The organism is Vibrio sp. Y29_XK_CS5 (assembly GCF_024181835.1).
GTDB classification, from domain to species: domain Bacteria; phylum Pseudomonadota; class Gammaproteobacteria; order Enterobacterales; family Vibrionaceae; genus Vibrio; species Vibrio harveyi.
In genome coordinates this window covers 173,015-230,685 of the sequence record NZ_JAMZAM010000007.1, presented here as the reverse complement: position 1 = coordinate 230,685, position 57,671 = coordinate 173,015, and the positions used below count along the sequence as shown (strand labels likewise).

Sequence of the window (57,671 nt, the reverse complement as noted above, 5' to 3'; positions counted from 1 at the left end):
ATTTCTTCCGGCTCGGTTTCTTCTTGCAGCTCTAACAAGTTAATTGCAATAGTCACAAAGTCTGTATCAGTGATGATGCCGACCAAGTGACCTTTATTGACCACTGGCAAACAGCCGACTTTATGCTTTTGCATATAGATTGCGCTTTCTTTTAAACCTGCCCTTGGTTCGGCAGTCATGATGTTGGTGTGCATCATTTGGTAAAGCGGAGTATCGAGGGTAAAAGATTGTTCTGCCTCATCTGGGTGCAAGCAGGATTCTTGTGCGGCAAGAATATCGCGTTGAGTCACCAAGCCTTTTAAGTGTTTATTGGCATCAACAACCGGAATATGTCGAATATCAAGCGCGTCCATCATACTTTTTGCGTCACGTAATGTGTGCTCACGCAGCAAGGTATGAGGGTTGCGAGTCATCATGTCTTCAACCTTGATCATAGAGACCTCCAGCGGCATTGTCCTTCTCTTAAATATAGAGAATATTTTGCTGTATATCTGGGAGCTAACTCGTTTTTCACTAATAAAATAATACGATTAGATGGAGATCAATCAGAGGTGAAAATGGACTGGTGTTTTCCATAAATCCAGCTACTCATTTAGGGCGATGTTAGGATGTAAGCGCTATCATAAATAACCAAAGCTAAGGCGTTGAAACCTTAGCTTTGGTTACTCTTAACGTTGCTTGAAATGCACACAGATAAGACCATACGCTTTCGCATCGACACAGCGACCAATGTAGTGTTTACCAGGTACGTTCACAGCGCAGTGGCGAGGGACTTGTTTTAAGGCACAAGCTTGTTGCTGAGCTCGAAACAAATCTGTTCTCTCATCGCCAAAACTGCTGACAGAAAACAACAATATTGAAGCACTTAAAGTGGCTAGAAAGATCTTCATACTTACCTCAATTTATCATCAAAGAGCGTATCGCTCACTCTCAATATAGTCGCCCTTATCTCTATTGATAAGTTTGTTTTTAATTGGTAATTGCAGGGTGGAAACTCAATGCGAGTCAGTTTGCACTTTTGACTGATAAGGTGTGTAGACCGCAGTTAATCCAATGAATTGAATCGCACATTTTTACTTGCTTGATTTTCCAAGATAAGCCTGTGGAAGAAGATACGCTCAGGCTTACCAGATTGAAGATAACAACCTAAATGAAACGAACAACGTGTAACAAACTCATTGCGCTGACAGTAGCGGCATTCAGCATGCAATCTGCTCAGGCAATTGTGCTAGGAGATGAGCAAACCGACCCGGTAGATCGCGTGACTTTACGAGCAAGTAACATGGCAGAGTTCCCGTTGTGTGGCGGCACTATGTTGACTGAACGATGGGTGTTGACTGCGGCACACTGTGTGGTGATGGGGCAGGGAACCAACGAAGCGAGCTACTATGTGACTCCGCCGGGAGAACTGTCGGTGAATGCCAACGTTTATGAACTTAACTCTGCTGGGCTGGATAACTTCTATCCTGTGTCTCACGTTGTGGTTCACCCCGACTACACGCGGATTTCAAAGGCTGAGATTGACAGCAATGGCAATGTGAAACCTATCCAAACGGGTTTAGATTCAGACATCGCGTTATTGTATCTCACACGCCCAGTAGCAAATGCACGCTTTGCTGACTTAGCGAATAAAACTGATATGGAGAATATCGAAGCGCGTCTGGCAGCGGATTGGAACGATAACGACCTGACCAATCAACGTGTCGAAAACGTGCAAGTATTTGGGTGGGGAACCACTCAGCCGGATGCATCTGAACCTTCCAATACGCTCAAAACTACCATCAGTACATTTTTACCTATCGATAAATGTTATGAGCGTTTAGAAATTGGCAGCAGTTTTCCGGGGATCATTGATTCCAGAGAGAACCAAACCAAAATCTGTACACTACCAACGAAAAACCGAGTGTTAGAACCGGATAGCCACACTCAGTATGGCAACTCCGCGTGTAAAGGTGATAGTGGTGGTCCGCTGGTGGATGTGGCGACGGGCAAACAGATTGGAATTGTTAGTGGTGCGCCTCTTATTCTGCCTACGTGTGGCTCTTTGACGATCCCAAGCTTCTACACCAAAGTGAGCCAATATTACGATTGGGTGCAGTCTTACATCACCGCCGGTGGTCCACCGAGCAGTTACATCATTGAGCCGAATTTCATCAAAGAAGCGAATAGTGGAAGTGGTGGTGGGGAAGAGGAGTGCCACGATGGCATTGCGACCAACAATTGTGATTTCAGAGGTTCTGAGGACGACGGTGGTAGCCTAGGCGCTTGGCTATTCGGCTTATTGGTTCCACTGGTGTGGGCGCGCCGACGCAAAAGTTAAACGATCAACGACTGATAAACATTTTAAAAAGCAGCGAACTTCGCTGCTTTTTTTATGCGCGTCTGTTTTGCGTCTTTCACGTTTTATTACACTCTTGGTGAAAGCTTTTACAGTCAATCTAGGGGGATTTGCTTGCTATTGCAGCATGTAAACATATACTAGTCTGCTGCGAAAAACTCGTCGCAATTTTATCGTCGTCTTTGACGTGATTTGACCAATAGATAAGACAAGTAACATGCAAGTATCAGATTTCCATTTCGACCTTCCAGATGAACTCATCGCTCGCTACCCTCAACCAGAGCGTACCGCTAGCCGACTGCTGCAAATGGACGGCAATACTGGTGAACTTATTGATGGCACGTTTACCGATGTGCTGGAGCAGGTTCAAGCCGGTGACCTAGTGGTTTTCAACAATACTCGCGTTATTCCTGCGCGTTTGTTTGGTCGTAAAGAATCAGGCGGTAAGCTAGAAGTGTTAGTGGAGCGCATGCTCGACGAGAAAAGCATTCTGGCGCACGTTCGTTGTTCGAAATCGCCAAAACCAGGTACAACGATCTTTGTTGGTGAAAACGATGAATACTCAGCACAAATGGTCGCTCGTCATGATGCACTGTTTGAACTGAAATTTAATTCTGATAACACGGTACTAGAGATTCTGGAAGAAATTGGTCACATGCCACTTCCTCCATACATCGACCGTCCAGATGAAGACGCGGATAAAGAGCGTTACCAAACGGTTTACAACCAAAAGCCTGGTGCGGTTGCTGCGCCAACGGCGGGTCTTCATTTTGATGATGTTCTGCTTGAAAAAATCAAAGCGAAAGGCGCTGAGTTTGCATACGTTACTTTGCATGTGGGAGCGGGTACGTTCCAGCCAGTAAAAGTGGATGACATTAATGATCACCACATGCACGCAGAATACGTTGAAGTACCACAAGACGTAGTGGATGCGATTAACGCAACTAAGGCGCGCGGTGGTCGCATCATCGCTGTAGGTACAACGTCTGTTCGCTCACTAGAAAGTGCAGCGCAAGACGCGCTCAAGAAAGGCACAGAACTGGTTCCATTCTTTGGCGATACTGAAATCTTTATCTACCCTGGTTACGAGTACCAGTTGGTGGATTGCTTGATCACCAATTTCCACCTACCTGAATCAACCCTGATCATGTTGGTAAGTGCGTTTGCAGGTTACGAGAACACCATGAATGCTTACAAGCACGCGGTGGAAAACAAATACCGTTTCTTCTCGTACGGTGATTCAATGTTTATTAAAAAGAAGACCGCATAATGTTTTGACCCTTTTCTAGCCCTCCTCTCAAAAAAGGGGGAGGCTAGGAGGGGGAGAAAGTTAACGATTTACGAGTGCTAGCAGTAAGCTAGGAAATAAAGTGGAATCTCTGCTTTGTCTCTCGCACGGAAAAGCGACCGCTCCTTAAAATAGGGTTTACCACCCTGGATACATAGTCAGACTGTTTCTCTGACACCCGGAGGCATCGTGAAATTAAAATTCGATCTTAAGAAGAAAAACGGCAATGCACGTCGTGGTCAATTGACCTTCGAACGTGGCACTGTTCAAACTCCTGCGTTCATGCCAGTAGGTACTTACGGTACCGTTAAAGGCATGACACCAGAAGAAGTGAAAGGTACTGGTGCAGAAATCCTGCTAGGTAACACTTTCCACCTATGGCTACGTCCTGGTCAAGAAGTGATGAAAATGCACGGTGACCTGCACGATTTCATGAACTGGCACGGTCCTATTCTTACCGATTCAGGCGGTTTCCAAGTATTCAGTCTAGGAAAAATGCGTAAGATCACTGAGAAAGGTGTTCACTTCCGTAGCCCTGTAAACGGTGACAAGATTTTCATGGACGCGGAAAAGTCGATGGAAATCCAAAAAGACCTAGGTTCTGACATTGTAATGATCTTCGACGAGTGTACGCCATACCCGGCGACACACAACGAAGCGAAAAAATCGATGGAAATGTCACTACGCTGGGCACAGCGCTCACGTGATCACTTCAACAAACTAGAAAACCCGAACAACCTATTTGGTATCGTTCAAGGTGGTGTCTACGAAGATCTACGTGATGTGTCTATCAAAGGTCTGACAGAAATCGGCTTTGATGGTTACGCAGTTGGTGGTCTTGCAGTAGGCGAACCGAAAGAAGACATGCACCGTATTCTTGAGCACACATGTCCACAACTTCCAGAAGATAAGCCTCGTTACCTAATGGGTGTAGGTAAACCGGAAGATTTGGTTGAAGGTGTTCGTCGTGGTATCGACATGTTTGACTGTGTAATGCCAACGCGTAACGCGCGTAATGGTCACCTATTTGTGACTGGTGGTGTGATCAAGATCCGTAATGCGAAACATAAAACGGATACAACTCCGCTAGATCCGCATTGTGACTGTTACACTTGTCAGCACTACAGCAAATCGTACCTTCACCACCTAGAGCGTTGTAACGAAATCCTAGGTGCTCGCCTGAACACTATCCACAACCTACGCTACTACCAGCGTCTGATGGAAAGCATTCGTAAGGCGATTGATGAAGATCGTTTCGATGAGTTTGTTACTGAGTTCTATGAGCGTCGTGGTCGTGAAGTGCCACCGCTTGCAAAAGAGCAGTAATTGACAGATTAAAAGAATTAAAGCCTTTGGCATGTTGCCAGAGGCTTTTGCTAATAAAGTAGGCTAACGTACGTTATTTTTGAGAAGGTGATCTCTATTACTTAATCTCAAACTTGAATCTAAATTACGAAAGCCCAACTTGTTGGATTATCAATAAAATATAATGAGGATGTTTTAATGTTTATTTCTCAAGCTCACGCAGCAGCAGAAGGCGCACCAGCAGGCGGCGGTTTTGAAATGCTAATCATGCTAGGCATGTTCGCGGTGATCTTCTACTTCATGATCTACCGTCCGCAATCTAAGCGTGTTAAAGAACACAAGAACCTAATGTCTTCTATGGGCAAAGGTGATGAAGTTCTAACAAGCGGCGGTCTAGTGGGTAAAATCACTAAGATTGCTGAAGACAACGATTTCATTTCAATTGAGCTAAACGCAAACAATGAAGTTGTAATCAAGAAAGACTTCGTAACTGCAGTGCTACCAAAAGGTACGCTGAAGTCTCTATAAAACAGCTAAAGGATCCTCGCTGTGCTAAACCGTTATCCATTATGGAAGTACTTGATGGTATTTTTTGCCATCATCACCGCTGCGTTGTACGCACTTCCAAATATCTACGGTGAAGATCCGGCTATTCAAGTTACAGGGGCGCGTGGCGCCTCTGTAGATATGTCAACGCTGGATGCTGTCACCAAAGCTCTTGATAAAGAGCATCTCTCTCATAAATCCATTGCTCTCGAGAATGGATCAATCCTTGTTCGTTTCAATGACACTGACACTCAAATCAGTGCCCGCGATATCATCAGCGAAGCGCTTGGCAAAGATAAAATTGTTGCACTAAACCTTGCTCCATCTACGCCAGATTGGCTAGAAGCAATCGGTGCGTCGCCACTTAAGCTAGGTCTTGACCTTCGCGGTGGTGTTCACTTCCTAATGGAAGTTGACATGGACGCGGCGATGGAGAAGTTGGTTGGTCAACAAGAAGAAGCTTTCCGTAGCGAACTTCGTGAAGCTAAGATCCGTTACCGTGCAATCCGTCCTTCTGGTACAGAAGGTGTGGAAGTACTGCTACGTAATGAGGAGCAGCTAGCGGAAGCGAAAGCAACGCTAGAAAAGAATCACCCAGACATGAACTTTGTCGACTCTGATTCTAATGGTCGTTACGCGTTGATTGCCACCTTTACCGAGCAACGTTTACAAGAGATACGTAACTACGCAGTTGAACAAAACATCACGATTCTTCGTAACCGTGTTAACGAACTGGGTGTTGCTGAACCATTGGTTCAACGTCAAGGTGCTAGCCGCATCGTAGTTGAGCTACCAGGTGTTCAAGACACAGCTCGTGCGAAGGAAATTCTAGGTGCTACAGCAACACTAGAGTTCCGCGAAGTTGACGATAAAGCTGACCTATCAGCGGCGGCAAATGGTCGCGCGCCAGCAGGTAGCGAAATCAAGATGGACCGTGATGGTCGCCCAGTTGTGCTTAAGAAGCGCGTTATTCTTGGTGGTCAAAGCATCACGGATGCAAGTTCAAGTGTTGATGAATACGGTCGCCCACAAGTTAACATCTCGCTAGACAGCGAAGGTGGCAACAAAATGTCCGCGTTCTCTAAGAAGAACATCGGTAAGCTAATGGCTACCGTGTTTGCAGAATACAAAGACAGTGGTCGTCGTACGCCTGAAGGCAAAGTTATCCTTGATAAGCATGAAGAAGTTATCAACCAAGCAACGATTCAATCGGCTCTTGGTCGTAACTTCCGTATCACGGGTATCGACTCTGCAGCAGAAGCGCACAACCTAGCACTTCTACTTCGTGCTGGTGCACTAATCGCACCGATCTCTATCGTTGAAGAACGTACCATTGGTCCATCAATGGGTCAGCAAAACATCGATATGGGTATCCAAGCATGTATCTGGGGTATGGTTGCGGTAATGCTGTTTACGCTGCTTTACTACCGTGGTTTTGGTCTGATTGCTAACATTGCGTTGATGGCAAACTTGGTTCTTATCATTGGTGTAATGTCGATGATTCCAGGCGCTACCATGACGTTGCCAGGTATTGCCGGTATCGTATTAACCGTCGGTATGGCGGTCGATGCGAACGTGCTGATATTCGAGCGTATCCGTGAAGAGCTTCGAGATGGACGCAGTCCTCAGCAAGCGATTCACCAAGGTTACGCAAACGCATTCAGTACCATTGCCGATGCGAACATCACAACGCTTATCACTGCAATCATTCTATTTGCAGTGGGTACAGGCGCAGTGAAGGGCTTCGCGGTAACACTATCTATCGGTATCTTAACTTCAATGTTCACCGCTATTGTGGGTACACGTTGTATCGTGAACCTGATTTACGGTGGCAAACGCGTTGATAAATTGTCGATCTAAGGCTGGGAATTAATATGTTTCAAATTCTAAAAGCAGAAAACACGATCGGCTTTATGCGTTGGTCGAAAGTCGCGTTCGTATTCTCCATCTTTATGATCGCTGCTTCTATCTTCACGCTATCAACCAAATGGTTGAACTGGGGTCTAGACTTTACTGGTGGTACGCTAATCGAGGTAGGTTTTGAACAACCTGCAAACCTTGAAGAAATTCGTGCAGCACTAGATTCAAAAGGCTTCGGCGATGCGACAGTTCAAAACTTCGGTAGTGCTCGTGAAGTGATGGTTCGTCTTCGTCCACGTGACGACGTTTCAGGTGAAACGCTAGGCAACCAAATCATTGGTGCGATCAAAGAAGGTACTGGCGAAAGCGTAGAAATGCGTCGTATTGAATTCGTAGGTCCAAATGTTGGTGATGAGCTAACAGAAGCGGGCGGTCTGGCGATCCTTGTATCGCTAATCTGTATCCTGATCTACGTATCGATGCGATTTGAATGGCGTCTAGCGGCTGGTGCGGTAATGGCACTGGCACACGATATCATCATCACGCTGGGTGTATTCTCATTCCTACAAATCGAAGTTGACCTTACCATCGTAGCGGCGCTACTAACGGTAGTCGGTTACTCGCTCAATGATACCATTGTTGTATTCGACCGGATTCGTGAAAACTTCCGTAAGATGCGTAAGGGTGAACCTTCGGACATCATGGACGCTTCAATTACTCAAACATTGAGCCGTACTTTGATTACGTCTGGTACGACGTTGTTCGTGGTAATTGCACTGTTTATGCAAGGTGGTGCGATGATTCACGGCTTTGCAACAGCGCTATTACTAGGTATCACTGTTGGTACTTACTCTTCTATCTACGTAGCATCAGCGCTAGCGCTAAAACTGGGCATTCAGAAAGAGCACTTGATGCCACCTCAAGTAGAAAAAGAAGGTGCAGAGTTCGACGAGATGCCATAAGGCAGATTGAGAACCGAAAACAAAAACCGCTGAGCAGTCAGCGGTTTTTTTATGCTTGATAGATTTGATTGTTTCACTTTTCTTTGAAGTATTTCCAGCTTGAATTGTAGTTTTTTGATTGAGTTGAATATCGGAAGTATGTTCAACAATTTCGGGGGGAAATAATGTCAAGGCAAGCTGAAATAAAAGTACAGTTACTGAAGTTTGTAGAGATTTCTTACAAACACTATAAAGGCGTTACCACCAAGCTAGTTACTGGGCAGGTAAATGTCCGAGAGCTTTTAGAGCAGTGCGAGTGGGGGCTTTGTAAGTACAGATTTAAGCCGAGTAAAATTGATCAAGCGCTCCGTGAAGCTTGGGTTTAGTTGATTATGCTAAATAGAATTCTACCTATTCCGGTTTTACTCAGTGTTTCAGGGCCCTGCATAGCAAGCCCACTCCACGATACTTACCTTGATATACGCAATAATTTATACAAGATGCAGTATATCGAGGTGGTAGAAGCTATGGCGGGACCAAACCTATCGATTGAAGAGCTAAATAGTATTAAATCTCACCCAATAAAATTTGGTCATCAATTTCCATTTTTATCATCCATCCCATCAAGTTTGGTTACGGAGCTGTCTTACTTTGAAGCATACAGTGAGGATGGAGGCGTTGGGTGTCTTTCCGTAAACGGATTTGGAGATGTATACCAGCCAGTCACGGTTTCGTTGCAGTTTCTAATGAAGGAACAAGTATGGAAGGTTAAGCACGTAAAAATAGACCACTTACCTGACTACGACCGTTTCTATAAACAGGCAGATTGTTCGATATAAAAAAGCCCCGCTCAATGAGCGGGGCTATTCAAAAGTCATCAGCGTGACGGGCTTAGTATGACTTCAGAATCTTACTTAAGGATCGCGCTGTTGCCGTTTTCGCGAACGTGTTTAAGGATAGATTTCACGCCACGAGCACTAGAAGCAACAATGTTACCAGACTTCATGTAGTCAGTACCGCCAGCGAAGTCAGTTAGGATTGCGCCAGCTTCACGAGCGATAAGCTCACCTGCAGCCATCTGCCAAGGTTTTAGACCTAGCTCAAAGTAACCATCTACACGACCAGCTGCCACATAACATAGGTCAAGAGCAGAACAACCGCTACGACGGAAGTCTGCACACTCAGTGAATAGAGAGCCTACGATCTTGATGTAAGACTCAGAGTGTTGCTTCTGTTTGAATGGGAAACCAGTCGCAAGAACAGTACCGTGTAGGTCTTTAAGTTGAGTAACACGGATACGAGCGTTGTTTAGCTGAGCGCCAGCACCGCGTTGTGCAGTGAATAGCTCGTTTTGCATTGGATCGTATACACAAGCCACTTCAGTTTTACCTTTGAAGCGAACCGCGATAGATACTGCGAAAGTTGGGTAACCTTTTACAAAGTTATTAGTGCCATCCATTGGGTCGATGATCCATTGTACGTCTTTATCTTTACCTTCGATAAGACCAGCTTCTTCAGCAACGATGCAGTGCTCTGGGTAAGAGTGCTTGATAGTATCGATGATGATAGCTTCTGCTTCTTTGTCTACATTAGTAACAAAGTCATTAGTGCCTTTTAGCGTAGATTCAATTTTATCTGTGTTTTCTAATGATTTAGCAATGTGATTGCCTGCCTTTCGCGCAGCGCGAATAGCAATGTTTAGCATTGGATGCATACGAATTTCCCAACGGATGTTAAAGAACAATTTAAAGCGGCGGCGAGTATACCAGAGTCAAACGAAAAGGGAAGTGGTTATTTTTTGTGCGCAAGCAAAACGAGTTGTGATAGCTATGTCGATAGAGAAGAAAACAATTGATGAGAATGCGAATAGAAGCCCGCTTCACTCTAGGGTGTATTAGAAAATTATGATAATATCCCTCGGTTTTAATTCAGGTAGCAAACACAGATGTTGGATCAAGTAAAAATCGTACTCGTCGGAACTTCTCATTCAGGCAACATTGGCTCGGCAGCTCGAGCAATGAAAGTCATGGGTTTAAGCCAACTAGTATTGGTTGATCCGCAATGTGAAGTCGATGATCAAACCCTTGCGCTTGCTGCTGGTGCTGGTGATATTGCTCAAAATGCCACTGTAGTAAGTACGCTTGAAGAAGCCATTGAAGATTGTGGTCTTGTTGTGGGTTCAAGTGCTCGCTCACGTACACTTGAATGGCCAATGCTTGAGCCACGTGAGTGTGGAGAAAAGTTTGCAGTTGAAGGGCAAAAGCACCCAGTCGCATTGGTCTTTGGTCGAGAAAGAACCGGTCTAACGAATGATGAACTGCAAAAGTGTCACTATCATGTTTGCATTCCTGCTAACCCTGAATACAGTTCGCTTAACTTAGCGATGGCCGTCCAAACGTTGAGCTATGAAGTTCGCGTTGCACACCTCAACCTAGAGCAAAGCCAATACGCCCCAAGTGGGCCTGAAGAGTATCCACGTCATAAAGAGCTAGAAATGTTCTTTGAGCACCTTGAAAAGGTGATGGTTGATACCCAATTTATCAACAAAGAACAGCCGGGTCAGGTGATGAACAAGCTGCGTCGTTTGTACTCACGTGCACGACCAGAGGCGCAAGAGTTGAATATTCTGCGCGGTGTTTTGACGGCGATCGAAAAGAAACTCTGAACAAATAATAACCACTTTAGGTGTAAGGATGAATACCTGACTAAAATAGTCAAATAAATACTTGACCGTTTTAGTCGGGTATGGAAAAATCCTAATCATTACAAACCATGTGGATACGGTGTGGTATGAAACTTACATCTAAAGGAAGATATGCGGTGACAGCCATGCTGGATGTGGCACTGCATTCGCAACAAAACCCAGTACCTCTTGCAGATATCTCAGAGCGTCAAGGGATCTCGCTCTCATACTTAGAGCAGCTTTTTTCAAAATTGCGTAAAGCAGGCCTTGTAGCCAGCGTTCGTGGTCCTGGTGGTGGTTACCGACTTGGAGCAGACGCGCACAGCATTGCCATTGGCACTGTGATTGCCGCGGTTGATGAGTCAGTAGACGCAACCAAATGCCAAGGCAAAGGCGATTGCCAGGGTGGCACTCGTTGCTTAACTCACACCCTATGGCGTGACCTGAGCTCTCGTATTAGTGACTTCTTGAATAACATTACGCTCGGTGAGCTAATGACAGACAATGAAGTTTTAGAAATTTCTGATCGTCAGGACATTGATCTGGCGGTAACTCATGGGCTTTCAAACAAAAATACAACCGCCGCGCCCATCGGTGTAAACGTCCGCTCTTAGCGGTCAGCATTTTACATTGGAGTAGAGAATGAAACTGCCGATTTATCTTGATTATTCCGCTACATGTCCAGTAGATCCTCGTGTTGCTGAAAAAATGGTTCAGTACATGACAATGGATGGCACATTTGGCAACCCAGCTTCGCGTTCGCACCGTTACGGCTGGCAGGCAGAAGAAGCTGTAGATACTGCTCGTGAGCAAATTGCTGACCTTCTAAATGCAGATCCTCGCGAAATCGTATTCACATCTGGTGCGACAGAGTCTGACAACCTTGCTATCAAAGGTGCAGCACATTTTTACTCTAAGAAGGGTAAACACGTAATCACTTGTAAAACAGAGCATAAAGCGGTTCTTGACCCATGTCGTCAACTAGAACGCGAAGGCTTTGAAGTGACTTACCTAGAGCCAGAATCAAACGGTCTGATCGATCTAAACAAACTTCAAGCAGCGATGCGAGAAGACACTGTTTTGGTATCAATCATGCACGTTAACAACGAGATTGGTGTAATCCAAGACATCGCTGCAATCGGCGAACTATGTCGTGAACGTAAGATTGTGTTCCACGTGGATGCGGCACAGTCTGCGGGCAAACTGCCAATCGATGTTCAAGAATTGAAAGTTGACCTAATTTCACTGTCTGCGCACAAAGTATACGGTCCTAAAGGCATTGGCGCACTTTACGTACGTCGTAAGCCTCGTATCCGTCTGGAAGCGCAAATGCACGGTGGTGGTCATGAGCGTGGTTTCCGTTCGGGTACACTTCCAACTCACCAAATCGTGGGTATGGGTGAAGCGTTCCGTGTAGCGAAGGAAGACATGCAAAAAGATTACGATCACGCGCTAGCACTTCGTAACCGTCTTCTAGATGGCGTTAAAGATCTAGAAGCAGTAACGGTGAACGGTGATCTTGAACAGCGTGTTCCACACAACCTAAACGTGAGCTTTGCATTCGTAGAAGGTGAATCTCTACTGATGTCACTGAAAGACCTAGCAGTATCTTCTGGTAGTGCTTGTACATCAGCGAGCCTAGAGCCATCTTACGTTCTTCGTGCACTTGGTCTAGACGACGAATTGGCGCACAGCTCAGTACGTTTCTCATTTGGTCGTTTCACGACTGAAGCAGAAATTGATTACGCAATTGAACAAATCCGCGTTGCAGTGACTAAGCTACGCGACATGTCTCCTCTATGGGATATGTACAAGGAAGGGGTTGATCTGAGCACTGTTGAATGGGCTCACCATTAATCTCACGGACTGAATAGAGGATTCGAGGTAATTTATCATGGCATACAGCGAAAAAGTAATTGATCACTACGAGAACCCACGTAACGTTGGTTCGTTCGATAAAGAAGACCCATCAGTAGGCAGCGGCATGGTTGGCGCACCAGCTTGTGGTGACGTAATGAAGCTTCAAATCAAAGTGACGCCAGAAGGCATCATTGAAGACGCGAAATTCAAAACATACGGTTGTGGTAGTGCAATCGCTTCAAGCTCACTAGTAACTGAGTGGGTAAAAGGCAAGTCTATCGACGAAGCGGCATCTATCAAAAACTCTGAGATTGCAGAAGAGCTAGAGCTTCCACCAGTGAAAGTTCACTGCTCAATCCTTGCGGAAGACGCAATCAAAGCAGCGGTTGCTGACTACAAGAAAAAACACCAGGAATAATTATTCCGTATATAATGGGAGCCCTTGAAATGCTCCCATTCCAAAACGTAATTTAGACAGACTAAGGTGCAGTATGGCCATCACAATGACAGAATCAGCGGCAAGTCGCGTAAAAGCATTCCTAGATAACCGAGGCAAAGGTATCGGTTTGCGTCTTGGAGTGAAGACGACAGGCTGTTCCGGCATGGCTTACGTTCTTGAGTTTGTTGATGATCTAAACGAAGAAGATGAAGTTTTTGAACTGTCGGATGTAAAGATCATCATTGATAAGAAAAGCCTAGTATACCTAGACGGTACTGAGCTGGATTACGTTAAGGAAGGGTTGAATGAAGGTTTTGAGTTCAACAACCCTAACGCGAAAAGTGAATGTGGTTGTGGTGAAAGCTTCAACGTCTAATTGACTGTCCTTCTGGGCAAGCGAGTCCAGAAGGCTTTACTAGGACCCGATCTTAATGAATCACTTTGAATTATTTGGGCTACCAAGTCAGTTTCAGCTGGATGGTAGCCTTCTTTCTTCTCAGTTCCGAGAACTACAAAAACGCTTCCACCCAGACAACTTTGCGACTGCCTCAGAGCGTGATCGCTTGATGGCTGTTCAAAAAGCAGCGCAAATCAACGATGCGTATCAAATACTTAAGCATCCAATCTCTCGCGCTGAATACATATTGGCAGAAAACGGCACAGAAATTCGTGGTGAGCAACAAACCATGCAAGACCCGATGTTCCTAATGGAACAAATGGAACTGCGTGAAGAACTGGAAGACATTGCTGACAGCTCTGATCCTGAATCAGCGCTTTTTGACTTCGATTCTAAGGTCAGCAAAATGTACAAACAGCATTTGGCGAGTGTAGAACAAGAACTTGACCAAGGTCTTTGGGCGGAAGCTGCAGACCGAGTTCGTAAACTCAAATTCATTGCCAAGCTAAAGAACGAAATTGAACTGGTTGAAGACAAGCTCCTCGGCTAGTTAGCGCGACAAGGACCCATCATGGCATTACTTCAAATCGCAGAACCGGGCCAAAGCTCGGCACCTCATGAGCACAAGTTAGCAGCGGGTATCGACTTAGGTACTACCAACTCTTTGGTTGCGTCTGTTCGCAGCGGTGACGCAAACACACTGACAGACGATCAAGGTCGTAGCATTTTGCCTTCTGTGGTGAACTACGCACAGGACTCGGCTTTAGTTGGTTACGAGGCAAAAGCAAAAGCAGAGCAAGAACCAGAAAACACCATTATTTCGGCAAAACGTCTGATTGGTCGTTCACTAAAAGACATTCAAGCTCGCTACCCATCTTTGCCTTACCAATTTAAAGAAAGCGACAACGGTCTGCCTATTTTGCAAACTGCACAAGGTGACAAGAACCCGATTGAAGTGTCTGCCGATATTCTTAAAGCACTAGGAAAACGTGCAGAAGAGACACTCGGCGGCGAGTTAGCTGGCGTGGTTATTACTGTTCCTGCTTACTTTGATGATGCTCAACGTGCTGGTACAAAAGATGCGGCGAAATTGGCGGGGCTTCATGTGCTACGTCTGCTTAACGAGCCGACAGCTGCAGCGATCGCTTACGGCCTAGACTCTGGTCAAGAGGGCGTGATTGCGGTTTACGATCTAGGTGGCGGTACGTTCGATATCTCCATCCTACGTTTGTCAAAAGGCGTATTTGAAGTATTAGCAACAGGTGGTGATTCTGCGCTAGGCGGTGATGATTTTGACCACCTATTAGCGGATTACCTAATGGAGCAAGCTGGTCTAGAAGCGCCGCTTTCTGCTGAGAAAAACCGTGCACTACTGAACATTGCAACAGCAACTAAGATTGCTTTCTCTGAGCAAGACAGTGTTGATGTTGATGTATTTGGTTGGAAAGGTTCTGTGACTCGCGAGCAGTTCGAAGATCTGATTCGTCCGCTAGTGAAGAAAACCCTGATGTCTTGCCGTCGTGCATTGAAAGATGCGGATGTGGATGCGGAAGACGTACTTGAAGCGGTTATGGTTGGCGGTTCAACTCGCACATTGCTTGTTCGTGAAATGGTAGGCGAATTCTTCGGTCGTACACCACTGACAAGCATTAACCCAGATGAAGTTGTTGCAATCGGCGCGGGTATTCAAGCAGATATCCTAGCGGGTAACAAACCTGACTCTGAGATGCTGCTTCTGGACGTTATTCCTTTATCTCTTGGTATTGAAACCATGGGCGGCTTGGTTGAGAAAATCATTCCACGTAACACCACTATTCCTGTGGCTCGTGCGCAAGAGTTTACGACGTTCAAAGATGGTCAAACGGCAATGAGCGTGCACACTGTACAAGGTGAACGAGAAATGGTGGATGACTGTCGTTCACTGGCTCGTTTCTCATTAAAAGGCATTCCACCGATGGCGGCTGGTGCTGCACACATTCGCGTGACGTACCAAGTGGACGCTGATGGTCTGTTGTCTGTCACTGCGATGGAAAAGAGCACGGGTGTTCAGGCTGAAATCCAAGTGAAACCTTCTTACGGTTTAAGCGATGACGAAGTCGCAAACATGCTGCGTGACTCGATGACTTACGCGAAAGAAGACATGCAAGCTCGTGCACTGGCTGAGCAGCGCGTAGAAGCGGATCGTGTGATTGAAGGTTTGATTGCTGCGATGCAAGCTGATGGTGATGAACTACTATCAGACCAAGAGAAACAAGACCTATTAAAAGTGATTGAAGCGCTGATTGAACTGCGCAACGGCGAAGATGCGGACGCTATCGAGCAAGGCATCAAAGACACCGACAAAGCAAGCCAAGATTTTGCGTCGCGCCGTATGGATAAATCGATTCGAGCTGCACTGTCAGGTCAGTCAGTTAATGATATATAAGAGATAAGTAGTTATGCCTAAGATTATTGTATTACCACACGAAGATTTGTGCCCAGAGGGTGCAGTGTTGGAAGCAAACACTGGTGACACCGTTCTAGACGTAGCGCTAAAAAATGGCATTGGTATCGAACACGCATGTGAAAAGTCATGTGCATGTACTACCTGCCACGTGATCATTCGTGAAGGTTTTGATTCGCTAGAAGAGAGTGAAGAGCTAGAAGATGACATGCTAGATAAAGCATGGGGTCTAGAGCCTGAATCTCGTCTTGGTTGCCAAGCAAAAGTAGCGGATGAAGATTTGGTTGTTGAAATTCCAAAATACACGCTAAACCACGCGTCGGAAGATCACTAATACTATCTCCCCAACATAGGGGCGAAGCAAAAGGAAGATGAGCAATGAAATGGACAGATTCTCGCGATATCGCGATTGAGCTTTGTGACAAGTTTCCCGACTTAGATCCTAAAACCGTACGTTTTACCGATCTTCACCAATGGATCATGGAGTTGGATGAGTTTGACGATGAGCCAAACCATTGTAATGAAAAGATTCTAGAAGCGGTTATCTTGTGCTGGATGGACGAAGCAGACTAATGCTCAATTCGGCGGTAAAACGCAGCAGAGTTAACAATTCTCACTAAAAAAAGCGGACCTTTAGGTCCGTTTTTTTATCAAGTTGACATTTTTACCCTACATAATGCTAACATCCGTTAGTTATTAAAAAAGAAGAGGCGTAGGCAACGCCGTTATAAGACAAGGAGAAACCATGTCTACACAGATGTCTGTATTTCTTAGCCAAGAACCAGCGGCACCACATTGGGGCGACAAAGCACTGCTTTCTTTCGCTGAGAATGGCGCAACCATTCACCTAGGTGAAGGTCACGATCTTGGTGCGATTCAACGTGCAGCGCGTCAACTCGATGGCCAAGGAATTCGTTCAGTTTTACTTGCTGGTGATAACTGGGATTTGGAGAGCGTTTGGGCATTCCACCAAGGTTACCGCAACCCGAAAAAACACGGCACACTAGAATGGGTTGAGCTTTCTGAGCAAGACCAAGCAGAGCTTCACGCTCGCATCACTTCTACGGACTTTACTCGCGATATCATCAACAAAACTGCAGAAGAAGTGGCGCCACGTCAATTGGCAACCATGGCAGCTGAATTCATCAAATCTATCGCGCCACAAGGTACAGTAACGGCTCGTATCGTTAAAGATAAAGATCTGCTTTCTGAAGGTTGGGAAGGTATTTATGCCGTAGGTCGTGGCTCTGAGCGCACATCGGCAATGCTGCAACTTGATTACAACCCAACAGGCGATGAAAACGCACCAGTCTTTGCATGTCTAGTAGGTAAAGGCATCACCTTTGATTCAGGTGGTTACAGCTTGAAGCCATCAAACTTCATGACAGCAATGAAAGCGGATATGGGCGGTTCAGGTACGATTACTGGCGGTCTTGGTCTTGCTATTCTTCGTGGTCTTAATAAGCGTGTAAAGCTTATCCTTTGTTGTGCGGAGAACATGGTCTCTGGTCGCGCACTTAAACTGGGCGACATCATCACTTACAAAAATGGTAAGACCGTTGAGATCATGAATACCGACGCAGAAGGTCGTTTGGTTCTTGCTGATGGTCTTATTTACGCAAGTGAGCAAAACCCTGAACTGATCATTGACTGTGCGACCCTAACGGGCGCAGCGAAGAATGCACTAGGGAACGATTACCATGCATTAATGAGCTTTGATGATGAGCTTTCTCATCAAGCGCTAACGGCGGCAAACCAAGAGAAAGAAGGCCTGTGGCCACTGCCTCTTGCTGATTTTCACCGTGGCATGCTGCCGTCAAACTTTGCTGACCTATCTAACATCAGTTCTGGCGATTACTCACCTGGCGCAAGTACAGCGGCAGCATTCTTGTCTTACTTCGTTGAGGATTACAAGAAAGGTTGGTTGCACTTTGACTGTGCAGGCACGTACCGTAAGTCAGCGTCTGATAAGTGGGCTGCAGGCGCAACAGGCATGGGTGTTCGCACACTTGCTCGTTTCTTGAACGAACAAGCAGCAAAATAAGACTTTTACCAGTGCAGACACCCCGTCTGTACTGGTATAACTAAGAGAGACGCAAGTCACTCATATAAAACTATTATTACAAGTACAAAAAGGAAACTTTATGGCTCTAGAAAGAACGTTTTCAATTGTTAAGCCCGACGCTGTAGAACGCAACCTGATTGGTGAAATCTACCACCGTATCGAAAAGGCGGGTCTACGTATCGTTGCTGCAAAAATGGTTCATCTGACAAAAGAACAGGCGAGCGGTTTTTACGCAGAACATGAAGGCAAACCTTTTTTCCCTGCACTGAAAGAGTTCATGACATCTGGTCCTATCATGGTTCAGGTTCTTGAAGGTGAAGATGCAATCGCACGCTACCGTGAGCTAATGGGCAAAACAAACCCAGAAGAAGCAGCATGTGGCACTATCCGTGCCGATTACGCACTAAGCATGCGCCATAACTCTGTTCATGGTTCGGATAGCCCTGAGTCAGCAGCTCGTGAAATCGAGTACTTCTTCCCAGAGTCAGAGATTTGCCCTCGCTAATCTTGTACTAATTTGCTTCCTAAGCCTCGGATCTTTCCGGGGCTTTTTTTTATCTGTTACTTAGAAAGAATGAATGATAATAATTGGCTAAAATTTAATCATTAAGATTTTAATGCCTTAGCGAAGTCGGGGTCTTACAGCCCTTGTTGTAGCTGCATAAAGGCTGTACAATTCGCGCCCTTATTCTTGTTTCAGTCATTGAGAGGCAACATGACCACTGAAAAAATCAATCTACTCGACTTTGATCGCAAGGGCATGCGTCAATTTTTCGCGGAAGAGCTAGGCGAAAAAGCGTTCCGTGCTGATCAGGTTATGAAGTGGATCTACCATTTCGGTGTTGATGACTTCGATAACATGACGAACATCAACAAGAAACTACGTGAAAAACTGCAGCACAAGTGTGAAATCAAAGCACCAACGGTAGCAGAGGCTCAACATTCTTCAGACGGCACAATTAAGTGGGCGATGAAGGTGGGTGACCAAGACGTAGAAACGGTCTACATCCCAGAAGATGACCGCGCAACATTATGTGTGTCTTCTCAGGTTGGTTGTGCGCTGGAGTGTAAGTTCTGTTCAACCGCTCAACAAGGTTTCAACCGTAACCTAAAAGTATCTGAAATCATTGGTCAGGTATGGCGTGCTGCACGTGAAATCGGCTTACAGAAAGAAACGGGTCGCCGTCCAATCACTAACGTAGTGATGATGGGGATGGGTGAGCCACTTCTTAACATGAAGAACCTTATCCCTGCGCTTGAAATCATGCTTGATGATCTTGGTTTCGGTCTTTCTAAGCGTCGAGTTACCGTATCAACGTCAGGTGTTGTTTCTGGTCTTGATCAGATGACCGGTAAAATTGATGTAGCATTGGCGATTTCTCTTCATGCACCAAACGACAAGTTACGTAGTGAAATCATGCCGATCAACGACCGTTGGGATATCCAAGATTTTCTCGCGTCTGTTCGCCGTTACATCGCGTCTTCAAATGCTAACCGCGGTAAAGTGACGGTAGAGTACGTGCTGCTTGATCATGTTAATGATGACATGGACCACGCACGTGAGTTGGCAGAGCTGATGAAAGATACGCCATGCAAGATCAACCTGATTCCATTTAACCCGTACCCAGGTTCACCTTATAAGAAACCAAGTAACTCACGTATTGACCGTTTCCAAAAAACATTGATGCAATATGACCACACCGTAACGGTTCGTAAAACACGTGGTGATGATATTGATGCTGCGTGTGGTCAGTTAGTCGGTGATGTTATTGACCGTACGAAACGTACCGCAGCTTTAAAAGCAGCACGTGGTGCTGAAACTATCGATGTAAAAGCGGTTTAAGACGCCAAGAATAAAGAAATAGCCAGAGCCTTATGCTCTGGCTATTTTGTTTATTACAAGTGGATTGTCATTCGATGCTGACAGACTGAACGGTGCTAATTTTACTTTGCTGTGTCAATTTTTGGACAAAAGCTTGAGCTATCTGTTAATTTGAGAGCAAAGAGTTTTTGTCTTCGTTAAACATTCGCTTATCATGGTGAGTGAAATATAACTACGACATTGACTATTCTCAGTATTTTTTCCAATACGCTTTGCTGAACCATTGCAAGACGAGCATTCTTACTCTGACTACTGAGAATTTCTAAAAGATTATTTTTGGTTAACGCGTTTAGGCTAGCTATCTTTAAGTGAGGCTTAATTAGAACAAAAACGAAAATAAATAACTGCGTTAGCCACCAAACAGATTAAATACCGCCATTATGACAGAACACGAAAAGACTAATGAAGTGCCGCTTTCTATGGAAGCAGGCACAATACTAAAAAACAAACGCGAATCTCTAGGCATGACTCAGAAGCACGTTGCTGATCGCCTTAGACTTCGCGTTTCTGTTATTGAAGACATTGAAAACAATCGATTTGAAGAACAACAGGTCACGACATTCACGCGTGGCTATTTGCGTTCGTATGCAAAGCTTGTTGGTCTTGATGAAAAGATTGTTTTGGCAGCTTTAGAGCAAACATCTGAAGTTCATGTGAAGCCGCAAGAAACAGAGATGCAAAGCTTCTCTCGTAAAACCAAGCACGAGAAACACAACAGCCGAATTATGTTGCTGACTTGGGCAATCGCGATCGTGATTACCGGTATCTCCGCGGCATGGTGGTGGCAAAACCAACAAGAGAATAGCCTTGCACAGTTGAGTTCTGAAACGGCAGAAACAGAACATGTTGCCAATGATGCTGATATCGATCAGATGAGCGCAGATGAGCTAATCGCAAGCACTCCAGCTGAAATCGCTCCTGTATCTGCTGCGCCAGCGGTTGTTTCTGAAGCTGATACGACAATGAGCGCGACTGATGAGGGGATGGCTGAGTCAACAGTAACTCCGACAGCTGAAGCTGTTGAGGAAACCGCTCAAGAGCCTGTTGCGGTTATCGAAGATGCTCAAGCGGCAGAAGAGCCAATAACTCCAGTTATTCCAGAAGGCATGACGTTACTGACTATGAAATTTAAAGCTGATTGCTGGATTCAAGTTAAAGACGCAAACGGCAAAACACTGGTAAGTGGTACTCGCAAACCGGGTCAAGATGTAGAACTTGCCGGAAAAGCACCGTTTAAAGTGATATTAGGCGCACCTGAAGGCGTAACAATGACATTTGCAAGTGAACCTGTCGACCTTTCTGGGTATACTTCAGGCAAAGTAGCTAGATTCACTTTACCGTTATAAATATTATGCAACACGAATCTCCAATTATTCGTCGTAAATCGACGCGTATTTATGTGGGTGATGTGCCAATTGGTGATGGTGCACCAATTGCTGTACAGTCAATGACAAACACTCGCACGACTGATGTGGAAGCCACAGTCGCACAAATCCGAGCATTAGAAAAAGTGGGTGCAGACATTGTACGTGTTTCTGTTCCTACCATGGATGCGGCGGAAGCCTTTAAGCTTATCAAACAGCAAGTGTCAGTGCCGCTCGTTGCGGACATCCACTTCGACTACCGTATTGCACTGAAAGTGGCAGAGTACGGTGTTGACTGTTTGCGCATTAACCCAGGTAACATTGGCAACGAAGAGCGTATTCGTTCGGTTGTTGATTGTGCCCGTGACAAAAACATCCCAATCCGTATTGGCGTTAACGGTGGCTCTTTAGAAAAAGATCTGCAGATGAAATACGGTGAGCCAACGCCAGAAGCATTGGTGGAATCGGCGATGCGTCATGTGGATCATCTAGACCGCCTTAACTTTGACCAGTTCAAAGTTAGTGTGAAAGCGTCGGATGTATTCCTAGCGGTGGATTCATACCGCCTATTGGCAAAGCAGATTGACCAGCCACTACACCTCGGTATCACCGAAGCTGGTGGTGCAAGAGCTGGTGCTGTGAAGTCATCGGTTGGTCTTGGTATGCTTTTAGCTGAAGGCATCGGTGATACGCTACGTATCTCGTTGGCGGCAGATCCGGTAGAAGAGATCAAAGTTGGCTTTGATATTCTTAAGTCTCTGCGTATTCGCTCACGTGGTATCAACTTTATTGCCTGCCCAAGCTGCTCACGTCAGGAATTCGACGTGATTAACACAGTAAACGCATTGGAAGAGCGCCTAGAAGACATCATCACACCTATGGATGTGTCTATCATCGGCTGTGTCGTAAACGGCCCAGGTGAAGCTGAGGTTTCACACCTAGGTCTGGCAGGCAGCAACAAGAAGAGCGCATTCTACGAAGACGGCAAACGTCAGAAAGAGCGTTTTGACAACGATGATCTAGTGAATCAGCTAGAAGCGAAAATCCGTGCGAAAGCATCTGTATTAGATCAAGCTAACCGCATCGATATCAAACAAGAAGATTAATCTCATAGCTTGAGCACACTAAGTGTGCTCGGGTTACTAAGCGACGGTAATAATTGTGGCAAAGAAAATCCAAGCAATCCGAGGCATGAACGATTGCCTTCCAACTCAGTCTCCGCTGTGGCAAAAACTTGAAAACGCAGTAAAAAGTACTGTGAGCGCATACGGCTATAACGAAGTGCGCATGCCAATCGTTGAAGAAACAAACCTATTCAGCCGTGCGGTTGGTGAAGAGACTGATGTCGTTTCAAAAGAAATGTACACTTTTGATGATCGTAACGGAGACAGCCTAACACTTCGCCCTGAAGGTACGGCGGGTTGTGTGCGTGCATGTATTCAAAACAGTCTGATCAACCGTGACGAACAACGTCTGTGGTACATGGGACCTATGTTCCGCCATGAGCGTCCGCAGAAAGGTCGTTACCGTCAATTCCACCAGTGTGGTGTTGAGGTGTTCGGTCTAAATGGTCCAGACGTTGATGCTGAGCTTATCATGATGACTGCACGTCTATGGCGTGAGCTGGGTATCAATGAGCATGTTCGTCTTGAGCTTAACTCTATCGGTTCTCAAGAAGATCGCGCAGACTACCGCACGGCACTGGTTGCATTCCTTGAGCAACATATCGATGTGCTAGACGAAGATTGTAAGCGTCGCATGCACACGAACCCACTGCGAGTTCTGGATACGAAGAACCCTGATGTTCAGGCTATTTTAGGTGATGCACCTCGCCTTTCTGAGTACTTAGGTGAAGAATCTAAAGCACACTTCGCAGGTCTATGTGAACTTTTAGACGCTGCAGGTATCGAATACACAGTTAACGAGCGTCTAGTTCGTGGTCTGGATTACTACAACCGCACGGTATTTGAATGGATCACTGAGAGCCTAGGTGCTCAAGGTACAGTATGTGGCGGTGGTCGTTACGATGGTCTTGTAGAACAATTGGGTGGCAGTGCAACACCAGCCGTTGGCTTTGCTATGGGCCTAGAGCGCCTTGTACTGATGCTAGAAACGCTAGAGCTAACAGACGTTCGTCGCAGTGTAGATGTTTACGTTGTGACAGCAGGCGAAGGCACAATGATGGTTGGTATGAAGCTAGCAGAACAGCTTCGTGAAGCTATTCCAGGCGTTCGTGTGATGAGTCACTTCGGTGGTGGTAACTTCAAGAAACAGTTTAAGCGCGCAGATAAAGTCGGTGCTGTAGTAGCATTGGTTCTGGGCGAAAACGAAGTTGCAGAAAACACCGTAGTACTAAAAGACTTGGTGGGTGGTGAGCAAGAGACTTACAACCAAACAGAAGTTGCTGAGAAGATCGCAGCACTGATTTAAGTCTTTTAATAAGCTAAAGATTAAAATCCTAATTCGTAATAGTAAGGCTCCCAAGATAGGAGCCTTTCGACGAAATAGGAACAATGGCAGCCTCGCTGTCATTTACATGTTTTAAGAGGACAGGAAGTGGAACTTTACGATACTGAAGAACAACAAGTTGAAGCCATTAAAGACTGGTGGAAGGAAAACGGCAAAGCCGTCATCATCGGTGCGGTTGTTGGTTTAGGTGGTCTATTTGGCTGGCGTTACTACCAGGATTCTGTGATTCAGGCGAGTGAAGCAGCTTCTCAAAGCTACACAACAGTAATGAACGCCCTGCAAACCAAAGGTGCAGACGCACAAGCAGATATTCAAGCGTTCATCGACTCAAACAAAGTTAAAGAATACTCAGTACTTGCTGCGCTTCAGCTAGCAAAAGTACAAGTAGATGCCAAAGATCTTTCAGCTGCACTTGAGCAACTTAAGTGGGCTCAAAGCAACACTAAAGATGCCGCGCTAACTCCACTTATCAGCTACCGTATTGCGCGTATTGAAGCAGAAATGGGCAACTTTGACGCTGCAAATGCAGAACTAGGCAAAGTAACTGACGCTGCATGGACGGGTCGTATTGCAGAACTTCGTGGTGATATCGCTCTTCGTCAAGGTGACAAAGAGGCAGCATACACGGCATACACTGAAGCTCAACAAGCTGCAGATGCTAGCCCTGCACTACAAATGAAATTGGACGACCTGGCGAAATAAGGACCGCATTGGATGAAAAGAGTCTTTAAGAAAGCCTTGTTAGGGGCATTAACAGTGGGAATTCTGGCTGGTTGTGCTGGCGAGGAAGACACCATTGTCATGGCTCCATTGCCTCAGGTAGATAGTCAGTTTACGCCAAGTGCGGAATGGTCAACGTCGATTGGTGATGGCGTAGGTCATTATTTCTCGAAGCTGTCTCCTGTTGTTGCTAACGACACATTGTTTGTTGCAAGTCGTGATGGTCTAGTCAAAGCATTAGATCCAGAAAACGGTAAGCTCAAATGGCAAACTGATCTAGAAGAAGATGTGATTGCACGCCTTTCTGGTGGTATCACAGCTGCGTATGAACACCTTTACATTGGTTCTGAAAATGGTGAAGTGATTGCACTTGACCAAGAAACCGGTGACATCATCTGGCGTATCGAAGTAGGTGGTGAGGTGTTAGCGAAACCCGTCGCTGACTCTGGTTTGATCATTGTAAATACTAGCCGAGGCACTTTGATTGCTTTGGATGAAAGTACTGGTGAGCAACGCTGGGCGCTGAGCACAGAAGTTCCAAACCTAACGCTGCGTGGCGATAGCACGCCAACGGCTATTGGTGGTGGTGTATTCTGGGGGACAGCAAACGGTCGACTAGCTGCGGCAATTGTTGAACGTGGTCAATTGATCTGGCAACAACCAGTAGGCACTCCAAAAGGTGCAACGGAAATCGATCGTCTTGTAGACGTTGATTCTTCACCGATTGTACTGGGCGGCACTCTTTTCACTGTTGGTTACAACGGTCAACTTATTGCAATCGACTTACGTTCTGCAAATCCAATTTGGAAGCGTAACTACTCGTCAGCAACTGATATTGCTACAGACGGTAGCCGTATCTTCGTGATCACAGAAAAAGATCACGTAGTTGCAGTAGATGCACGCAGCGGTACAGAGCTTTGGGAAAACAGCAAGTTGGAATACCGCCAGCTTACTGCTCCAGTGATTGTTGATAACTATCTAGTGGTAGGCGACACATTAGGTTACCTACACTGGATGGATCGTTCGACTGGCGAATTCGTTGCACAACAATATGTCGATGACAGTGGTTTTGCTGTTGGTCCGACACTATTGTCTGATGGTTACGTGATTACAACTCGCAATGGCGATGTAAAGAAACTAACCATCAACGAATAATATCGTGATATAATTCACATTCGGCTCCTGGCTGGTAACAGTTAGGAGCCGTTTTGTTGTTTGAAATTTTTATTTATTAACCGTTATTCCTGACGTGGTTATAGGTAAAAAGCTGGTTTGATTTGGCATCAAGCAAGTCGTTACCTATAACTACAGAAGAAAGATTATTGTAGAGGTTGTTATGGTACCTGTTGTTGCTCTTGTGGGGCGTCCGAACGTAGGTAAATCTACACTATTTAACCGATTGACACGTACGCGTGATGCGTTGGTTGCGGACTTCCCTGGCCTAACGCGAGACCGTAAATATGGCCAAGCTCGCCTTGGCGAAGAACATGAATTCATCGTTATTGATACCGGCGGTATTGATGGCACGGAAGAAGGTGTAGAAACAAAGATGGCGGAACAATCGTTAGCAGCGATTGATGAAGCAGACGTAGTGCTATTCCTTGTTGACGGTCGTGCTGGATTAACACCATCTGATGAAGCGATTGCCGCGCATCTGCGTAAAATCGAAAAACCAGCAATGCTGGTAGTAAACAAGATCGATGGTATTGATGCTGATGCTGCTTGTGCCGATTTCTGGCAACTTGGTGTTGATGACATGTACCAAATCGCTGCGGCACACGGTCGTGGTGTGACAGCATTGTTGGAACGAGCGTTAGCGCCATTTTTCGATGATCTTCTAGCAAGCGAATCTGAAGAAGGTGAGATTGAAGATCTGACTGAATTCGAAGATGAAGAGCTAGCGATTGAAGATTACACCGAAGAAGATGCTGAAGCGGAGTTTAAACGTTTGCAAGATCAGCCAATCAAATTGGCAATCATTGGTCGTCCTAACGTTGGTAAATCAACACTAACAAACCGTATTCTTGGTGAAGAGCGCGTCGTGGTATACGACATGCCAGGCACCACTCGTGACTCTATCTATATCCCAATGGAACGTGATGGTCGTGAATACGTGTTGATCGATACTGCAGGCGTACGTCGTCGTGGTCGTATCAACGAAACAGTAGAGAAGTTCTCTGTTGTTAAAACACTGAAAGCCGTAGAAGACGCAAACGTGGTTCTATTGGTTATCGACGCGCGCGAAAACATTTCTGATCAAGACTTGAGTCTACTTGGCTTTGCATTGAACGCAGGTCGTTCAATCGTACTAGCCGTGAACAAGTGGGATGGTCTAGATAACGAAGTGAAAGAGAACGTGAAGAAAGAACTCGACCGCCGTTTAGGTTTCGTTGATTTTGCACGTATTCACTTTATCTCTGCGCTTCACGGTACAGGCGTTGGTCACTTGTTCGAATCGATTCAAGAAGCGTACAAGTCAGCAACGACACGTGTTGGTACTTCTGTTCTAACTCGTATCATGAAGATGGCAACAGACGATCACCAACCGCCAATGGTTCGTGGTCGCCGTATCAAACTGAAATATGCGCACGCGGGTGGTTACAACCCACCAATCGTGGTTATTCACGGTAATATGGTTCGCGATCTACCAGATTCGTACAAGCGTTACTTGATGAACTACTTCCGCAAGTCTCTGGAAATCATGGGTACACCAATCCGTATTAACTTCCAGAACAGCGATAACCCGTACGAGAACCGTACAAACAAGCTAACGCTGTCTCAAGAACGTAAGCGCAAGCGTATGATGTCTGCGGTGAAAAACCGCAACAAGTAATCGCTAAGATTTTCTGAATACCCAAGTTTCGACTTGGGTATTTTTTTATAAGCAGATTTTTGCTCGAACCAATGCATTAGAAGTATGACTAACATGACGATCACAGCTACCAAAACTCGCTTCTGTCATCAAACTTGGCAACTGGAAGCACCAGTACAACTTTCTCACTCAACTGAAGAAGTCACTTACGTTGTTACTGAGGAGACCCCTTTTCATCCTGTCAGCCACATTTGGCCAGATCATCCCGCTGACAAAGGCACACTAACTATTAAGGGCATGAGCTTTGAAGTGGTCGATTGCCAAGTTGGTGCGGTAGAACTTGCGAGTGGAAAGTTGTTCGTCGGTACTGAAATTCCGGTAAAACGTGATACGGAAGGGTGGGTGTTTGTTGTGGTACATGTGTTGCCGCGTACAGAAGCTATTGCCGTTGGTGATGCTGCATTACTAGAAGTAGATAAGGAATACCAACTGTCACTGAGTCGTGGTCATAGTGCTGGGCACATCGCATACCTTGCACTCAACAAGGTACTTGCACAAAACTATTGGCGTAAAGATGCAGATCGTAAAGACCCACATGGTAATTATGACTTCAACAGCTATGCCCAAGAGACCAGCGTTGTTACCCCAGATAAATGTCTGGATACCTATCGTTTAGGTAAAACACTCCGTAAAAGGGGGTTAAACAGTGCAGATATGCTGTCTGACCTAAAAAGCATCGAACAACAGGTGAATGTTCTGTTGAGAGATTGGCTAAAAAGGGACGTTGCGATCACCATCGATTGCCATGGTGAACACCTTACCGATTCACGTTACTGGCAGTGTGATTTAGGCGAAGGTGAAATCGCTGTCATCCCTTGTGGGGGAACGCATGCGAGCCATTTGAATGACTTTGGTTCCATCCAAGTAACACTGGTGGAGATAGACTCACAAACCATCGAAATGCACACCGATGTAATTCGCTAATTTAGCTTTTCGATCTTTTTATTATATTCTGTTTGTGTGTTTATTTGTTCGGAAGTATGGTTTTAAGTTCTGTTTTAAATTGAGATGCAGAATATGTAACTTATGCTTTCGGTGTGTGGTTATATAAATATTCTTTTAAGGGGTGATCGCTGATCAAAAGGGTAATATCCGATGATCAGCATGCGATCTTTTATAGTGCCGCGTTCGCATAATGTGAGTTAGTTACCTGTGTCATATTAATAGATTTATTATATTTCAGGTTAATAAACATAATAACGATATGATTACGCCATTATGGATAAAGATAGACTGTTAGATGCTCACCGAGCAGTCAATCGTCTTTTAGGTAAGCTTGCTCTGGGAATGGAACGCGATAGCCTCAACAATGAGGTTATTAAGTTAAGTGAACACCTATTCGGTAAGAGGCAAGCTTCCATACTTCGATTGCACCCCGATACCAATACATTGCACTTGGAATTTGCTCCGCATTTACCTGATTTCTACAACCAAGCTATTGAAGGAGTCCCCATTGGACCAAAGGTCGGGTCTTGTGGTGCTGCTGCATTCTTAAAACAAACTGTGGTTGTTAGCGATATCGATCATCATGTTAACTGGGCACCTTTTCTTAAACTCACTCAACAAGCCCAACTTCATGCGTGCTGGTCAGTGCCGATTATTGCATCGGATGGTCATGTTCTGGGTACATTTGCTATTTACAGTAACGTCCCTTCCAAACCTCACCCTTATGAACTTGAAGTGCTCGAAATGCTAGCTGCCTTGTATGCCGTTGCGCTAGAGAAATACCGTTTAGAAGAACAGCTTCATTTTCATGCCAGTCGAGATCCTCTCACGCACTGCTTTAACCGTCGTGCTTTGTTGTCAGAAGTTGACCGGAAAATAAACGGTAAATGTGGTCGTAATGCCTTAGTCGCCTGTTTCTTCGTTGATATTGATGAGTTTAAGTATATTAATGACCGATTTGGTCATGAGACTGGTGATCAAGTTTTAGTACTAGTAGCTGAACATTTAAAACAAGCTTTTCGCTCTTGCTCGGTGATCGGACGTTACGGTGGTGATGAATTTGTCGGTTTTTGTTGTTTCCCAGATGAGCAGACCTACTTTCACTTTGTTTCTCGTTTAGCGGATGAGCTTAATCAGATTTACCAATTAGAAGAATATCAAGTCAAAGCCAGCATTGGCGCTTCTTGTAGTACAGCTAGTGAGCGTGCAGTGTTGCAGCAGCTTATTCAACAAGCTGATGTTGCTATGTATCAGAACAAGCGTGCTAAGCGAGCGTGATAAAGATCAAGGCGTTAAGCTGGCTTATGATTAGACTGTAAGTCAGTGAATTGAAGTTATTTAGAGGAAGTTATGCAACCAAATATTTGCCCAACTTGCGACGTAGAACTGGAATGGACTGGGCAATATCACTGTAATCAGTGCGACTCAGATTATAAGAAGGTAGGGTTTTGCCCAGATTGCGATGCGGAGTTAGAAAAACTACAGGCTTGTGGTGCGGCAAACTATTTCTGCAATAGTTGTAATGAACTCAAATCGAAATCACGTGTTCGATTTGAGTTTCAAAAAGTCAGTTAATTAACCGTTGAGCGAAGCTCACCATCAGATAAGCGGGTGACTAAAACGTCGCCCGTTTTTACATCCTTTGCTTGGGTAACAACCTGACCTTGCTCAGTTTGAGTAATTGAGTAGCCACGTTTTAGTGTTGCCAGTGGGCTTACCGTATCTAGCTTCTCTGCCGCGATTGCCAGTTGGTGACGCATGGTCAGTAACTTGCGATCCATTGCGTCCATTAGCTTTTGCTCAACGCGGTCAAGCTTTGATTTTTGCTCTGCCAAGCGTTTTACAGGTGAATTCAGTTGTAGACGATGATGTTTACGCTCAACCGCTTGTTGGCGTGTCGTGATAAATCGTTGCATTGCGCGTTGTAGGCGCATGTCCAACTCATCAAGTTGTTGCGTCTGACGCTGCAATTGATAGCTTGGGTGCTGGCGCTCTAAACGGTGCATCAGTTGAGCCGATTGCTGTTTTTGTTGCGCTAGGTAGTAACGCATTGCACTGGCTAGCTTATGTTGGCTAGTCACCAAAGCTTGATCTTTGTGGCTGTTATCGCGGCTTACCAATTCAGCCGCGGCTGATGGAGTCGGCGCTCGCATGTCCGCTACAAAGTCAGCAATTGTCACATCAACCTCATGACCAACTGCACTGATGATCGGAATTTGGCTTGCTGCAATAGTGCGAGCAAGGATTTCGTTGTTAAAGCACCAAAGGTCTTCTAACGAACCGCCACCACGACCAACAATCAATACATCACATTCGTCACGACTGTTTGCACGGCCGATTGCCTGCGCAATTTGAATCGCGGCTTCTTCACCTTGCACCATGGTTGGGTAAACCACCACGGGTAGGGAAGGATCACGACGTTTCAATACGTCTAAGATGTCGTACAGTGCTGCACCGGTTTTTGAGGTGATCACACCAACGCGTTTTGGGTGCTCAGGTAAAGGCTGCTTATTGGTTTGAGCAAACAAACCTTCTGCTGCCAATTTCATCTTAAGTGCTTCGAACTCTTGTTGCAGACGACCATCACCTTCAGGCTGCATGCTCTCAATGATCAATTGATAGTCACCACGAGGCTCGTACAGAGACAGACGTGCTTTAACTAATACTTGATTGCCGTTAGCAGGTTTGAAAGTGACGCGACGATTGTTACCACGGAACATGGCACATTTAACTTGAGCGCGAGAATCTTTAAGAGTGAGGTACCAGTGACCAGAGACGGGAGCTGAAAAGTTGGATATCTCTCCGACAAGCCAGACGATCCCCATTTCGTTTTCGAGCAGCAGACGCACTTCGGCATTGAGACGAGAAACAGTGAAGATGTTTTGATTGGTCTGGGAGAGCACAGCTAATTCCGTAGACGTGAGTATGGAAATTAGCGGCAATATAATACATATCAAGGGGGTAATTGCAAGAAAAAAATTAAAAAATTTGTGGTCAAGCGATTGCGTTAACCGTATAATCCCTCCGCAATATCTAATCCAAATGTAGCCAACAACCTAAAACTGGTTACCCTCATTATGCGAAACGATGAGATTGGATTGTCTTTTTACTCCTCTAATTGTGAGATATTGCAAATGCTAAGAATTGCCAAAGAAGCGCTGACATTCGATGACGTACTACTCGTGCCAGCTCACTCCACCGTTCTCCCAAACACAGCTGATCTTCGCACTCAGTTGACTAAGAACATCACCCTAAACATCCCAATGATTTCAGCGTCTATGGACACTGTTACAGAAGCTCGTCTAGCTATCGCGCTAGCGCAAGAGGGTGGCATTGGCTTTATCCACAAAAACATGTCTATTGAGCAGCAAGCTGCTGAAGTTCGTAAAGTTAAGAAGTTTGAAGCTGGTGTTGTTTCTGATCCAGTAACTGTTAGCCCTGAAGCGACTATCGCTGACGTGGTTGCACTGACTGAAAAACACGGCTTCGCTGGTTTCCCTGTAATCACAGAGAACAACGAGCTTGTAGGCATTATCACTGGTCGTGATGTGCGCTTTGTTACTGACCTTTCTAAGAAAGTGTCTTCAGTAATGACAGCAAAAGAAAACCTTGCAGCAGTAAAAGAAGGTGCAACACGTGAAGAAGTGCAAGAGAAGATGCACGAAGCACGCGTTGAGAAAGTATTGGTTGTGAACGATGAGTTCCAACTAACCGGTATGATCACTGCGAAAGACTTCCACAAAGCAGAACGTAAACCAAACGCATGTAAAGATGAGCGCGGTCGTCTACGTGTTGGCGCAGCCGTTGGTGCTGGCGCTGGTAACGAAGAGCGTGTTGCTGCTCTAGTTGAAGCGGGCGTTGACGTTCTACTTATCGACTCTTCACACGGTCACTCTGAAGGTGTACTAAACCGTATCCGCGAAACTCGCGCAGCTTACCCAGATCTAGACATCATCGGCGGTAACGTTGCGACAGGTGCTGGTGCTAAAGCACTTATCGGAGCGGGCGTTAGCGCTGTGAAAGTGGGTATCGGTCCTGGTTCAATCTGTACTACTCGTATCGTAACGGGCGTTGGTGTTCCTCAAGTAACAGCAATCGCAGACGCAGCAGAAGTGGCTAACTCATTCGGTATCCCAGTTATCGCTGACGGCGGTATCCGTTTCTCTGGTGACATCTGTAAAGCAATCGTAGCTGGCGCATCATGTGTGATGGTTGGTTCAATGTTCGCAGGTACAGAAGAAGCACCGGGTGAAGTGATTCTTTACAACGGTCGTTCTTACAAGTCTTACCGTGGTATGGGCTCTCTTGGTGCGATGTCTCAAGGTTCATCTGACCGTTACTTCCAGTCTGATAATGCAGCAGACAAGCTAGTACCAGAAGGTATCGAAGGTCGTATCGCATACAAAGGTCGTCTAAAAGAAATCGTACACCAACAAATGGGCGGTCTACGTTCAAGCATGGGTCTTACTGGCTCTGCAACGATTGAAGATATGCGTACTAAAGCTGAATTTGTTCGTATCTCAGGTGCGGGCATGGCTGAATCACACGTACACGACGTTCAAATCACTAAGGAAGCTCCAAACTACCGTCGCGGTTAATTTTTACTGTTGTAAAAATAAAACCTATACACTCGACGTAAACGTTTGCTTTTTTCCTTGAAGCATTAATAAGAGGCGAGTACACTCGCCTCCGTTTTAATAACCTAGCTTATAAGACTGCTCAAAATGACTAAAAATATTCATGACCAACGTATTCTGATCTTGGACTTCGGTTCTCAGTACACTCAGCTAGTAGCGCGCCGTGTACGTGAAATCGGTGTTTACTGTGAACTGTGGAGCTGGGACGTTGAAGAAGCGGATATTCGTGAATTCAATCCAGACGGTATTATCCTCTCTGGTGGTCCAGAAAGCGTAACGGAAGATAACTCTCCACGCGCTCCTCAATATGTATTTGACTCTGGTGTGCCAGTATTAGGTGTATGTTACGGCATGCAAACTATGGCTGAGCAGCTAGGTGGTAAAGTAGCGGGTTCTACAGAACGTGAATTTGGCTACGCACAAGTTAAAGTTTCTGGTGAATCTGCACTATTTAAAGATCTTGAGCTAACTCAAGACGTGTGGATGAGCCACGGTGACAAAGTAGTAGAAATTCCTGCTGACTTCGTGAAAGTTGGTGAGACAGACACATGTCCGTACGCTGCGATGGCGAACGAAGAGAAGAAGTACTACGGTGTTCAGTTCCACCCAGAAGTAACGCACACGAAAGGCGGTCTACAAATGCTAGAGAACTTTGTTCTTGGCGTATGTGGCTGTGAGCGTCTATGGACTTCTGAATCTATCATCGAAGACGCGGTTGCTCGTATTAAAGAGCAAGTGGGTGACGACGAAGTTATCCTAGGTCTATCTGGTGGTGTTGATTCATCGGTAGTAGCGATGCTAGTTCACCGTGCAATCGGCGACAAGCTAACGTGTGTATTCGTAGATAACGGTCTTCTTCGTCTAAACGAAGGTCAACAAGTAATGGATATGTTCGGCGACCAATTTGGTTTGAACATCATCAAAGTTGACGCTGAAGAACGTTTCCTAAAAGCACTTGAAGGCAAATCGGATCCAGAAGAGAAGCGTAAGACAATCGGTCACGTATTCGTAGACGTATTTGATGAAGAGTCTAAGAAGCTGAAAAACGCGAAATGGCTAGCTCAAGGTACGATTTACCCAGACGTTATCGAATCTGCTGCATCTAAGACTGGTAAAGCGCACGTGATCAAATCACATCACAACGTGGGCGGTCTTCCAGATGACATGGAAATGGGTCTTGTTGAGCCACTACGTGAGCTGTTTAAAGATGAAGTTCGTAAGATCGGTCTAGAGCTTGGTCTTCCGTACAACATGCTTTACCGCCACCCATTCCCGGGTCCTGGTCTAGGTGTTCGTGTTCTTGGTGAAATCAAGAAAGAGTACTGTGACTTGCTACGTCGTGCAGACGCTATCTTCATTGAAGAGCTACACGCTGCAGACCTATACAACAAAGTATCTCAAGCGTTCACGGTATTCTTACCAGTTCGCTCTGTAGGTGTAATGGGTGATGGTCGTAAGTACGATTGGGTTGTATCTCTACGTGCGGTAGAAACTATCGACTTTATGACTGCACATTGGGCACACCTACCATACGACTTCCTAGGTAAGGTTTCTAACCGTATCATCAACGAAGTTGACGGTATTTCTCGCGTGGTTTACGACATTTCTGGTAAGCCACCAGCGACAATCGAATGGGAATAATTTCCTGTTAGATATACCAAATTAAAAACCAGCCTTCGGGCTGGTTTTTTTATGCCTGAAAAGTGTGAACGCAGGTCTCAACTTTTTTATTAGAAAATATATACATGCGAGATTGTTGAATTTATATTCATTTTTAGTGTTTAAATATTAAAGTTGGTATTGCTATGGAACAGGCAGAAGTTACCTCCCTCATCCCCATCATTATTACGTTAGTCCTCGCGCTAACTACAAGAAACGTTGTTGTCGGTCTTTTTGCTGGCGTTGTTAGCGGTGTGGCTATGTTAGAAGGCACATTCGTTGACAAAGGTCCGCTCGATTCGTTTAGCGCACTGATGAAAAGTTACCTGTTGCCGCAACTGACTGACAGTTACAACGCAGGTGTCATCCTTCTTTTGGTTTTCATTGGTGGTTTTGTTGCCTTGATGGAGAAATCTGGCGGTGGCGTGGCGTTCGCTAAAAAGGTCACTCAGTGGGTTGCAAGCAAATGCCAAGCACAGCTTTCTGCTTGGTTTGGCGGCGTTGTTATTTTCTTTTCAGACCTTGGTACACCGTTAATTGTTGGTCCTGTCTTTCGTCCTCTTTTTGATAAACTGAAAGTCTCTCGCCAGAAGCTAGCCTTTATCATCGATTCAACTTCATCCCCAGTGGCGATCCTCATCCCTTTCATCGGTTGGGGCGTTTACATTATGAGCCTGATTCAAAAAGAGTTTGCTGCACTGGATGTGGGTATCAGTGATTGGGATGCCTTTATTGGTGCGATTCCTTACCAGTTTTATGCCTTTTTAGCGATCGCGATTGTGCCGATTGTTTCTTTCTTCAAACTGGATTTTGGACCAATGGCGAAAGCTGAGCAGCTTGCAGAGCAGGGTTCTGATTTTGGAAAAGTGCAAGATTCATTGAATGTGTTTGAGCATAAAAATGCAAAAACAAGTTTTGTTTGGGCACCGCTTCTCGTCATGCTTGTGGTGCTTTGTTCAATATTGGTTCCTCATGGCTTTCCATTTCAGAAAGTAGCAGGCTCAACTTTCCGTGCAGCACTGTCGTCGGCGTATTTCTTTGCTGCAATTACTTTGATTAGTTTGATGGCGTTTTATGGCGTGAGAAAACTCTCTGATGGCATTCAGGTTTACCTAAAAGGGATGTCAAACATGATGTCCGTTGCGGTGATTTTGGTTCTTGCTTGGTCATTGAGTTCGGTTGGCAAGGAGCTTGGCGCAGCGGCGTACATTGCAGAACAAGCGCAGGCTGGTTTCCCTTATTGGTTATTGCCAGCGGTGGCATTTTTGTTAGCTGGTATTATTTCGTTCGCAACAGGATCGTCGTGGGGGACATTCGCTATTATGATGCCGTTGGTTATCCCAACTGCAGTTGCGATTGATGCACCATTGTTGGTGTGTATTGGTGCGGTGCTATCTGGCGGTCTATTTGGTGATCACTGTTCGCCAATTTCTGAAACCACCATCTTGTCTTCGACTGGTGCTGGTTGCGAACAGTACGAACACTTTAGAACTCAATTACCTTATGCGGTGCTTAATGGTGCCATTGCCCTAGCAAGTTTTTTTGTCGCTGGGGTAATGGCTTCGCCTGTGATTGTACTGGTGGCGGTTGTGGTTCAGTTTGCCGTCTATTTATTGCTTTCTAAACAGAAGTCTTCGCAGGCTTTAGAGTCGATAACAGCCAACCAATAACCAAGAATAAAAACGGGGGAAGGTTCTCCCGTTTTGTTTTGAGTCAAGGTAACAGTTTTTGTGATACCCGCTGTGTAACAGTATTTATTTATAAACTTTGCGTCGCAGAATGAATGGGCTTTACTCGGCGTTTTTTCTACATGATCCACTATGTGTCTAGTTATTCCTTGTATATTGTATTGATAAATACGGAGATTAGACATGTTTGCACTCAAACATCTGCCTCTTGCATTAAGCTGTGTGCTCGCGGCACAAGCTCATGCCAGTATGAATATCCAACCTGATCCTCAAAACCCGAATGGCTACGTGATTGCTCGTGGTGACATTCAAGCGGTTGAGCAAAGCAAAACATCTGACCCAATGTATGCCATCTGGGCACAGGCGTTAGAGACTCGTCCGAATAGCGTTGTAGAAGCTATCGTACCGGGCGCAGCAGGTAACCCAGAAAACGTTAAACGTGTTGAACGTGTATTCCCCGAAAGTGAGTGGGACTTCCTAACGCAAATGGCTGCGCCTGAATACACTTATACTCGTTTCTTACGTGCGATAGGTAAGTTCCCTGCATTCTGTGGTGAGTACACCGATGGTCGAGACTCTGACGCAATCTGTAAGAAATCCATCGTGACAGCATTTGCGCATTTTGCTCAAGAAACTGGTGGTCACATTGCGGTTGATAACGTATCAGACAACCCACTTGCATTAGAAGAGTGGCAGCAGGCACTCGTGCATGTACGCGAAATGGGATGGTCTGAAGGTCAAGAGGGTTACACCACAGGCTGTGGTCAGAACGATTGGCAAAATAAGCGCTGGCCATGCGAACCTGGTCAAGGGTATTTTGGGCGTGGTGCCAAACAGCTTTCTTACCACTTTAACTATGGCGCATTCTCTGAAGTAATGTTTGATGGCGATGCATCGGTGCTGCTGAAGAATCCGGGTTTAGTCGCTGACTCTTGGTTGAACTTGGCTTCTGCAATTTGGTTCTTCTTAACCCCTCAAGCGCCAAAACCAGCGATGTTACACGTAATTGATCGTACATGGGTGCCATCGCAACGTGAGATCGATGCGGGCATTGGTTACGGTTTTGGTACCACTATTAACGTCATCAATGGCGGTATTGAATGTGGCGAGCAAAACAAAGACAAAGGTCAGCCTGTTAACCGTATTCGTTACTGGGAAGGTTTAGCAGCGCATTATCAAATTCCTATCGAAGCTGATGAAACCAATACTTGTTGGCAACAAACGCCGTACGGTAGCTTAAACCTTAACGGTGCGACTGATGTGCTTTACACCAACTGGGATGGTAACTGGAAGTACTACTCAGATCGCCCTGGGGGTCATTCATTTGAGTGTGAATTGGTTGGCTTCCAAACCGCATATTCGGCTCTGGTAGCAGGAGATTACGAGAAATGTGTTACCAACTTCTACCAATCTCACGCGGGTTGGCCTGAAGTACGCATTGTCGACAAACTAGACCCAGTCGATCCGGTTGACCCACCTGTAGGTGGTGTTGCTGCATGGGATGCTGGCAAGGTTTATAACACAGGCGACCAAGTCTCTTACAAGGGGGCGGTATATGAAGCTAAGTGGTGGTCACAAGGCAATGAGCCGACCAAAGGTGACCCTTGGAAGCTCGTTTCGGGCACGCCAACCGAGCCACCAACGACTGAACCTCCTGTGACAGAGCCACCAGTAACTGAGCCACCAGTAACCGAACCACCAGTGACGGAGCCTCCTGTTTCAGGGGACTTTATCGCATGGGAACCAGGTGTCACTCAAGTAGCCAATGGTGACAAAGTGACTTATCAAGGTAAGTGTTTTATTGCGAAAAACGGTCCGGGTGTATGGGAAACGCCAACCCAGAGTAACTGGTTCTGGGATGAGATCTCTTGCCAGTGATTGAACAATAAATAGTCTAAGTATCTATAAAGACTCTGCTTTTTAGTAGGGTCTTTTTTTATTCATTTGATTGCCTATTTGTGCAATCTAAGTTTCCAATAACGTCTTTTCTCTTTTGTTTTTTAGTCCATTAAAATTCGCGCGCAATTTTTATCAACATTTTTGAAAACAGGTACGCTTACATGTCTACTAAACTGGCTAACCCAGCGCCGCTAGGCCTAATGGGTTTCGGTATGACCACGATTCTGCTTAACATCCACAACGCAGGATTCTTCCCAATTGACTCAATGATCCTAGCAATGGGTATCTTCTACGGTGGTCTTAGCCAAGTTCTTGTTGGCATGATGTGCTTCAAACGTGGTGATACTTTCGGTACGACTGCATTTACGTCTTACGGTCTGTTCTGGCTAACACTGGTTGGTCTAATCGTAATGCCTTACATGGGTCTTCCTGCAAGCCCTGCACACTTTATGGGTTGGTACCTACTGCTATGGGGCATCTTCACTGGCTTCATGTTTATTGGTTCTCTATGCTACCCAGTAGCGAAGCAAGTCGTATTTGGCTCTCTTACTATCCTGTTCTTCCTATTAGCTGCACGTGACTTTACTGGTAGTGAGCTGATCGGCACTATCGCAGGCTTTGAAGGTATCTTCTGTGGTGCAAGCGCAATCTACTTCGCAATGGCTCAAGTACTAAACAACGAGTACGGTCGCACGGTTCTTCCAATCGGTGAAAAGCAAAAGCCTCAAGTTGCAACGCAAGAAATCGCAGCATAATCGCTTCGAATTGAATGCAAAAGAAAAGGGTTAGCCACTGGCTAACCCTTTTTTAATGTCCTTTTCGGACCACTGCTTTTTCTTATATACCCGCCAACCTGTTGGGGGAGGAGGTTAATGAGGCATTAGGTAGATGGTTGTTCTACTGTTTCTGCCGTGTCGCTATCCGCTGTAGGCGCTTTGCCTGTTTTACGTTTGTACTTTTCTTCCCAGTAGTCAGCACCTTTGATACCAAGCGCAACAGGGTTGAATGTGTACTCTGTAACCCCACGTTTTTGCTGCTCTTCATAATCAGCTAGAGCTTTTAGTGCTGGCTTAGACATGAAGAAGATGATCAGAATGCCGACAATATTTAGCCATGCCATTAGACCTACGCCTACGTCACCCATTGCCCACGCAAGGTTAGCTGTTTTAACCGTACCGTAGAATACCGCTGAGATCAGAATGACCTTCAAGATAAACATCAGACCGTTTACTTTTACTGTGCGACGGATGTAAGCGATGTTGGTTTCTGCGATGTAGTAGTACGCCAAAATCGTTGTAAAGGCGAAGAAAAACAGAGCAATCGCGATGAATGGTTTACCCACACCCGGAAGGGCACTTTCAATCGCCATTTGCGTAAATACAGGACCATTTGCACCGATATCTGCTGGAAGGTTCTGTACTAAGAACGCACCTTCGACTGCACCGTGTACGTTGTACGCACCCGTGATAAGAATCATAAATGCGGTTGCTGAACACACTAGCAGTGTATCGATGTAGATAGAGAATGATTGAACCAGACCTTGCTGTGCTGGGTGATCAACACTTGCTGCTGCTGCAGCGTGAGGACCAGTACCTTGACCTGCTTCGTTAGAGTAAACACCACGTTTTACACCCCAACCAATCGCAGCACCAATACCCGCCATCGGTGTGAATGCATCACCAATGATCATGCCAACAATACGTGGAATTTCACCGATGTTAAGTAGGATGATAACGAATGCTGTGATGATGTACGCCAGAGCCATGAACGGAACTACGATTTGAGTGAAGTTCGCGATTCGTTTCACACCACCAAAGATAATGAAAGCAAGAATGACACAGACAACCGTACCAGTGAAAATTTTAGCGAAACTGAAGGTACCAATAGCGGTTTCAATCATGTCACCTGAGCCAAATGCTGCTTCTACTGCGTTACCAATACTGTTCGATTGAACGCCAGGAAGTAGAACACCACATGCAAAGATGGTTGCGATAGCGAAGATCCAAGCGTACCACTTTTGACCCATTGCTTTTTCGATGTAATAAGCTGGACCACCGCGGAATTCGCCTTCGTCTTCTTCTTTATAAATCTGTGCGAGTGTTGATTCTGCGTATGCGGTTGCTGCGCCAAAGAAGGCGACAACCCACATCCAGAAAACAGCACCTGGACCACCGAAACCGATAGCGGCTGCAACACCTGCAATGTTACCTGTACCTACACGGCCAGATAGTGAAACGGCCAAAGCCTGAAATGATGAAATCCCCTTGGTTGAACTCTTACCAGAAAGTAGCAAGCGCCACATTTCAAAGAAGTGACGAATCTGCACAAAGCGCGTCATGATCGAGTAGAACAAACCAGCGCCAAGGCACAAATAAATCAGTACCGGACTCCAGATAATTCCATTCAGAAAATCAACTAATGACTGCATGAGTATTTTCCCTGTTTGTTATGGTTGTGGTTGTTTTTCGTACAACACATTACCCTTTTTTGTAATGTAATTGTTAACCTTTTTGACTAAAAATCCTTTGTAGCGTGATGATGAACACAGAATGGTTAAATATTGTTAAAAATTGGTTCTTGTTATGTTTGTGTGTGGTTTTTATTGGAAATGACAATGAATTGATTGAATATGCAGCACATTGTCATGAAAATGTGCTGCGAGATATGGAAGTCATATCTTCTGAATGCTATTCAACATGTGGAATAATGTTCTATTTGAAATGGTTTACAGGTGTTTAGGCGTAACGGCTTAGGCTCAATTCTGAGTGATTTGTTACTTTGCTTTCTGCACCGATCATAATGTCGGCAAGGAGTTGTCCTGACCCACAAGCCATGGTCCAACCTAGCGTTCCATGTCCGGTATTCGTGAATAAATTGTCGTAAGGGGTCGCACCAATGATGGGTGTACCATCGGGCGTCATGGGGCGAAATCCTGTCCAAAATTCGGCTTGAGTGAAATCGGCACTTTGCGGAAATAAATCTCGAATCACCATTTCAATCGTATTCTTGCGCTTTTGCGGTAATGAAGGATCAAAGCCCGCAAGTTCAGCGGTCCCTGCGACCCGGATGCGATCGTCAAAGCGTGTCATTGCCACTTTATAGGTCTCATCCATGACGGTAGATCGCGGTGCAAATTGTTCACATTCAATCGGAACCGTCAGTGAATACCCTTTGACGGGATAGATCGGAATATCAATCTCAAGCTGCTTGAGTAACGCCGTTGAGTAACTGCCCGAAGCAAGTACAAACTGGTCTGCTTTAAATAAACCACGATCCGTTTGGACACCCATGACCTTTTTGCCTACGGTAACCCAATTGCTTACCTCTGTATTGAATTCAAACCTGACACCATAAGCTTTCGCCAGCTTAGTTAACTGCTGACAAAACTGGAAACAATCTCCGGTTTCATCATCGGGTAGGTACAACCCACCGACCAGTTTTTCTTTTACTAACGCTAACCCAGGCTCTTGTTTGATGCAGTGCTCGACGTTCATTAGCTGAAAACGTGTACCGCTTTGTTCTAACAACTTAAGGTCTTTTTCTATGGCGTCTAACTGCTGTTGAGATCGAAATACTTGTAACGTCCCGAGTTGGCGACCTTGGTATTCAATCGCATGATCACGTCTTAGCTGCTCTAAACAAGTGCGGCTGTGATTGGCGATGGATAGCATTCGTGCTTTGTTGATCTGATAGCGAGATAAGGTGCAATTAGACACCATTTTCGTAGCCCAGCGGATAAGCTCTGGGCTGAGAGACGGTTTTATTTTGAGTGGGGCATGCTCTTCGGTTAGCCATTTCACGGCTTTGAGTGGAATGCCAGGGGCTGCCCATGGTGAAGAGTAGCCGTAAGAGATTTGTCCTGCATTGGCGAAGCTGGTTTCCATCGCACTGCTTGGTTGGCGATCGATCACGGTGACCTGATAACCTGCTTGAGCTAGATACCAAGCTGAGGTCAAACCGATAACACCACTACCTAATACGATGACTTCCATTGATGTGCTCCACACATTTTCGATGTTGCGCAGTTTGTCTTCTTTACCTTTTGTTAACAATCGATATAAATTACATCCAGCGTTTAGAAAAACTATAGGCTCAGGATGAAAAGTAGTGTCGTAAGTGGATTGTGGTTATTTAACCAAGTAGCGGAACACAACAGTTTTACCAGTGCAGCAAAGGCATTGCACTTGACGACAGGCGCAATTAGCCAGCAAATTATCCAGTTGGAAGAGCAACTAGGCTTTACTTTGTTTGAACGCCATTCGCGAGGAATTAGGCTGACACCTAAAGGTTTGCAGTTATCTCAGACTTCGCAATTTCACTTCTCTGAACTTAGGAAAGCACTTGAAGAGCTACAGATTGAAAAGCCCCACAATGAAATTCGCCTCAAACTGACACCTTCTTTTGCATTTAAATGGCTGGTTCCTAGGCTTGAAAGCTTCCACCTAAATAACCCCGACCTGCAAGTACAGATTTTTGCAGAGGGAGCGCTTGTGAATAGTGAGCTGAAGGATTACGACGTTGCAATTGACTATGGTCCGCACCCGTATCGAGACAAAAACGCGAAGCGGATTCTTGATGAGCAACTTCTTCCAGTGATGAGTGTCAAATACCTTGAGGATCATGGGTGGCTAAAAACACCTAAAACGACACCAGAGCAATGGCGAGATGCGACGTTATTGCACGATGCTATGCCATGGGATAAAGCGCCGCGTGACTATGAGTGGCTCTATTGGGCATCAAGTATGGGGCTGGATTTTAAAACGGATTCTGGGCATTTCTTTAATCGAACGGATATGGCGATGTCCGCGGCTGAAGCCGGCGTTGGTATTGCGATGGCACGTATGGCGCTGGTGGAGGATGAACTTAAAAATGGTCGTTTGGTCTCACCATTTGAACCCGTTGATGCCAACGCAGGATACTACTTAATCATTAACACGAGAAGTGAGCCTACCGAACGATTTAAAAAGTGGCTTTTACAACAAGTCCGGTTGTAACTACCGAGAGTTATGTTTGGTTCATGTGTTTAAGAAGCCACAATGAGTGAACACAGAAGATTAACAATGCGGAGTTATAACCTCAGATAAACCGCCTCTTACGAGGCGGTTTTTTATGCACTTAAGCTTTATGCGTTTTGAGGTACGGCATGAACCGGTGTGGGAGCCGTGGTCGGTTGTACAGAATCTGCTGCGAGATACGTGGTAGTGGAAGGGAAAGCAAATTGAGCGCCTTCTGCCGTAATGATCTTATCAATCAGTATCAGAAGTTCTTGTTGCAGGTTAAGGAAGGTTTCCCTATTTGTGGTGTTTAAATGAGCGAGAACCTCAATATCCAGACTGTACGCATTGAAGGCACTAAAGTGAACTCGAAGAGGAGAATCTAAAACATCTGGATGTTCTTGGAGTAATGCCGTGATTTTTTCTGTAATGAGCTGTAATTGCGCCATGCTCGTCTCATAGCGCAACCCGATAGTTGCTTTAAAAGGATAACGGTCACGGCGGCTATAGTTGATGATCTCTCGCTTGATAAGGTCACCATTAGCAATCGTGATTTGCGTTCTGTCTTTTGCTCTGATGCGTGTTGAGCGCACTCCTATTTGTTCTATGACTCCTGACTGGCTGCCAATTTGGCAGTAATCTCCAACTGACAAGGATTTATCTAAGAACAAGATAACCCCACCGATTAAGTTCTCCATAGTTGGACGGATAGCGAGCGCGATTGCCATCCCCCCTAAACTCAACCCCGTCACGATGCCGTAAACGGGAACGCCCAAGCGATTCAAACCATAACCAAGGCAAGCAATAGCGGCCATCGAACCCAGCAAAGTACCGATAATTTGTGTCAGGCTTTGGCGCAGTGTGGTGTTAGTGCGTTGTTTACTCATTAGTAGGCGACACGTTTTGTAAATCAACAGATAAGCGACTTGGCTGAGCAATAGCCAACAAATGAGCTCTATGACGATATTGAGTGTCGACATTAGTACGCCAGTTAAATTGAGTTGGTAGTCTGCGAGATAAAGAAAACCGCTTAGTGTGAGTACGGCAAGTATCGCTTTTGAAATTGGCGACTGGATATGGTTGTAGAGTAGAGCAAGCACAGAGATGGTCGCAGAAAGAGACAACGCCAGCCCTAACCATTGCCAGATTGCTTGGTCGCCATATTCCAGCATAAATACGCTAGGTAATGCTTCTACGAGGTGAAACCATGTTGGCGGAATAAGTCTTCCCGCGCTTAGCGAGTAATATTGATAGTAATCTAAGCTAGCTCCGGAATGAGAGGGTAAGTGTTTAACCAGCAAATAATCACTGTACAAGCCGTGCACGGTTTGCTCGGAAAAACGATACTGACCATCAGGTTGCTTGATCAACTCTAACCCCGTATCTGGAATTTGCCAGCGGGTTAGGGTGTTGTTATCGGGAATGAGAGATAAGTCTGTAGGTGGAGCTCGGTCGAGTATTTCCTTCATCAACATGACAGATTCAATAGCGACTCGAGTTTGGCTAGATTCTGGGACTTTAGACAGATCGAAGGCTTGCGTTGCTTTATCGAACAACGCGTAAATACGTTGTCGGTTTTGCTCTGTATTTTGAGCTGGATCTTCAATGATTTCGGTTAGTTGCTGATTGGCTTGTGACACCAAAGTATCAAAGCTTGTGAGTGCTTTTCGAGGGCTAGAGAGATCGGGAGGTGCGAGGGGGAAAGTCTCATTTGCCTGAGTGAAGAAAGCGAAAAGCACCAAACACCCAACGATCATCCATGATGTGATTGTTTTCATAACATTATCCTAGCCTTATGATTATTGGATAAGTTTAGTCAATGATTTTCATATGCGGAAAAAGCTAACGTTGTTATTCCTCTCTTTTGGACCATCTGAACAGAAATAATCCACTCCCCTGTGACTTGAACTGCTTTTCTTTGTTGAAAAAATCGGCAATATAAAAGAATAACCATTCAATCAATAGTTCAAGGAAGATGCATGAAAGACGAAACACTCTCGATCCATTTTGGCTACGAAACCGACCCAACAACCAAATCAGTAGCGACACCGATTTACCAGACGGTAGCGTATGAGTTTGATGATGCGCAACATGGTGCGGATTTATTCAATCTTGAAGTTCCGGGCAATATTTACACTCGTATTATGAACCCAACCAATGACGTGTTGGAAAAACGCATGGCAGCGTTGGAAGGGGGGATTGCTGGTTTGGTTGTGAGTGCAGGTAGTGCGGCAATTAACTACGCTATTCTCACGCTCGCGCAAGCTGGCGATAACATCGTTTCTACTCCTCAATTATATGGTGGTACTTACACCTTGTTTGCGCATATGTTGCCAAGCCAAGGTATTGAAGTGCGTTTTGCCAAGGACGATAAACCTGAAAGTCTTGCTGAGCTTATCGATGAGAATACCAAAGCGGTTTACTGTGAAAGCATCGGTAATCCGGCAGGGAACATCATAGACCTAGAACGTGTTGCCGAACTGGCTCATGCGCAGGGCGTGCCTGTGATTGTAGACAATACGGTCGCAACTCCAGTGCTATGCAAGCCAATCGAATTTGGTGCCGACATCGTGGTTCATTCGCTCACTAAGTATGTTGGTGGGCATGGTACGACGCTGGGTGGCATCATCATTGATTCTGGGAAGTTCCCGTGGGCACAGCATAAAGATCGCTTCCCAGTATTTAATCAGCCTGAGCCTTCCTACCACGGCGTGGTTTACACCGAAGCATTTGGTGAGGCGGCTTTTATTGGTCGTGCTCGTACCGTTCCTTTGCGTAATACTGGTTCTGCTTTGTCACCAATGAATGCCTTTATGCTGATGCAGGGGCTGGAAACGCTGTCGCTGCGTATGGAGCGTCATACCGAAAATGCGCTGAAAGTCGCGGAATACTTAAGCCAGCACGAGAAAGTGAGTTGGGTAAGCTACGCGGGTTTACCTACGTCGGAATTCTATCCATTGGCAGAAAAATACATGCAAGGTAAACCATCAGCGATATTATCGTTTGGCTTGAAAGATGGTTATGAAGCTGGTGTGCGCTTTTACGATGCATTGAAGATCTTTAAGCGTTTAGTGAACATTGGTGACGCAAAATCGCTTGCATGCCATCCGGCGTCGACTACGCACCGTCAATTGAGTGAAGCGGAGCAAAAGCAAGCGGGTGTATCCCCAGAGATGATTCGCTTGTCCGTCGGTATTGAACACATTGATGACATCTTGGTAGACCTTGAACAAGCCCTTAATGCTTAATTATTGAATTAAAAGTGAAAAGCAGCTCTTTAATAGGGCTGCTTTTTGAAGACACCGTCGATATTCAACTTTCATTTCAGACCCTATTTCTTTTTCAAATCCCATTTCGTTTTCTATTCCAAATTGTGACCGAGCAGCATGCCTTAATCCCATAAATTCATTATGGTTGAATGGATAAATGATAATAACTATCATTCTCAGTGTTTGTTTTTAAATAGGTGAATAGTCATGTCGGGACTCAACTCAGTAGACAGCTTCGATCCAAGCAGCAGTTGGCAAGGGCTAACTCTGACCGATAAAGCTGCCAATCAAATTAACAAGCTGCTCGAAAAAGACGAATCTCTATGTGGCTTGCGACTCACAATTAAGCCTTCAGGTTGTGCGGGCTACGCGTATGTACTGTCCACCGTGGATGAAGTCATCGCTGACGATCTTGTATATGAGCATCTCGGCGCCAAGTTATTTGTGCCTCTTGATGCCATGCCTTATCTCGATGGAACAGAAGTGGACTTCATTTCACAAGGGTTGAACCAGATGTTCCAGTACAACAATCCTAAAGTACAAAGTGCTTGTGGTTGTGGTGAAAGTTTTAATGTGTAAAAGCGAGCACTGCTCTAGGGCAGTGGCTGGTTTTAAATGGTACCGACAATGACACAAAGTGGTATTGAGATCCAAGAAGATGTTCAAGCTTGGGTTGATGATGATAGTTACAAACAAGGGTTCTACAGCAATATTGCGACAGACCAGTTAGCAAAAGGCATCAATGAAGATGTTGTACGTGCGATTTCTGCCAAAAGAAACGAACCTGAATGGATGCTGGAGTTCCGACTTCGGGCGTTTCGAATTTGGCAAACCATGGAGGAACCGCATTGGTTAAAAGCGCACTACGACCCGCTTAACTATCAAGATTATAGCTATTATTCCGCGCCATCTTGTGGTCAGTGCGATGATACTTGCGCTGGCGATGAAGCATCACTAGACCCGGAGTTTTTGACTAAAGAAGTCGAACAAGCTTTTGACCTGCTGGGTGTGCCAGTTCGTGAGGGAAGCGAAGTCGCTGTTGATGCAATCTTTGACTCCGTATCGGTCAAAACCACGTACAGTGAAAAATTGGCAGAGAAAGGCATCATTTTTTGCTCATTCAGCGAAGCGATTCACAAGTACCCTGAGCTAGTACAAGAGTACCTAGGGACAGTCGTCCCGCCAGAAGATAACTTCTTTGCTGCGCTAAATGCTGCCGTTGCGTCGGATGGCACCTTCGTTTACATCCCCAAAGGTGTTGAGTGTCCTATGGAGCTCTCGACCTATTTCCGGATCAATGCTGCAAAAACAGGTCAATTTGAACGTACGATTTTGATTGCTGATGAGGGCAGCTATGTCAGCTATATCGAAGGATGTTCGGCACCATCGCATGATAATTACCAGCTGCATGCTGCGGTGGTAGAAGTGATCGTCCTCAAAGATGCTTACGTGAAGTATTCGACCGTACAAAACTGGTTCTCAGGCAAAGATACCAACGGCGGTATCCTCAACTTTGTGACCAAGCGAGCGCTGTGCAAAGGCAATGGTTCAAAGATGTCTTGGACTCAATCCGAAACGGGATCTGCCATTACATGGAAGTACCCAAGCGTCATTCTCCAAGGGGATAACTCGATCGGTGAGTTTTATTCCATCGCGTTAACGTCGGGTAAGCAGTTGGCTGACACTGGCACTAAGATGATCCATATCGGTAAAAATACCAAGTCCACCATCATCTCAAAAGGCGTCTCCGCTGGGTACAGTGAAAACAGCTACCGCGGATTAGTGAAGATCTTACCGAGCGCTGAAAATGCGCGAAATTTCACTCAATGTGACTCGATGCTCATCGGTCCGGATTGTGGGGCGCATACCTTCCCTTACGTTGAAGTAAAAAACAACTCCGCTCAGGTCGAGCATGAAGCAACCACAACCAAAATTGGTGAAGACCAACTGTTTTACTGTTCACAACGAGGCATTGCTGAAGAGGATGCGATCTCAATGATTGTGAACGGTTTTTGTAAGGATGTGTTTTCCGAATTACCGCTGGAGTTTGCCGTAGAAGCACAAAAATTATTGGCAATCAGCTTAGAACACAGCGTTGGATAATGAAAAATGTTAACAATTAACAACTTAAAAGCCCAAATTGAAGAACAAGAAATTCTAAAAGGAGTCAATCTTCAGATTAACCCTGGAGAAATTCACGCCATCATGGGACCAAACGGCTCCGGTAAAAGCACGCTGGCAAGCACGCTCGCGGGACGTGAAGACTACGAAATTACCGATGGATCTGTCGATTTCAACGGCAAGGATTTATTGGAATTAGATCCTGATGAACGTGCAGGTGAAGGCGTGTTCTTGGCATTCCAATACCCTGTCGAAATTCCGGGAGTGAGTAACCATCTCTTCTTACAAGCATCAGTGAATGCGGTGCGAAAATACCGTGAACTTCCGGAATTGGAACGCTTTGAACTTGCGGATTTAATTGAGGAGAAAATTGAGCTTCTCAATATGCCGAAAGACTTACTTTCTCGCTCGGTAAACGTCGGCTTTTCTGGCGGAGAAAAGAAGCGTAATGACATCTTGCAAATGGCGGTACTTGACCCACAACTTTGCATTTTGGACGAGACCGATTCTGGATTAGATATTGATGCACTTAAAGAAGTTGCTAATGGCGTAAATAGCCTAAAAGACGGCAAACGTTCTTTCATCATTGTGACCCATTACCAACGCATTCTTGATTACATCAAACCTGACTTTGTGCACGTGCTGTATCAAGGAAAAATCATCAAATCGGGTGATTTCTCTATGGTGGCTGAGTTAGAGGAGAAGGGCTATGGTTGGCTCACCGGAGAGGAGTAATTGTCTATTGCCATTCAGTGACTATTTAAAGCCTCGTCTGATTGAGTTAGATGAGGTTGCCAAATACCATTGGCAAGCCGCGTTAGCACAAGGATTACCGACTCGTCAGCATGAAGATTGGAAATACACCTCGCTTGAAGGCTTCGATGCCATTGATTTTTCCAGCCAGCGTGAGACTGATGTATCGATGGCTTTCGTTCAGGCTCACAAGCTTGATATGGATGCAGAAAGGTTAGTATTTGTGAACGGTCAGTTCCAACCTAATTTGAGTGATATTGATGGCGAGGCATTTCGACTTTCTTTACTTAATGGTGATGCAAAACAAGCGTTGCCTGCCGCGATTGCACCAGAAATCTTTTTGCATCTCACGGAAGCGTTTTCCGATACGACTTTGTTGATTGAGGTCGATGCCAAACATACTGTAGCCAAGCCTATTTACTTGATGCAAATTGAGTCTCGACCTCAAGGTGGTATGGCACATCATCGCGTACACCTAAAAGTCGGACAAAGTAGCGAAGTTAAAATTGTTGAGCACCTTCTTTCTGCTTGTCATGGCAATCGTGTGGCAGCAAGTTATTCCGGTTCGCGGCTTACGATGGAGGTTTCGGACAACGCTGAACTTACCCATTACAAGCTCTGCTTGGGTTCTGTGGAACATTACCATTTTGCTCACAATGATCTTTTCGTTGGACGAGATGCAAATGTATCAAGCCAGACTTTTTTGCTCTCTGGTCAATTGACGCGCCACCACACCAGCTGCCAGTTAAATGGCGAAAATACAGAGATTGAAATCAACAGCCTAGCGCTACCTAGCCATCAGCAAACGTACGACACGCGTACTTACCTTGAACACAACAAAGGGCATTGCACGAGTCAGCAACTGCACAAAATTATTGCTAGTCAGCAAGGCAAAGCAGTATTTAACGGCATGATCAAAGTCGCCCCAAACGCGCTCAAAACTGACGGACAAATGGACAATCACAACTTGTTGCTAAGTAAAGCGTGTGAGGTCAACAGTAAGCCTCAACTGGAGATCTATGCGGACGACGTGAAGTGCAGTCACGGTACTACCACAGGAGCATTGAGCAAAGAGCAGGTGTTTTATTTGCAGGCTCGCGGACTACCAAAGCACCAAGCTGAACAATTGATCACCCTTGCCTTTGCCGCGGAAGTCGCAGAGGCGATTGATATTGACGTTATTCGTACGCTGGTTTTACAGCATATAGAGTCCAAGCTAGCAGAGGTAAATGCATGATCTCTTCCATAACAGCGCAACGAGCACACTTTCCAACCTTACATCAGGAAGTGAACAACAAGTCTTTGGTTTACTTAGACAGCGCAGCAAGTGCACATAAACCATCGGTCGTGATTGAACGAGTCGACACCTTTTATCGACATGAAAACGCAGCGGTTCATCGTGGAATCCATCATTTGAGTGCTCATGCGACAGACTTGATGGAACAAGCGCGTGATAAGGTTCAGCAATTCATTAGTGCCAAGCTGCGTGAAGAGGTGGTTTTTGTTCATGGAACCACGCATGGCATTAACCTTGTTGCGAATGCTTATGCGAAAGCGCAGTTGACGGAAGGCGATGAGATCATCGTGTCTGAAATGGAGCATCACGCCAATATCGTGCCTTGGCAAATGCTAGAACAAGACATCGGGATCAAAGTGGTGGTGTGGCCGCTAGAGCTTGATGGAAGCTTGAGTTTGGATACGCTGAAAACGCTGATGACTGGGCGTACTCGCTTATTAGCGGTCACCCACGTCTCTAATGTGCTTGGTACCATTAATCCGGTCAAAAATATCATCGAGTTGGCTCATCAGAATGGCACCCGAGTGCTGGTAGATGGGGCACAAGCAGTGATGCACCAAGCGGTCGATGTACAAGAAATGGACTGCGACTTCTATGTCTTTTCAGGGCATAAGCTCTATGGTCCGACAGGGCTTGGAGTGTTATACGCGAAGAAAGAGCTGCTTGATATTATGCCTCCGTGGGAAGGTGGTGGTGCGATGATAAAAGAGGTCGATCTGTACCAAGGGACCACTTATAACGAAGCGCCATGGCGTTTTGAAGCTGGCACTCCTAATGTTGCTGGCATTATCGGTTTAGGGTGTGCGATTGATTATGTGCTCGATCTTGGGTTTGAAGCGATTGGTCGCTATGAACAAACATTGGTTGACTACCTCTACGATCAACTAAAGACGGTACCAGACATTGTCATTTATGGTCCTCAAGAGCGCTGCGGCGTAGTGTCATTCAACCTTGCACAAGTGCATGCCTTTGATGTGGGTAGCTTTTTAGATAAGTACGGTGTTGCGATTCGAACGGGACATCATTGCGCTCAACCTCTGATGAAATACTACCAAGTACCTGCGATGTGTCGTGCATCGGTTGCTTTATATAATAATCAACAAGATATTGATGTTTTGGTTTCTAGTCTAAAACGTATCCATACCTTGTTAGTCGGATAGGAAAGAGAAAGCAGTGGACCAAAAACAATTAATTAAAAACTTCAATCGATGTATTGATTGGGAAGATAAGTACTTATACATCATTTCGCTTGGCGAGAAGTTTGCTCGTTTACCAGAAGCGTTACAGACTGAACAGACGGCCATTTACGGCTGTCAAAGCCAAGTATGGATTCAGGTACAAGTAGAACAAGGAAAAGTGCAATTGTTGGGTAGCAGCGACGCGGCTTTAGTGAAAGGGCTTGTCGCTGTGGTGTGCTTGTTATTGCAAGATAAAACACCGAAGCAGTTGTTGGAGACTAACATTAAAAGCATTTTTGCTGAGTTAGGTTTACAGCAACAATTAACTCCGGCCAGAAACCAAGGCATTGAAGCTATGGTTAAGAGTATCTTTAAGCAAGTTCAAGCGCTAGAAATGGCGTGATTTCTGCAGAGCTTCTGTGTTAGGTAATGGACGAGCGTTTGGCAAAGTCAGTGCGAAGGATCTTGGCTTTGTCCATCACGTCATAGCCTTTGTAGAGTTGACAAGTGAGATTGAGTGAATCAAGCGCGTAGGCTTTGCATTGGGAGCGGCAGCAAAGCTCGTTATTGGTGTCATTCAATTCAGCCATCATTCTGGTGTAGAGCTTTTTTAGGCAAAGTAGATAACTCATATCATCACCGCTATCACGAGCAGTCAGGGCGACGTCGAGACTCGCATGATAATACTCTGATAACCGTTTTTCAGACGGACCATGACGATTAAGATTCATCTCTGCAAGAAAGAACTCTGAAGTGGCTGTTTGTAATCTATCCTTATAGTCGTCAATCTCTGCAGTTAGCCATGTCATCACGCAATCCATAAAACACCTTCCATCTGTTACTTGATCTTAATGATAATTATTATCATTTATAAATCAAGGCTTCTTATACGTTTTTATCGTTACTCCAGCGGTCTATTCCAAATGCTCATCGCGGCGCACTTTTCTTACCTTGCGTATAAATCGCATCTTCCTGACTATGCTTAGCAAATAGTCACTAGGAAGGGACGCTCATGTCTTATGTGTTTCACCGCCATTGTCACGCCAAGTTGCCTACTATCGCCAGAGGGGAAGGGGTTTATCTGTTCGATAGCCAAGGTAATCAATATCTCGATGCTTGCGGTGGCGCTGCCGTATCAAACCTTGGGCACAGCCACCAAGCTGTTAAACAAGCCATGCTCGACCAAATCGAAAAAGTACCTTTTGCTCATACTGGCTTTTTTACTAGTGAAGTAAGTGAGCAGTTGGCTGAGTTGATTTGCCAGCAAATGCCATCGCAATTCAATCACGTCTACTTAGTCTGTGGGGGCTCTGAAGCGGTTGAATCTGCACTAAAGATGGCAAGACAATACTTTGTGGAATGTGGTAAGCCAGAGAAAAAGCAGTTTATTGCTCGCCAGCAAAGTTATCACGGTAATACGCTTGGTGCGTTGGCTGTTGGTGGTAACGAATGGCGGCGTGAGCCTTTTAAACCCATTTTGCACCCAAGCCATCACATTGCGCCGTGCTATGCCTATCGTCATCAAAGAGAAGGTGAATCAGAGCTCGATTACTCACTGAGAGCTGCCAATGAACTTGAAGCTAAAATTTTAGAACTGGGCTCGGATAACGTCATGGCGTTTGTTGCAGAGCCGATTGTTGGCGCAACAGCTGGCGCAGTACCTGCCACTCTAGGTTACTTCAAACGAATACGAGAGATTTGCGATCGCTATGATGTGTTGCTGATCATGGATGAGGTGATGTGTGGCGTTGGACGTAGCGGTAGCTTTTTTGCTTTTGAACAAGAGCAAGCCGTCCCAGATTTAGTCTGCATGGCGAAAGGATTAGGTGCGGGTTATCAACCTATCGGAGCCGTTGTTGCCAATGACAGAGTCTATCAAGCAATCGCGTCTGGTAGTGGCTTCTTTCAACATGGGCATACTTTTATGGCGCATCCCGTCGCATGCGCAGCCGCCGTTGCAACCATTCAGACCATCGGTGACCAAAAGCTCCTGCAAGCCGTCAACCAACAAGGAGCAATGTTAAAAAGAGAACTCGAGTCAGCACTTTCAGACTTCCCGTATATTGGGGATATTCGTGGTAAAGGGCTGTTTCTTGGCATTGAACTTGTGGCAGACAAAGTAAGTAAAATCCCTCTGCCTAATTCAATTTTGGCAGACAAAAAGATCAAACATCAAGCGATGAAAAATGGACTGATGTGCTATCCAATGGGGGGCACGATTGATGGTGTCAATGGGCATCATATCCTTCTTGCACCGCCTTTTATCATCGAACGAAGCCACATCGACGAGCTGGTAGAAAAGCTCACTCGTACACTCAGAGAGGTGTCGAAAACATGGTAATAAATTCCCCAATAGAAAGAGCTCGAATCGCGATTATTGTTGCACCTAATGGAGCGAAAAAAACCAAGCAAGACCATGCTCAATTGCCGATGAATACTGAAGAAATGGTTGCCGAGGCGAAAGCATGTCAAACGGCAGGGTCTACCATGATCCATTTGCACGCGAGAGATGTGCAAGGCAGGCATTCTCTAGAGGTTGATGACAACTTAGAAATCTACCACGCGGTGAAAGCTGCGGTTGGGAATTCGATGATAGTTCAGCTCACAACTGAGGCTGTTGGTATGTATTCACCACAACAGCAAATGGCGCTGATCAAAGCGGTAAAACCAGAAGCCGCCTCTTTTGCTTTGCGTGAACTGATTCCTGATGAGCAGAGTGAGGAGCAAGGTCTTATCTTTTTTGATTGGGTCGCTGATCAGGGTATTCTCAGCCAAATCATTTTGTATGATCAGGCAGACATCGAGCGCTATTTCTCCCTAAGAGAGCGAGGCGTTTTACCAAAGCAAAACCAACACGCGTTAGTGGTACTTGGTCGATATCATGAGGTTCAACAATCTTCGCCATGGGATTTACGGGCACTGCATTTGGAGCGCTTTATCGAAGAGAACGTTAGATGTGCCGTATGCGCGTTTGGCGCGAGAGAGCAAGACTGTTTAACCCATGCAATGTTACTGGGATTGGATGTTCGGGTAGGCTTTGAGAACAACCATTTGAGTTCGGATGGTCAACTCGCGAAAAGCAATGCAGAGCAAGTTCGGCGATTAAAAGAGATTTGTGAATTGCTCGATGTGCCCCTGCATGATGCGGAGAGTTTTCGCCTTAGCCTGAGTGGTAGTTGATTTGAGAGATTCCCGACTCAGTCGTTCCTCCTTCTCGAGAATGACGGAGTTAGCCTTGGTTGATGCTTGGTTTTACATAGCGTCATTATCTAGAGCGACGAAGGAGCGAGTAGGGAATCGCTTCTTTTCTTAAGACACAAAAAAGGCTCCAATCGGAGCCCTTCTTCAAAGTTAATTTTAGCTTTCAGTCTGAGGGACAGGCTGACGTGCCGGATGCTTGATAAACACCGCCACGATAGCTGCAATTGCAAGCGCGAAACAGTAATAAGAGTTCGCGACAACTTCTAGTGGAGAAAGGTTAAATACCGAACCCAATAGCAGAACTTGCGCACCGTATGGCAATACACCTTGGATAACACACGAGAAGATATCCAACAAACTTGCAGAGCGACGCGGTGAAACGTTGTTCTCTTCTGCCAGCTGACGAGCCACGCTACCTGATACGATGATGGCAACGGTGTTGTTGGCGGTACAGGTATTCACCATCGAAACCAGACCAGCAATACCTAGTTCACTTGCACGACCATTTGCTTTTTTCGAGTGGCTAGAGCCAAACGTACGGATGATGCCGCTCACTAGGTTAGTTAGAAACGCGAGACCGCCTTGGCGACGCATAAGCTCACTCAGACCACCAATCAGCATGGATAGCAGGAAGATCTCTTGCATGTTGCCAAAGCCTGAGTAGATGTCTTGTGCGAAGTTGGTTAGACCGTAATCATCGATAGAAGACAAGCTCACGCCGCCTGCCAAAACGATACCAATAGTAAGCACGACAAACACATTCATGCCTGATACAGCAAGGATAAGAATCGTCACATATGGCAGCACTTTCAACCATTCAATAGGACCGGTTTCTGGTACTTGAGTCGCTGTGCTGTTGAAGGCGAAGATCACAAGCGCAACCAGTGCTGCTGGTAGTGCGATACGGATGTTTTCTTTGAATTTGTCCTTCATCTCACAGCCTTGAGAACGGGTTGCCGCAATCGTGGTGTCTGAGATGATCGAAAGGTTATCACCAAACATTGCGCCGCTAAGTACTACACCAGCAGTCAATGGAAGACTCATACCTGCTGATTGAGCAATGCCCAGAGCAACAGGCGCAACTGCTGCGATGGTGCCCATTGAGGTGCCCATCGCTGTCGCAATAAATGCCGAAATCAGGAAGATACCCGGCAAGATCATGCTGGTTGGAATCGCAGATAGACCAAGGTTAACTGTCGCATCTACGCCGCCAGACGCTTTTGCTACTGCAGCAAAGGCACCAGCAAGCAGGTAGATCATACACATCGCGATGATGTCTTGATGACCAACGCCACGCATAAAGTGTTCGATAGAGCGATTGAGTTTGTCTTTGCTTAGGATGAGCGCAAGGATCACAGCAGGCAATACCGCGATAGGCGCTGGTAGTTGGTAGAAGGCGAAATCGACGCCTTGCAAGGATAAGTAAGTGCCCACGCCAATAAACAGCGCAAGGAATAGCACTAAAGGTAAAAGTGCGACCGCTGATGGTGCGATTGCTTTATTAGAATTTTTAGAACCAGACATGTGAACGACAACATAATCAACAAATAAGGCGAGCAGACTAATCTGACACCAAAGACTTGTCAACGTCTAGACGTCTAAATGGCTGGTTATTTTTAATCGAAAAGACCAAGAAAAAAGGCTCACATAACATATCTTATTGATACTGTGAGCCTTTGTAGAATTTTACTTGTGTAGAGTATTTATGCTTTTTTTCGTTTGAGGAGCGCGAAGATCATCAGTGAGAACAACAACGCTGCGCTCGACCAAACCACGTAGCGATGATCGGTATAGAACTGACTGAGAACGCTTAGATGCTCAAACGCAAAGTTAGTGAGCAAACTGAACACGGCAACCCAAATGGTGGTTGCAAGGGCGTTGCCCAATAAGAACTCTTTACGCGACATCTTAGCAATGCCACAAGCAAGCGGCATAAACTGTTTCATTCCTTCAATAAAGCGGCTGACAACCAAGCAAGCAGGACCATACTTCTGAATTGTATTTTGTAGCTTCTGCATTTTAGGGCCAGAAATATAGCCTTTCTTGTCTAACCAACCTTCAAAGTAATAGCCAATCAGGTAGCCGCACGTGTTGCCAAAAAAGCAACTCAACCAAGAGACTATCATCACTAGGCTAAGGTTCATGACATGCTCAGATGAGATGATAGACGCCGCAATCATCAGCGATTGCCCCGGCATCGGAATGCCAATACCTTCAAGAAAGATGCTGACGATAAGGGCGAGATAGCCATATTGCTCAAGCAGCGGCTTCATCGCCATCAGTAAATCATTAATGTGTTCCAAATGCTTTCCTCTAACCAAAGTGGAACGAAGTTGGAGTGATACTCCTGTTAGTTAGCTTGGTCAATCGACGTTGTTCTCAAATAGTCAAATCTGACATTCCGTTGATAATAGTGGCGCGTATTTAGTCTTTTAGGTTACGCCTTACTAAGTCGTGCATTTGCTTAATCGTCATCAATGCTAACCAGATGATCTCTTCGACAGAGCGCTGTCCTGCGGTCGAGGAGGGATGATTGGCATCGGTTTTATTGCTCAGTG

Annotated in this window: 54 protein-coding genes (2 of these 54 running past the window's edge); 43 read left to right on the top strand and 11 right to left on the bottom strand. The window is 45.6% G+C overall.

The annotated features are described in order from the left end of the window. Both NL647_RS23615 and NL647_RS23610 read right to left on the bottom strand, forming a co-directional pair. A protein-coding gene (locus NL647_RS23615) for a CBS domain-containing protein (protein ID WP_009697664.1) crosses the window boundary here: on the bottom strand, nucleotides 1–434 show its 5' portion. Its footprint begins 13 nt before the window's first position; only the first 434 of its 447 coding nucleotides appear in the window; it begins with the start codon at nucleotides 432–434; the stop codon falls past the left edge of the window. Between the two features lie 234 nt (nucleotides 435–668). Next, nucleotides 669–890 (bottom strand): hypothetical protein, encoded by a 222-nt coding sequence (locus NL647_RS23610; RefSeq protein WP_005445303.1) that lies wholly within the window; start codon nucleotides 888–890, stop codon nucleotides 669–671. Between the two features lie 260 nt (nucleotides 891–1,150). On the opposite strand from NL647_RS23610, the gene NL647_RS23605 reads away from it, so the two are divergent. The 7 genes from NL647_RS23605 to NL647_RS23575 all read left to right on the top strand — a co-directional run bounded on the left by NL647_RS23605 (nucleotide 1,151) and on the right by NL647_RS23575 (nucleotide 9,117). Beyond that, nucleotides 1,151–2,320, top strand: a complete 1,170-nt coding sequence (locus NL647_RS23605; protein ID WP_005445304.1) for a trypsin-like serine protease — start codon at nucleotides 1,151–1,153, stop codon at nucleotides 2,318–2,320. A 235-nt stretch (nucleotides 2,321–2,555) separates the two neighbouring features. Beyond that, on the top strand, nucleotides 2,556–3,608 hold the full coding sequence (gene queA / locus NL647_RS23600) for a tRNA preQ1(34) S-adenosylmethionine ribosyltransferase-isomerase QueA (RefSeq protein WP_009699969.1): 1,053 nt from the start codon (nucleotides 2,556–2,558) through the stop codon (nucleotides 3,606–3,608). Between the two features lie 207 nt (nucleotides 3,609–3,815). Beyond that, nucleotides 3,816–4,952: a tRNA guanosine(34) transglycosylase Tgt gene (gene tgt, locus NL647_RS23595; protein ID WP_009697666.1), complete on the top strand. Its 1,137-nt coding sequence runs from the start codon at nucleotides 3,816–3,818 to the stop codon at nucleotides 4,950–4,952. Between the two features lie 177 nt (nucleotides 4,953–5,129). Then, nucleotides 5,130–5,459 (top strand): preprotein translocase subunit YajC, encoded by a 330-nt coding sequence (gene yajC / locus NL647_RS23590; RefSeq protein ID WP_005424903.1) that lies wholly within the window; start codon nucleotides 5,130–5,132, stop codon nucleotides 5,457–5,459. Between the two features lie 21 nt (nucleotides 5,460–5,480). Beyond that, nucleotides 5,481–7,337: a protein translocase subunit SecD gene (gene secD, locus NL647_RS23585; RefSeq protein WP_005447728.1), complete on the top strand. Its 1,857-nt coding sequence runs from the start codon at nucleotides 5,481–5,483 to the stop codon at nucleotides 7,335–7,337. A 14-nt stretch (nucleotides 7,338–7,351) separates the two neighbouring features. Then, a complete protein-coding gene (gene secF, locus NL647_RS23580) occupies nucleotides 7,352–8,299 on the top strand; it encodes a protein translocase subunit SecF (protein WP_005447727.1) in 948 nt (315 codons plus the stop codon). Between the two features lie 479 nt (nucleotides 8,300–8,778). Beyond that, nucleotides 8,779–9,117: a hypothetical protein gene (locus NL647_RS23575; protein ID WP_033002896.1), complete on the top strand. Its 339-nt coding sequence runs from the start codon at nucleotides 8,779–8,781 to the stop codon at nucleotides 9,115–9,117. 71 nt (nucleotides 9,118–9,188) lie between these two features. On the opposite strand, the gene suhB is transcribed toward NL647_RS23575, so the two are convergent. Then, complete coding sequence (gene suhB / locus NL647_RS23570) at nucleotides 9,189–9,992, bottom strand: inositol-1-monophosphatase (RefSeq protein ID WP_005447724.1); 804 nt, start codon at nucleotides 9,990–9,992, stop codon at nucleotides 9,189–9,191. Nucleotides 9,993–10,223: 231 nt separating this feature from the next. Here suhB and trmJ point away from each other — a divergent pair, with 231 nt between their 5' ends. The 21 genes from trmJ to NL647_RS23465 all read left to right on the top strand — a co-directional run bounded on the left by trmJ (nucleotide 10,224) and on the right by NL647_RS23465 (nucleotide 29,992). Beyond that, nucleotides 10,224–10,943, top strand: coding sequence for a tRNA (cytosine(32)/uridine(32)-2'-O)-methyltransferase TrmJ (trmJ, locus tag NL647_RS23565; protein ID WP_017188503.1), 720 nt, complete (start codon nucleotides 10,224–10,226; stop codon nucleotides 10,941–10,943). 125 nt (nucleotides 10,944–11,068) lie between these two features. Continuing rightward, a complete protein-coding gene (iscR, locus tag NL647_RS23560) occupies nucleotides 11,069–11,575 on the top strand; it encodes a Fe-S cluster assembly transcriptional regulator IscR (protein ID WP_005381720.1) in 507 nt (168 codons plus the stop codon). Nucleotides 11,576–11,603: 28 nt separating this feature from the next. Further along, the gene (locus NL647_RS23555; RefSeq protein ID WP_005447719.1) at nucleotides 11,604–12,818 is read left to right on the top strand and encodes an IscS subfamily cysteine desulfurase; all 1,215 of its coding nucleotides are present in this window, start codon (nucleotides 11,604–11,606) and stop codon (nucleotides 12,816–12,818) included. 37 nt (nucleotides 12,819–12,855) lie between these two features. Next, complete coding sequence (gene iscU / locus NL647_RS23550) at nucleotides 12,856–13,239, top strand: Fe-S cluster assembly scaffold IscU (RefSeq protein ID WP_005424883.1); 384 nt, start codon at nucleotides 12,856–12,858, stop codon at nucleotides 13,237–13,239. Nucleotides 13,240–13,312: 73 nt separating this feature from the next. Further along, a complete protein-coding gene (gene iscA, locus NL647_RS23545) occupies nucleotides 13,313–13,636 on the top strand; it encodes an iron-sulfur cluster assembly protein IscA (RefSeq protein ID WP_005424893.1) in 324 nt (107 codons plus the stop codon). A 55-nt stretch (nucleotides 13,637–13,691) separates the two neighbouring features. Next, nucleotides 13,692–14,207 carry a co-chaperone HscB gene (gene hscB / locus NL647_RS23540; RefSeq protein WP_005447715.1) on the top strand — a complete coding sequence of 172 codons (516 nt, stop codon included), beginning with the start codon at nucleotides 13,692–13,694 and terminating at the stop codon, nucleotides 14,205–14,207. A gap of 21 nt (nucleotides 14,208–14,228) precedes the next feature. After that, nucleotides 14,229–16,082, top strand: coding sequence for a Fe-S protein assembly chaperone HscA (hscA, locus tag NL647_RS23535; protein ID WP_253650727.1), 1,854 nt, complete (start codon nucleotides 14,229–14,231; stop codon nucleotides 16,080–16,082). Between the two features lie 13 nt (nucleotides 16,083–16,095). Further along, nucleotides 16,096–16,434, top strand: coding sequence for an ISC system 2Fe-2S type ferredoxin (gene fdx, locus NL647_RS23530; protein ID WP_005424889.1), 339 nt, complete (start codon nucleotides 16,096–16,098; stop codon nucleotides 16,432–16,434). A 44-nt stretch (nucleotides 16,435–16,478) separates the two neighbouring features. Further along, nucleotides 16,479–16,673 (top strand): Fe-S cluster assembly protein IscX, encoded by a 195-nt coding sequence (gene iscX / locus NL647_RS23525; protein ID WP_005424887.1) that lies wholly within the window; start codon nucleotides 16,479–16,481, stop codon nucleotides 16,671–16,673. Nucleotides 16,674–16,845: 172 nt separating this feature from the next. After that, nucleotides 16,846–18,144 (top strand): aminopeptidase PepB, encoded by a 1,299-nt coding sequence (pepB, locus tag NL647_RS23520; RefSeq protein WP_005447710.1) that lies wholly within the window; start codon nucleotides 16,846–16,848, stop codon nucleotides 18,142–18,144. Nucleotides 18,145–18,244: 100 nt separating this feature from the next. Further along, entirely contained in the window at nucleotides 18,245–18,670 is a 426-nt protein-coding gene (ndk, locus tag NL647_RS23515; protein ID WP_253650726.1) for a nucleoside-diphosphate kinase, read from the top strand. A 210-nt stretch (nucleotides 18,671–18,880) separates the two neighbouring features. Beyond that, entirely contained in the window at nucleotides 18,881–20,008 is a 1,128-nt protein-coding gene (locus NL647_RS23510) for a bifunctional tRNA (adenosine(37)-C2)-methyltransferase TrmG/ribosomal RNA large subunit methyltransferase RlmN (RefSeq protein WP_009697672.1), read from the top strand. A gap of 419 nt (nucleotides 20,009–20,427) precedes the next feature. After that, the gene (gene rodZ, locus NL647_RS23505; RefSeq protein ID WP_061065603.1) at nucleotides 20,428–21,393 is read left to right on the top strand and encodes a cytoskeleton protein RodZ; all 966 of its coding nucleotides are present in this window, start codon (nucleotides 20,428–20,430) and stop codon (nucleotides 21,391–21,393) included. Nucleotides 21,394–21,398: 5 nt separating this feature from the next. Continuing rightward, a complete protein-coding gene (gene ispG / locus NL647_RS23500; protein ID WP_005424674.1) occupies nucleotides 21,399–22,517 on the top strand; it encodes a flavodoxin-dependent (E)-4-hydroxy-3-methylbut-2-enyl-diphosphate synthase in 1,119 nt (372 codons plus the stop codon). Nucleotides 22,518–22,572: 55 nt separating this feature from the next. Next, complete coding sequence (gene hisS, locus NL647_RS23495; protein WP_005447704.1) at nucleotides 22,573–23,841, top strand: histidine--tRNA ligase; 1,269 nt, start codon at nucleotides 22,573–22,575, stop codon at nucleotides 23,839–23,841. Nucleotides 23,842–23,967: 126 nt separating this feature from the next. Further along, a complete protein-coding gene (locus tag NL647_RS23490; protein WP_009697674.1) occupies nucleotides 23,968–24,582 on the top strand; it encodes a YfgM family protein in 615 nt (204 codons plus the stop codon). Nucleotides 24,583–24,594: 12 nt separating this feature from the next. Then, nucleotides 24,595–25,755, top strand: coding sequence for an outer membrane protein assembly factor BamB (gene bamB / locus NL647_RS23485; protein ID WP_005447701.1), 1,161 nt, complete (start codon nucleotides 24,595–24,597; stop codon nucleotides 25,753–25,755). Between the two features lie 181 nt (nucleotides 25,756–25,936). After that, a complete protein-coding gene (gene der / locus NL647_RS23480; protein WP_009697676.1) occupies nucleotides 25,937–27,433 on the top strand; it encodes a ribosome biogenesis GTPase Der in 1,497 nt (498 codons plus the stop codon). A 93-nt stretch (nucleotides 27,434–27,526) separates the two neighbouring features. Next, on the top strand, nucleotides 27,527–28,396 hold the full coding sequence (locus NL647_RS23475; protein ID WP_253650725.1) for an alanyl-tRNA editing protein: 870 nt from the start codon (nucleotides 27,527–27,529) through the stop codon (nucleotides 28,394–28,396). A gap of 294 nt (nucleotides 28,397–28,690) precedes the next feature. Next, nucleotides 28,691–29,695, top strand: a complete 1,005-nt coding sequence (locus NL647_RS23470; protein ID WP_005447698.1) for a sensor domain-containing diguanylate cyclase — start codon at nucleotides 28,691–28,693, stop codon at nucleotides 29,693–29,695. A 72-nt stretch (nucleotides 29,696–29,767) separates the two neighbouring features. Beyond that, nucleotides 29,768–29,992, top strand: a complete 225-nt coding sequence (locus NL647_RS23465) for a zinc ribbon domain-containing protein (RefSeq protein WP_005447696.1) — start codon at nucleotides 29,768–29,770, stop codon at nucleotides 29,990–29,992. On the opposite strand, the gene xseA is transcribed toward NL647_RS23465, so the two are convergent. After that, entirely contained in the window at nucleotides 29,989–31,320 is a 1,332-nt protein-coding gene (xseA, locus tag NL647_RS23460; protein ID WP_253650724.1) for an exodeoxyribonuclease VII large subunit, read from the bottom strand. The genes NL647_RS23465 and xseA overlap by 4 nt on opposite strands. 231 nt (nucleotides 31,321–31,551) lie before the next feature. On the opposite strand from xseA, the gene guaB reads away from it, so the two are divergent. The 5 genes from guaB to NL647_RS23435 all read left to right on the top strand — a co-directional run bounded on the left by guaB (nucleotide 31,552) and on the right by NL647_RS23435 (nucleotide 39,055). After that, complete coding sequence (gene guaB, locus NL647_RS23455) at nucleotides 31,552–33,015, top strand: IMP dehydrogenase (protein ID WP_253650723.1); 1,464 nt, start codon at nucleotides 31,552–31,554, stop codon at nucleotides 33,013–33,015. 126 nt (nucleotides 33,016–33,141) lie between these two features. Next, nucleotides 33,142–34,695: a glutamine-hydrolyzing GMP synthase gene (gene guaA, locus NL647_RS23450; protein ID WP_005447693.1), complete on the top strand. Its 1,554-nt coding sequence runs from the start codon at nucleotides 33,142–33,144 to the stop codon at nucleotides 34,693–34,695. A 164-nt stretch (nucleotides 34,696–34,859) separates the two neighbouring features. After that, nucleotides 34,860–36,383, top strand: coding sequence for a Na+/H+ antiporter NhaC family protein (locus NL647_RS23445; protein ID WP_050902178.1), 1,524 nt, complete (start codon nucleotides 34,860–34,862; stop codon nucleotides 36,381–36,383). Between the two features lie 201 nt (nucleotides 36,384–36,584). After that, on the top strand, nucleotides 36,585–38,279 hold the full coding sequence (locus tag NL647_RS23440; RefSeq protein WP_038898482.1) for a chitinase: 1,695 nt from the start codon (nucleotides 36,585–36,587) through the stop codon (nucleotides 38,277–38,279). A gap of 182 nt (nucleotides 38,280–38,461) precedes the next feature. Beyond that, nucleotides 38,462–39,055, top strand: a complete 594-nt coding sequence (locus NL647_RS23435; protein ID WP_005447690.1) for a GPR1/FUN34/YaaH family transporter — start codon at nucleotides 38,462–38,464, stop codon at nucleotides 39,053–39,055. 125 nt (nucleotides 39,056–39,180) lie between these two features. On the opposite strand, the gene NL647_RS23430 is transcribed toward NL647_RS23435, so the two are convergent. Both NL647_RS23430 and NL647_RS23425 read right to left on the bottom strand, forming a co-directional pair. Next, entirely contained in the window at nucleotides 39,181–40,728 is a 1,548-nt protein-coding gene (locus NL647_RS23430) for a sodium:alanine symporter family protein (RefSeq protein WP_005447683.1), read from the bottom strand. A gap of 307 nt (nucleotides 40,729–41,035) precedes the next feature. Continuing rightward, nucleotides 41,036–42,292 carry a D-amino acid dehydrogenase gene (locus NL647_RS23425; protein ID WP_009700550.1) on the bottom strand — a complete coding sequence of 419 codons (1,257 nt, stop codon included), beginning with the start codon at nucleotides 42,290–42,292 and terminating at the stop codon, nucleotides 41,036–41,038. A gap of 105 nt (nucleotides 42,293–42,397) precedes the next feature. On the opposite strand from NL647_RS23425, the gene NL647_RS23420 reads away from it, so the two are divergent. Beyond that, complete coding sequence (locus NL647_RS23420) at nucleotides 42,398–43,294, top strand: LysR substrate-binding domain-containing protein (protein WP_049535710.1); 897 nt, start codon at nucleotides 42,398–42,400, stop codon at nucleotides 43,292–43,294. A gap of 128 nt (nucleotides 43,295–43,422) precedes the next feature. Here NL647_RS23420 and NL647_RS23415 read toward each other — a convergent pair whose 3' ends face one another. Next, nucleotides 43,423–45,072 carry a mechanosensitive ion channel family protein gene (locus NL647_RS23415; RefSeq protein ID WP_053085902.1) on the bottom strand — a complete coding sequence of 550 codons (1,650 nt, stop codon included), beginning with the start codon at nucleotides 45,070–45,072 and terminating at the stop codon, nucleotides 43,423–43,425. A gap of 201 nt (nucleotides 45,073–45,273) precedes the next feature. Here NL647_RS23415 and NL647_RS23410 point away from each other — a divergent pair, with 201 nt between their 5' ends. The 7 genes from NL647_RS23410 (at nucleotide 45,274) to sufE (ending at nucleotide 52,315) form a co-directional block, all read left to right on the top strand. Continuing rightward, entirely contained in the window at nucleotides 45,274–46,542 is a 1,269-nt protein-coding gene (locus NL647_RS23410) for an O-acetylhomoserine aminocarboxypropyltransferase/cysteine synthase family protein (protein ID WP_049535709.1), read from the top strand. A gap of 228 nt (nucleotides 46,543–46,770) precedes the next feature. Then, the gene (gene sufA, locus NL647_RS23405) at nucleotides 46,771–47,142 is read left to right on the top strand and encodes a Fe-S cluster assembly scaffold SufA (RefSeq protein ID WP_005447677.1); all 372 of its coding nucleotides are present in this window, start codon (nucleotides 46,771–46,773) and stop codon (nucleotides 47,140–47,142) included. Between the two features lie 48 nt (nucleotides 47,143–47,190). Further along, the gene (gene sufB / locus NL647_RS23400) at nucleotides 47,191–48,666 is read left to right on the top strand and encodes a Fe-S cluster assembly protein SufB (protein ID WP_253650722.1); all 1,476 of its coding nucleotides are present in this window, start codon (nucleotides 47,191–47,193) and stop codon (nucleotides 48,664–48,666) included. A 6-nt stretch (nucleotides 48,667–48,672) separates the two neighbouring features. Continuing rightward, a complete protein-coding gene (gene sufC, locus NL647_RS23395) occupies nucleotides 48,673–49,419 on the top strand; it encodes a Fe-S cluster assembly ATPase SufC (protein WP_005447675.1) in 747 nt (248 codons plus the stop codon). Continuing rightward, nucleotides 49,394–50,674, top strand: a complete 1,281-nt coding sequence (sufD, locus tag NL647_RS23390; RefSeq protein WP_033007387.1) for a Fe-S cluster assembly protein SufD — start codon at nucleotides 49,394–49,396, stop codon at nucleotides 50,672–50,674. Before sufC ends, sufD begins: the two co-directional genes overlap by 26 nt. After that, nucleotides 50,671–51,894: a cysteine desulfurase SufS gene (gene sufS / locus NL647_RS23385; protein ID WP_253650721.1), complete on the top strand. Its 1,224-nt coding sequence runs from the start codon at nucleotides 50,671–50,673 to the stop codon at nucleotides 51,892–51,894. Before sufD ends, sufS begins: the two co-directional genes overlap by 4 nt. Before the next feature lie 13 nt (nucleotides 51,895–51,907). Continuing rightward, nucleotides 51,908–52,315 carry a cysteine desulfuration protein SufE gene (sufE, locus tag NL647_RS23380; protein ID WP_005447670.1) on the top strand — a complete coding sequence of 136 codons (408 nt, stop codon included), beginning with the start codon at nucleotides 51,908–51,910 and terminating at the stop codon, nucleotides 52,313–52,315. Nucleotides 52,316–52,334: 19 nt separating this feature from the next. On the opposite strand, the gene NL647_RS23375 is transcribed toward sufE, so the two are convergent. Further along, entirely contained in the window at nucleotides 52,335–52,721 is a 387-nt protein-coding gene (locus NL647_RS23375) for a hypothetical protein (RefSeq protein ID WP_227740455.1), read from the bottom strand. A gap of 203 nt (nucleotides 52,722–52,924) precedes the next feature. On the opposite strand from NL647_RS23375, the gene NL647_RS23370 reads away from it, so the two are divergent. Both NL647_RS23370 and NL647_RS23365 read left to right on the top strand, forming a co-directional pair. After that, the gene (locus tag NL647_RS23370; protein WP_061065608.1) at nucleotides 52,925–54,253 is read left to right on the top strand and encodes an aspartate aminotransferase family protein; all 1,329 of its coding nucleotides are present in this window, start codon (nucleotides 52,925–52,927) and stop codon (nucleotides 54,251–54,253) included. Continuing rightward, entirely contained in the window at nucleotides 54,247–55,092 is an 846-nt protein-coding gene (locus NL647_RS23365; protein WP_017818902.1) for a 3-keto-5-aminohexanoate cleavage protein, read from the top strand. Before NL647_RS23370 ends, NL647_RS23365 begins: the two co-directional genes overlap by 7 nt. Nucleotides 55,093–55,269: 177 nt before the next feature. On the opposite strand, the gene NL647_RS23360 is transcribed toward NL647_RS23365, so the two are convergent. The 3 genes from NL647_RS23360 to NL647_RS23350 form a co-directional block, all read right to left on the bottom strand. After that, nucleotides 55,270–56,637: a Na+/H+ antiporter NhaC family protein gene (locus tag NL647_RS23360; protein ID WP_017818903.1), complete on the bottom strand. Its 1,368-nt coding sequence runs from the start codon at nucleotides 56,635–56,637 to the stop codon at nucleotides 55,270–55,272. A 179-nt stretch (nucleotides 56,638–56,816) separates the two neighbouring features. After that, complete coding sequence (locus NL647_RS23355; RefSeq protein WP_017818904.1) at nucleotides 56,817–57,392, bottom strand: DedA family protein; 576 nt, start codon at nucleotides 57,390–57,392, stop codon at nucleotides 56,817–56,819. A 145-nt stretch (nucleotides 57,393–57,537) separates the two neighbouring features. Beyond that, a protein-coding gene (locus NL647_RS23350) for an FUSC family protein (RefSeq protein WP_253650720.1) crosses the window boundary here: on the bottom strand, nucleotides 57,538–57,671 show its 3' portion. It continues 1,909 nt past the right edge of the window; 134 of the gene's 2,043 nt are visible here — the last part of the coding sequence; the start codon falls outside the window, past its right edge; it ends in the stop codon at nucleotides 57,538–57,540.

What these genes read in the sequence shown, in the direction of transcription:
- NL647_RS23610 (WP_005445303.1), bottom strand. Translation starts at nt 890, where the DNA reads ATGAAGATCTTTCTAGCCACTTTAAGTGCTTCAATATTGTTGTTTTCT.
- NL647_RS23605 (WP_005445304.1), top strand. Translation starts at nt 1,151, where the DNA reads ATGAAACGAACAACGTGTAACAAACTCATTGCGCTGACAGTAGCGGCA.
- queA (WP_009699969.1), top strand. Translation starts at nt 2,556, where the DNA reads ATGCAAGTATCAGATTTCCATTTCGACCTTCCAGATGAACTCATCGCT.
- yajC (WP_005424903.1), top strand. Translation starts at nt 5,130, where the DNA reads ATGTTTATTTCTCAAGCTCACGCAGCAGCAGAAGGCGCACCAGCAGGC.
- secF (WP_005447727.1), top strand. Translation starts at nt 7,352, where the DNA reads ATGTTTCAAATTCTAAAAGCAGAAAACACGATCGGCTTTATGCGTTGG.
- NL647_RS23575 (WP_033002896.1), top strand. Translation starts at nt 8,779, where the DNA reads ATGCAGTATATCGAGGTGGTAGAAGCTATGGCGGGACCAAACCTATCG.
- suhB (WP_005447724.1), bottom strand. Translation starts at nt 9,992, where the DNA reads ATGCATCCAATGCTAAACATTGCTATTCGCGCTGCGCGAAAGGCAGGC.
- trmJ (WP_017188503.1), top strand. Translation starts at nt 10,224, where the DNA reads ATGTTGGATCAAGTAAAAATCGTACTCGTCGGAACTTCTCATTCAGGC.
- iscR (WP_005381720.1), top strand. Translation starts at nt 11,069, where the DNA reads ATGAAACTTACATCTAAAGGAAGATATGCGGTGACAGCCATGCTGGAT.
- NL647_RS23555 (WP_005447719.1), top strand. Translation starts at nt 11,604, where the DNA reads ATGAAACTGCCGATTTATCTTGATTATTCCGCTACATGTCCAGTAGAT.
- iscU (WP_005424883.1), top strand. Translation starts at nt 12,856, where the DNA reads ATGGCATACAGCGAAAAAGTAATTGATCACTACGAGAACCCACGTAAC.
- iscA (WP_005424893.1), top strand. Translation starts at nt 13,313, where the DNA reads ATGGCCATCACAATGACAGAATCAGCGGCAAGTCGCGTAAAAGCATTC.
- hscB (WP_005447715.1), top strand. Translation starts at nt 13,692, where the DNA reads ATGAATCACTTTGAATTATTTGGGCTACCAAGTCAGTTTCAGCTGGAT.
- hscA (WP_253650727.1), top strand. Translation starts at nt 14,229, where the DNA reads ATGGCATTACTTCAAATCGCAGAACCGGGCCAAAGCTCGGCACCTCAT.
- fdx (WP_005424889.1), top strand. Translation starts at nt 16,096, where the DNA reads ATGCCTAAGATTATTGTATTACCACACGAAGATTTGTGCCCAGAGGGT.
- iscX (WP_005424887.1), top strand. Translation starts at nt 16,479, where the DNA reads ATGAAATGGACAGATTCTCGCGATATCGCGATTGAGCTTTGTGACAAG.
- pepB (WP_005447710.1), top strand. Translation starts at nt 16,846, where the DNA reads ATGTCTACACAGATGTCTGTATTTCTTAGCCAAGAACCAGCGGCACCA.
- ndk (WP_253650726.1), top strand. Translation starts at nt 18,245, where the DNA reads ATGGCTCTAGAAAGAACGTTTTCAATTGTTAAGCCCGACGCTGTAGAA.
- NL647_RS23510 (WP_009697672.1), top strand. Translation starts at nt 18,881, where the DNA reads ATGACCACTGAAAAAATCAATCTACTCGACTTTGATCGCAAGGGCATG.
- rodZ (WP_061065603.1), top strand. Translation starts at nt 20,428, where the DNA reads ATGACAGAACACGAAAAGACTAATGAAGTGCCGCTTTCTATGGAAGCA.
- ispG (WP_005424674.1), top strand. Translation starts at nt 21,399, where the DNA reads ATGCAACACGAATCTCCAATTATTCGTCGTAAATCGACGCGTATTTAT.
- bamB (WP_005447701.1), top strand. Translation starts at nt 24,595, where the DNA reads ATGAAAAGAGTCTTTAAGAAAGCCTTGTTAGGGGCATTAACAGTGGGA.
- der (WP_009697676.1), top strand. Translation starts at nt 25,937, where the DNA reads ATGGTACCTGTTGTTGCTCTTGTGGGGCGTCCGAACGTAGGTAAATCT.
- NL647_RS23475 (WP_253650725.1), top strand. Translation starts at nt 27,527, where the DNA reads ATGACGATCACAGCTACCAAAACTCGCTTCTGTCATCAAACTTGGCAA.
- NL647_RS23470 (WP_005447698.1), top strand. Translation starts at nt 28,691, where the DNA reads ATGGATAAAGATAGACTGTTAGATGCTCACCGAGCAGTCAATCGTCTT.
- NL647_RS23465 (WP_005447696.1), top strand. Translation starts at nt 29,768, where the DNA reads ATGCAACCAAATATTTGCCCAACTTGCGACGTAGAACTGGAATGGACT.
- guaB (WP_253650723.1), top strand. Translation starts at nt 31,552, where the DNA reads ATGCTAAGAATTGCCAAAGAAGCGCTGACATTCGATGACGTACTACTC.
- guaA (WP_005447693.1), top strand. Translation starts at nt 33,142, where the DNA reads ATGACTAAAAATATTCATGACCAACGTATTCTGATCTTGGACTTCGGT.
- NL647_RS23445 (WP_050902178.1), top strand. Translation starts at nt 34,860, where the DNA reads ATGGAACAGGCAGAAGTTACCTCCCTCATCCCCATCATTATTACGTTA.
- NL647_RS23440 (WP_038898482.1), top strand. Translation starts at nt 36,585, where the DNA reads ATGTTTGCACTCAAACATCTGCCTCTTGCATTAAGCTGTGTGCTCGCG.
- NL647_RS23435 (WP_005447690.1), top strand. Translation starts at nt 38,462, where the DNA reads ATGTCTACTAAACTGGCTAACCCAGCGCCGCTAGGCCTAATGGGTTTC.
- NL647_RS23430 (WP_005447683.1), bottom strand. Translation starts at nt 40,728, where the DNA reads ATGCAGTCATTAGTTGATTTTCTGAATGGAATTATCTGGAGTCCGGTA.
- NL647_RS23425 (WP_009700550.1), bottom strand. Translation starts at nt 42,292, where the DNA reads ATGGAAGTCATCGTATTAGGTAGTGGTGTTATCGGTTTGACCTCAGCT.
- NL647_RS23420 (WP_049535710.1), top strand. Translation starts at nt 42,398, where the DNA reads ATGAAAAGTAGTGTCGTAAGTGGATTGTGGTTATTTAACCAAGTAGCG.
- NL647_RS23415 (WP_053085902.1), bottom strand. Translation starts at nt 45,072, where the DNA reads ATGAAAACAATCACATCATGGATGATCGTTGGGTGTTTGGTGCTTTTC.
- NL647_RS23410 (WP_049535709.1), top strand. Translation starts at nt 45,274, where the DNA reads ATGAAAGACGAAACACTCTCGATCCATTTTGGCTACGAAACCGACCCA.
- sufA (WP_005447677.1), top strand. Translation starts at nt 46,771, where the DNA reads ATGTCGGGACTCAACTCAGTAGACAGCTTCGATCCAAGCAGCAGTTGG.
- sufB (WP_253650722.1), top strand. Translation starts at nt 47,191, where the DNA reads ATGACACAAAGTGGTATTGAGATCCAAGAAGATGTTCAAGCTTGGGTT.
- sufC (WP_005447675.1), top strand. Translation starts at nt 48,673, where the DNA reads ATGTTAACAATTAACAACTTAAAAGCCCAAATTGAAGAACAAGAAATT.
- sufD (WP_033007387.1), top strand. Translation starts at nt 49,394, where the DNA reads ATGGTTGGCTCACCGGAGAGGAGTAATTGTCTATTGCCATTCAGTGAC.
- sufS (WP_253650721.1), top strand. Translation starts at nt 50,671, where the DNA reads ATGATCTCTTCCATAACAGCGCAACGAGCACACTTTCCAACCTTACAT.
- NL647_RS23375 (WP_227740455.1), bottom strand. Translation starts at nt 52,721, where the DNA reads ATGACATGGCTAACTGCAGAGATTGACGACTATAAGGATAGATTACAA.
- NL647_RS23370 (WP_061065608.1), top strand. Translation starts at nt 52,925, where the DNA reads ATGTCTTATGTGTTTCACCGCCATTGTCACGCCAAGTTGCCTACTATC.
- NL647_RS23365 (WP_017818902.1), top strand. Translation starts at nt 54,247, where the DNA reads ATGGTAATAAATTCCCCAATAGAAAGAGCTCGAATCGCGATTATTGTT.
- NL647_RS23360 (WP_017818903.1), bottom strand. Translation starts at nt 56,637, where the DNA reads ATGTCTGGTTCTAAAAATTCTAATAAAGCAATCGCACCATCAGCGGTC.
- NL647_RS23355 (WP_017818904.1), bottom strand. Translation starts at nt 57,392, where the DNA reads ATGGCGATGAAGCCGCTGCTTGAGCAATATGGCTATCTCGCCCTTATC.